We start from the raw sequence: 57671 nt of genomic DNA, 5'->3' as shown, positions 1-57671 counted from the left end.
TGCGCACCGCCACGCCGGGGTTGCCCTCCGAGTCGATGGAGACGATACGGGTTTTTTTGCCGAGGACTTCCGGTACATCCAGCGCCGCGGCTCGCGCACCGATGAGACTGTACTTGCCGATTTCTGCGAATACCCCCGACATGGGGGTGGCGCATCCCATTGGGAAAGTGCCGCTGTCAGCAGCGAGTACGCGTTGCAGTGGCAGTCCCGTCAGCGCCAAGCCACCGGAAATCTTGATGAAGTTGCGGCGATCCATGTTTATACCCCTTGTCTAATAATGCTTGCTTCATGAAAGAACAGCAGGAATGAGACCAGAATCAGGATGTATATCCGTACGCGGCGCGGGCAGTCTCTGGCGTCAGCAGGCCCGTGACCAGATCTTTATGTATCGCGTCGCGCGACCGTTGCGAGGGCTCGCCGTAGCCGGCGCCACCACCGCAGAACAGCTCGATGACGTCGCCTTTTTTCAGCCATGTCGACGATTTCGACGAGACCTCGAATTGCTCTGATCCTCGGTGTACTGTGCACCTGCCCAATTGCGCAGGCGTACCGCCAAAGAGGCCGGACGGCTGGATGCGGAAACGATCTGCGTACAGCTCCAGCTTCACATCGTCACGAAGCACCTTGTAGTGTCGAGAGAATCCCGAGCCGCCGCGTTGTGCCCCGTGGCCGAATGAGTCCGCTTCGAGTCTGTGTGCGATGACCCGGATGAAGTCGTGCTGCGCATCGAGCGCCTCGATGGGAGTGTTGCTGCAGTTCGACAGGGGCGAATCTACGGCGTCGCAGCCATCGGCTTGCGCGGATGCGCCGTATCCGCCACCGAAGATTTCCAGGCTGATGTGATAGCCCGCCGAGTCATGGCGAGAGAAGCAAATCACGGCCGTGGTGTCGAATCCGGACGCAATCACGCGTTCTGGCAAGGCCTTGGCCAGCGCTTTCATAATGGCGTTGAACGCACGATACGCGGCCTCCATACGCGCCCTGACGGGGGCTGGGTGAGTGGGATTCAGCAGCGTGCCGGGTGGGACATGGATGTGTATAGGACGCTTGATGCCCTCGTTGTAAGGGATCTCGCTCTCGGATGCCACGGATTTCACGACGTTCAGTGCAGCAGAATGCGTCGAGGACAGCGGGCAATTCACATTGCGCATCACCTGATCGCAGGTGCCAGTGAAATCGATGTAGATCTCATCCCCACGAACCTCGACCTTGACCTTGACAGTCAATGGGGCGTCGTTCGTACCGTCATCGTCGACGGCGTCTTCGCCGTAGTAGACGCCGTCAGGGATCTGAGAAATCGCGTGCCGCATGCGACGCTCGGAATAGGCCACGAACTCAGTCATCACCTCGCACACGGCATCTACGCCGTACTTTTGGCAGAGAGCCCGTACACGGTCCGCACCGATGGCATTGGCCGAGTGCTGCGCGTTGAAGTCGCCAATCGTCAAATCCGGTACGCGCACATTGGCTGCGACCAGCCGTTCGAATGCACCGCCATTCCAGTCACGATGCATATTGTATTTTGACGGTGGAATCCTCAGCCCTTCCTGAAACACGTCGGTAGCGCTGCTGTTTAACCCTGGGCTGCCGCCGCCTAGATCCAGGTGATGCGCCACGCTGGCGCCAAAGCCGATCACTTTCCCATCGACAAATATGGGCGTAAAAATAAAGACATCGGGTAGATGCTGACCGCCTTCGAACGGGTCGTTATTGATAAAGAAATCGCCTTCCTCCAGAGTGTCGATTGGATGGCGTTCCAGGCATGGTTTGATCGTCATGCTCATGGGGCCCAATTGCATGGGAATCAGATCTGCCTGAGCGACGACATTGCCCGCTGCATCCAGCAGCGCCGACGCACCGTCGCGCGCCTCGCGCAGTACCGTTGAATAGGCCGAACGGATCAGTTTGGCGCCCATCTCGTTGGCGGCGGCGTGAAGCGCCTGGCTGATCACCGCGTAGTCGATTGCTGAAACATTCATTACGCTTTCCTCGTCAGAATCAGGTTGTCACTGGTGTCCAGCGTGCTGGACCAGCCGGCAGGAATCAGGACCGTGGTGGTCACCCCTTCTATGACAGCGGGGCCGTTCAGCGGCTCGCCCACACGCAAGGCGCCCTCGGCGACCCGGCGGCAAACGTGCCATGCTCCATCGCCAAATAACTCGGTGTCGGGGATCGGATGGGATGCTTGCTGCTCCCGCACGAGGTGGGGGATCTTGGCCAATGGCTTTCTGGCCGATACGCGCAAACTGATGACTTCGATCGCCCGATTGGATTTCGCGCCATGGAAATAGATACGCTCATGCGCTTCCAGAAAACGTGCACGCAGCATGTCATCGGATAGCGCCTGCAGATCCTCGGGGCTCAGGTCTACGGCGACCTCAAAGGCCTGGCCGACGAAACGCATATCCACGCTCACTTTCCATTCATATGGCGCAGCGAGACCGATCTCGGCAAATTGCGCCGACAACGTATCGCTGAGCTGTTGAATGCTCGATGCCAGCGGCTCGATCGCCTCGGGCGTCAGTCTCACTTTGTGGGTGCGGCTTTCGAACTTCACGAAATCCGAAGCAAGCAGACCGTATGCGGAAATCACACCGGCATTGGGGGGAACGACGACCTTGTCCACGCCGAGGTCGTCCGCTACCCGGCAGGCATGCAGGGGGCCTGCGCCGCCGAACGGGACGATGGCATAGTCACGAGGATCGCGTCCACGTTCCGTCGATACGAGCTGAATGGCGCGTACGATATTGGCGTTGGCCAGTTGGATGGCTGCCTCGGCGGTGGCTTCGATGCTCAACGAGAGTTTGTCGGCCAAGGGTTTAAAGGCCTGTCGTGCCGCCTCGCGGTCGATTCTGATGTGGTTGCCGAGCTTGATGTCGGCTCGGATCGTGCCGCAGACCACGTGCGCATCCGTCACCGTCGGTTGGGTGCCTCCTTTCCCGTAGCAGACCGGACCAGGGTTGGCGCCAGCGCTGCGCGGCCCGACGCGCAACATGCCGCCATCATCCATCCAGACGATGCTGCCGCCGCCTGCACCGACGGTGGCGATATCCAGCACGGGAGTGCGCACGGGCAGACCGTCGATCACCGTCTCTGTGCTCATGCGAAACTCACCGTTCTCGATCAGCGACACATCGGTGCTGGTGCCGCCCATATCAAAGGTAATCAGGTTCGTGAAGCCTGAGCGGCCCGTCTGGCGCGTGGCGCCTACTACCCCGGCTGCAGGGCCCGAAAACAGCGCCGATACCGCATTGCGGCCCATCGCGTCCGCCGGCAGGCGGCCGCCGTTGGACTGCATGACAGAGAAATTCCCTTTGAATTGCTGCTCTGCGAGCCAGCTCGAAAATCGTTTCAGATAGCCGGCAATCACGGGTTGTACGTAGGCTGACAGTGCGGTCGTGCTAGATCGCTCATATTCGCGGAATTCATTGACGACATCGGTCGAGATCGTCACCGTGGCTTCAGGCAGATATTCGGTCAATATCGCCGCGACGCGTTTTTCGTGTGCAGGATTGGAGAAGGCGTTCAACAGGCAGACGGCAATGGCGCGGTACTCGCCCCGCTTTAGCTCGGGAATCAAGCGCTGGGTCAGATCGGTTTCATCCAGCTCGGTGTCGATAGACCCGTCGGCCAGCATGCGCTCGATGACCTCGAAGCACGACTCGCGACCCACCACACTGGCTGGGTTTGCATAACGCAGGTTGTAGATGTTGCGCCGATCCTGACGCTGCAGCAGCAACATATCGCGGAAACCCGCCGTCGTGACGAATGCAACACGTTCGCCCTTGCGCTCCAGGATTGCGTTGGTTGCCACGGTGGAGCCGTGCGCAAAATCCTCGGTCTGCGAAATGGGCAGTCCCGATTCGATGACCGCGTTGAAGGCACCTTGTTCTGGCGCGTGAGGGGTACTGGGGACTTTGGTGATCGTGACCGAGTCGCCATGAAAGGCAACCAGATCTGTGAACGTACCACCCACTTCTACACCGACTCTCATAACACTTTCCTCATGTATTCAACGGCAAGGATGCAAGGTGGGCGCCTAGGCGCCAGCTTTAGAACAAATCACGGATCTTGAAATACTGCACGGCAACCGCGATGTATAGGCGGTGCAGCTTGTGCAGCGGAATAGGGCGGATTGGCGTTACCGAAAATGGCAGCGCGGCACCGTTATCAAGGCGCAGATGATCGGCGATGGCCTGACCTATCGCGGTGGTCAAGCCCACACCACGACCGTTGCAGCCCAGTGCAATCGTGATGCCGGGGGCAGGCTGGTGCAGATGCGGCATGCTGTCGCGCGTCATGGCGAGTCTGCCTGACCATCGGTAGGGCAGGGAAACCCCTGTCAATTGAGGAAAGGTGGCTTCCAGCGCGCGGCGGATGTGCTGATAATCCTGCACCCCTTGCCGAGAGGGCTGGTTGCCGCGTCCTCCGATGATCAAGCGGCCCGCGGCATCCACGCGGTAATAATGCAGCAGCCGGCGAGCATCGGACACGACCTGTTGTTCGTGCAAAATGAGCGAGCGCAGTTGCGCGGGCAGCGGGTCCGTCGCAACCTGTGAGCTGACCGCGGGAACGATCGAGGTGCGCAGCCGTGGCCATAATTCGTCGGTATAGGCATTGGTGGCCAGGACGATCTGGGGCGCGCTCACCGATGCGCCTTGCTGGGTGATGACACGCCAGTCGCGGCCGTCGCGTTCGATGCGCGTTGCCGCGGATTGCTGGAATACGTGTGCACCCTGTTCAATCGCTGCACTGGCCAGGCCCAATGCATAATTTAACGGGTGCACTGAACCAGCCCGCCGGTCTATCCAGCCGCCGCGATAGAGACCCGGCGCGCAGCCGATCATCTGCGTAATGGCCGGGCCATCGAGCAATTGCGCGTTGGCGCCGCGCGCGATCCATTGTCTGGCCCGTTGCTCCGTTGTGCGCAACATCGAGTCGTTGTGTGCGCCTTGAATCCAGCCCTGACGTATGGCATCACATTGAATGTTGTACCGCGCTACGGTGTCGAATACCGCGTCTGCCGTTGTGGATGCGAATGCAATGATGTTTTCGGCCTGTGCCGGGCCGAATAGCGAGGTCAGCTCGGCGGGATCGTATTTGAGTCCGGGGATGACTTGGCCGCCGTTGCGGCCGGAGGCGCCGAAACCCGGCGTGGCGGCTTCGAGCACTGTGACATCGACGCCGTGACTGGCCAGTTGCAGTGCGCAGGCTAAACCTAAATAACCGCCGCCAACCACGATGACGTCAGCGCGACGGCTGGCATCTAACACCGGAAGAGCAGGTGTTGCATTTGCGGTGGCCAACCATAGTGAATGCCGGGTGTCATGCTCCACCAGCTGCGAAGTCGCGCTTGGTGTGACGGCGGGATGTAGCGTGAGGTTCTGCATACAACGAGTAGGTCCTGGTTGGCCCATGGGGCGGGGGACGACTGAAGCTGAACACTGCAATTGACGCTACTTTAAATTTCATTGCAATGGTATTGCAATACATATTTTTAATATCGCATATCGATATTGTTGTGGTGTTATTAGATTTATGTGGTACATGCGGTTAGCGGCCCTGTCCCGGGAGTTATCACCCGCTTGAGTCGGGCGGGGCTTCGCTTTAGCGCGCCGTCTGCATTTCTGCTAGAATCGCGGATTCGCGTTGTGGCCAGCTTCTTTGAGGCGACTCGGCTGCAAGCGTGTCCAGAATCAGGACAGGTGGCCGAGTGGTTGAAGGCGCACGCCTGGAAAGCGTGTATACGTGATAAGCGTATCGGGGGTTCGAATCCCCCTCTGTCCGCCAGAAATACAAAAGCCCTTGAGCATCTCAAGGGCTTTTTTCACATCACTCCAAACTCACAATAGCAGCAGGGCCGCCGCCGCTACCACTGTCGGTATCAGTGCTCCCAAGAGCAAACCGCCTGCACTGACGGTTTCGTCAGAAAAGCCGCGCTTGAGCAGTGCGACGCCGGCGGGGTTCGGTGCATTCGCAATAACGGTCAGCCCACCGCCGGCAACGGCCCCTGCCATGAGCATATATTTCGCGTCGTCGGACATTCCCTCGATCAATGATCCGAGGTAAGTCAGGGCGGCATTGTCCGTAATAGCCGTCAAGCCTAGAGAGCCGAAGAACAGGGCGATGGGTTCGAGACTCGATACGACGGGTTGCAGCCACCATTGCTGCATCCCCCCTAGCACCACAAGACCCGCGAGAAAGAAGCCGACCAATAAGGCTTCTTTGATAATGAGGGCACTCTGATGGCGCTCATAGGCGTGAGTAAACCCCAGGAAAAGGAGAAAAATTCCCAAGAAGGCCACCGGGTGATGGGCAAGCATGACAACGGCCGCCAACGTGGCAAGGTGTATTGCGACCACAGACACCGGTACGGGCTTGGTATTCGACGTGGTGCCGGAGCTCAAGGCCACGTTGTCGATGTGCGTGCGGACGGCGAGCGTCGCGATGGTCGCATTCACAATAACAGCCAATGCCGACTTCCATCCGAAGTTGGCGAGCATGAATGCAGAGTCCCATTGCCACGTGCTGGCCACCATGAGAACAGGCGGCGCGGCATATGACGTCAGTGTTCCACCGATCGACACGTTGACAAAGAGAACGCCTAGCGCGAGGTACTTGGCCCCATTTGGCATTGCAGGCCTGAAAATCTGCGGAGCGAGCATCAGTGCTGCAATCGTCATCGCCGCAGGTTCGGTGATGAGCGAACCCATTAGCGGTACGACGGCCAGTCCCAACCATGCTGTCGCCACAGAGGTACGGACAGGCACCATTCGCGCGATCGCATTGATCATGGCCATGACGGTTTGCAGTATGGGCCGCGAGGCCGCTACCACCATGACGACGAATACAAATAATGGTTCGGTGTAGTTGCGCGATTCAGCGTACGCTAATGCTTCGCTGCCGCCCATAGTCAACGCCATGAATGCGATGAGAATGGCAGCCCAGAATCCAAAGACGATTTCCACTTCGCCTAGCAGATGAAATAAGCCGGCGTGGCGCGGGAAACGATGAGAGAGCCGTTCAAATTGCTTGGCAGCGAACGTATGGAGCAGGGCCACTGCAAAAATAATAGCGGCTGCGACTTCAAAGAAAGAGGAAGTGGTGTCTTGCATGGTCGAAGTTACTCCGCGCGGCGGCCCGACCTGCGCGTTAACCTGCCCAGCAAGTGAAGTTTGCTTGACACCCAGCAAGCGAGTGTATCAAAGTGGCCGCGTTTTACCAAAGCCAGGGCACGCAAATACGCTCGGGGATGCCGTGAGCAAGTTCATGCCGAGGAACAAAGAATGCCTCTCAACGCCACAGCTCGCGCAGTAGGGTTTGTGGTGAAAATCTGTGTGCGACTTGTGCCTGCAACAGTTCCGCGCTGGCCAATGCGTCAGTCAACGCATGGTGGGCGCGGTATCGCGGCAGCCGGTAGCGTGCGCGGCTGGGCGCAAGCCGGATGGAAACTGCTTGCGTTCGCCTGCCTATCAACCTGGAAAACAGGGTGGGCGGTTTGCGGTGCAGCCGCGCTTCGAGTTCCATGGTGTCGATGACCGGAAATTCTATGCCTTCGCCGATACGTGTCATGAGTGCCGCATTCAGAAAACTGCGTTCGATGTCGCGGCAATGTACGACGATGATGCGGCCCGCCAGCATCTGCAGCAAATCATCGAGGATTGCCTCCAAATCTGGAGCCTCCTCGATCTGCGAGTGAGTGATGGCGTGGATCGTTATCGATTCCGATGTCAGTTCTGCCTTGGGGCGTACCACCCAGTAACGGGACGCACTTGCCTGAATGCGCGCCAATGTCATGGGGACGACGCCGATGCTGACGATTTCGTCATGCGAGGTATCGAGACCGGTAGTCTCCACGTCGAGAGCAACAAGGGGGACGCTATCCAAGGGGCTGTCGCCGGACGGCGTGCCCTGTGCGTAGAAGGCCTTGAGGCGAGCGTCGCGAGCCGTTTCGGTCAACTCCGAAAAGTGTCGCGGCCAGTCGTGCACAAACGTGGTGCGGCGGGCATCCTGCTCAGTTCGTAGGTTTCCCAGGTGCAGCATTTTTAATTGGACCGTCCCGGCTGATAACGGTACTTAAGGTATTTCTGCGCGTTGCTCAGTATCAGGAACGCGTCGCGTAGACTCTTGCGTTCGAAGTCCGAAAGTTTTTCGGGTTCTACGCTGTTATCGGGCTCATTGCCTGCAGTCAGTTCATCAGCCTGGACTCGCGCCCTCACCATGGTGATGAACTCCAGAGCATCGTACATATCTTGACCTCGCCCCAGCGGCAGGATCGCAGCATCGATGATCTCGCGCAGTCGATCAAATGAATTGAGTGCCGGCGAGCCGATTGCCAGGGCATGAACGCGGATCAGGTCAGTCAATGGGCCGGTACCGCGGCGCTTGATGTTGATGGCGTGCGTGTGGCGGCCATCGGATTCGACGACGAAGTCCTTGAAGAAACCCAATGGAGGTGTGCGCAGCAACGCATTGCGTGCCATACACGCGAGGAATCGAGAGTTCCCCTGGGCCTTGCGCGCAATCATCTTGCGCAGACGCACTGCCCATTCCGTGCGGCCCCATACGCCATCGAGGTCAAAAAATATGCCGGCGTGAAGCAGCGATTCGGGAGTTGGACGTTCGATCCAATCGGTGAAGAGGCGCTCCCATGTTTTCAACGGCTGACGCCATTTTTCATTGGTCGCCATGACGCCGCCTGTGCAGTACGAATAGCCGCAGCGTGCCAACCCATCGCTGACGAAGGTGGCGAGCGCCTTGAACCAGGCGTCATGCTGGACGGGATCAAAGCGGTCGTCCACGATGAGGGCGTTGTCCTGATCGGTGACGATGAGCTGTTCCTGGCGAGCCATTGACCCCAGCGCCAGAAAGCAATAGGGCACAGGGGGCGGGCCGAGCTCGGCCTCAGCGAGTTCCAGCAGACGTTGTTTCACGGCGCGCCCAATCGCAGTCATCGCGCTGCCTACCATGTGGGCGCTGGCTTCTTCAGCGACCATGCGGGTGAAACAGGCTCGCATGTCGGGCACTAGTGCCGCCAGTTCATCCGTATTTTGCGCGCGGAAGATGCTTCCAACTACGAAAAGACTGTTGCGTGACTCATAACGGATGATGTCCGACAGCGCGATGATACCGAGCGGACGCTGGTCCTTCATCACTGGCAGGTGATGCACGTTATGGCGCAGCATCGCCAGCATCGCTTCGAATATGACTTGATTGTGCGACACCGTTACTACATGGGGTGTCATGATGTCGGCCACTGGCGTGTCGTGAACCAAGCCCGGCGCAAGCAGCCGCGTACGCAGGTCGCGGTCGGTAAGTATCCCGGACAGCAACGGCAGACCAGGAATGTCGGGATTGTCATCGACGATCAATAGCGAGGACACGCCTTCTTGTGTCATGCGTTCGGCCGCTTCGCGCGCGCTGGCCTGGCGGCCCAGGGTCACAGCCTCGCGCGTGACCAGAGTGTCGACGGTCGCCGACAGCAGATCATTGGCATCCTCGCGGCGCGACATGACTTGCCGCAACCGGGTGCGGTCCTCGATCTCGACGTAATCCGCGAACGCCTCATTGTTATCGAATAAATCGAGAAATACTGACTGCGGAATCAGATAGATCAGCGAGTCTTCCAGTGCACGTGCCGGAAAACGAACCCGGCCGTGGCGCAACAAGCCGAACTCTCCGAAGTATCCGCCAGATGTCAGGCGGTTATACAAGGTTCCAGTGCGTCGAAAGACTTCCACTGCGCCGCTGCGTACGACATACCAGTACTCGGAGGGCTGTCCGAACTCCACGATCTGTTCAGCTGCCTTGTAGTAACGCACGTCGACGGCCGCGGTCACACGCTCCAGTGCTTCGTGCGGCAAGGCATCGAAAGGCGGGTGGGAGCGGAGAAAATCGAAGATTTCAAGCTGCTCGATCTGCATGATTTCGATACGAGGAGGGATGCGTGACTGTGTCGATAGCTTGAGGGCAAGGGCGTTGCGTGCTACCCCGCCCTCAGGCTTTTCTTAGCGCCGTGGTTCCGACATCAGCCCCTTGATGATCGCGAGCGTTGCTGCGAGCAACACGATGGCAAATGGCAGCCCGGTCGATACCGCCATGGCCTGCAAGGCCACCAGCCCGCCACTGAGAATCAGTGCGATGGCCACGAGCCCCTCAAACACGGCCCAAAACACGCGTTGCGGGACTGGGGCATCGACTTTGCCGCCAGCGGAGATGACGTCGATGACCAGGGATCCAGAGTCGGAAGAAGTGACGAAGAACACCACTACCAGTATGATCGCGATGAAGGAGGTGATCTCTTTCAACGGCAGCGCATCGAGCATCATGAACAGCTGCAGCGGCAATTCTGCATCGCGCGCAGCCTCGTAGCCGTTGCGCACGACTTGCGAGATCGCCGTTTCGCCGAATACTGTCATCCACAAGGTGCACGCCAGCGAAGGCACAATCAGCACCGAGATAATGAATTCGCGCACGGTGCGGCCGCGCGAGACTCGCGCGATGAACATGCCGACAAAGGGGGACCAAGAGATCCACCATGCCCAGTAAAAGGCGGTCCAGCCCTGGAGGAAATTAGTGTCTTCCCTCCCTACCGGGTTGGACAACGCCGGCAGATACTGCAGATAGGCGCCGAGGTTCGAGAAAAATCCACTGATGATTTCCAGCGTCGGTCCAACGGCGATGACAAACAGCAACAGCAGTAATGCCAGCGCCATATTGATCTCGGACAGGCGCTTGACCCCCGCATCCAACCCTGCGACAACCGAGAACAGCGCGATGCCTGTGATGACGACGACCAGTACGATCTGAACGGTGATGCCCTGAGGAGTGCCGAACAGGAAGTGCAGGCCTGAACTGGCCTGCGACGCGCCAAAGCCCAACGAGGTGGCCAAGCCAAATAGCGTGGCCAGTACGGCGAGGATGTCGATGACATGTCCTGGCCAGCCCCACACGCGCTCGCCCAGCAGTGGGTAGAACACGGAGCGGATCGTTAGTGGCAGTCCCTTGTTGAACGAAAACAGCGCTAGCCCGAGTGCCAGTACGGCGTAGATGGCCCACGGGTGCAGCGCCCAATGGTAGATCGTGGCCGCCATACCCAGGCGGGTGGCTGCTTGTGCATCGCCGGCTGCGGCACCAAGGGGAGCCCAGTCGGTCCGGATGCCGTCGGTCATCTCGATGCCGCCAAACGCGGTGCCGAAGTGTGTCAAGGGCTCGGAGACACCGAAGAACATCAGCCCGATACCCATGCCGGCGGCAAACAGCATCGAGAACCAGCCTAGATACGTATAGTCGGGTTTTGCTTCCGTTCCTCCCAATCGTACCCGGCCTAGCGGCGAGAAGGCGACGATCAGGCACACCAGCACAAAAATGTTGCCGGCTACAAGGAAGAATCCATCGAGGGTCGATGTCAGCCAGTCCTTCATCCCGCTGAATAGCGACTCGACTTGATCGTGAAAACCCAATGTCAATGCGACGAACAAAATCACCAGTCCGCCCGCAACGCCGAATACCGGGTTGTGGATATCGAGGCCGAACGGCCCGACGTTAACGATGATGTTGTCCTGACCGACCTGATAATCGGTATCGATGGGATTGACTTCTCCATCGGGAATCATGGGATCTTTCTTTTCTGGGCGTTCTTCCGTCATCCACATTTCCTTGAAGTTACCTGGAATAGGGCGGACTCATTCCGCGAGGCATGTAACGCGCACGATAAAGGACTTGCTGCTCGGCGGCAACCCGCTGGCCATGCTGGCTCAGGATAAGCTGCTACATTTATCGTCTTGCTGATCGAGCATTATGCGAATGCACTCCATGACACTGGCCCGCCACACGATAAGGGAAAAGGTTCTCGGTGGATTGCGATGACCCCACGCCAATTACGTTATTTCCTGGAAATCGCTCACAGCGGCAGCCTGTCGCTAGCCTCCACGGTGTTGCGTATTGCGCAGCCTGCCTTGAGTCAGCATGTGGCGGCGCTTGAGTCGGAATTGGGTGTCGTCTTATTCGAGCGTCATGCTAAAGGCGTTGCCTTGACGGCTGAGGGCAAGCGTCTGCAACTGCGCGCAACGTCGATTCTCGATCAATTGGAGTCGCTAAAGGAAGACGTGCTGGGGCTGTCCGGCACACCCCGAGGCCCTGTGCGCATATGTATGGCGAGATCGCTGGCGCAGATGCTTGCGGCACCGCTCGTGCGGCATGTGGAACAGACTTATCCCGAGATTCGCCTGGTGTTGTCTTCCGCGTTGTCCAGCGAGATGCGGTCTGCCGTGGAATCGCGTCAGTTGGATGTGGCGCTGATGCCCAATGCGTTCGAGTTGCCGGGCTTGTATTGCAAACCGGTGTATGAGGAGGGCTTTTCTCTATTCGGTGTCGAGGCGATGTTCGATCGCCTGGGTAAGACAATCGCGTTTTCTGCCATCGGGCAACGCCCCTTGGTGGCTCCTAATCGTGATCATGACTTGCGTAGATTGATCGAACGCACGGCATTGGATCTGGGTTGCACGCTGAATGTGAAATACGAGATCAATGATCCTGTATTGAACTTTGCGCTGGTGAGGGACGGCATGGCGTTCGCGATTTTGCCGGACAGTGCGGGATGGGAGTTGATGCGTGGCGATCCGGGTATGGGAGTACGGCGCATCGTGCGTCCGGTCTTGTCTCGTACGCAGTCCATCGTCCGTATAGCCCAGAGTGAGCCAGGCCGCGCGGTGCTGGCGGTTGAGCAGGGCATAGACATTGTGCTGCGCCGTCTGATCAAAGCGAAAATCCTGCGTGGCAGGCTGGCGCCGGTACTGAGCGCTGCTGTGTGAATCGCGCTGTGCTGTCGGTTCCTGCAATCGAAGCGCGCCTGTGATGATCTGCTGCGATAGCAGACGGACCTATATATAAAAAATCTTATATTCCCGGAAGATAAATAATATTTGTCTTTTATGTCTGCGTCGCCTTACGCTTGCCTACAGAAATAGACAATACGTGAGTCACGGAGACAAGTATGCAAGCACGACGCAGGCAGTTCCTGGGCGCGTTTGGCGCTGCCCTCGGCTGTAGCATGCTGCCGATACGGCAGCTTTACGCGAGTGCGCCGTTGCGTATGTTGGTGGGCTTTGCTCCTGGTGGGGCGGTGGATCTCGTCGCACGTGCACTGGCCGAAGGGATGCGCACGCAGGGTTTCACCACCATCGTCGAGAACAAGGCGGGAGCCGGTGGCCGTATCGCGGTGGACGCGTTGCTGGCGGCAGGCGGCGGTGCAAACACGGTGCTGTTGACGCCCTCGACGAATCTGACGTTGTATCCGCATCTTTATAAAAATCTCGGCTATACGCCTCATGATTTCACGCCGTTAGGCACTGCCAGCGAATTCGTTTTTGGTTTTGCGGTGGGCGCGGACAGCTCTGCCCAGACACTGCAGGATTTTCTGGCGTTGGCACAACGGGATGCTCGCGTGGCGGTGTATGGCACGCCAGGGGCGGGCACGGTCATGAGTTTCCTTGGGGCGATGCTGGCCAAGGCATCGCATGTGCCGCTGACGGCCGTTCCCTATAAAGGGGGATCGTTGGCGCTGAGTGACACCGTCGGGGGAACGTTGCCGTCTTTGATCACGACGCTGCCCAACCTGATTCCTATGCACAAGGCGGGCAAGATTCGCATTCTGGCCACGACCGGCACGGCCCCGTCTCCGAGCGTGCCGGATGTGCCGACATTTGCCGCTGCTGGATATCCGGATCTGACCATGACTGAGTACTTCACCTTGCTTGGGCATAAAGATATGTCCAGAGAAAGCGCTCAGGCCTTGAGCCAGGCGGTGATCGACGCGGTGGGTTCGATCGTTTTTGAGCAAGCGATGCAGCAACTGTATTTCCGGTGTAAGGCTACGGCATCCGAGGCCCTGAAACAGCAGCTCGACAAGGACTACGCGTTCTGGAACCAGATCGTTCAGGACAGCGGCTATACCCCCGAGATTTAAAGGGCCGATTGGCCCGAGACTTCAGGACGCACCATGAAAGGTAAGAACCTCATTGTCATCATGTCTGACGAGCATAACCCCGCATTCATGGGTTGCTCAGGGCATCCTTTTATCCTGACTCCTCATTTGGACGCGTTGGCGGCGCGAGGCGTGCGTTTTGCAAATGCCTATACGCCGAGTCCCATTTGTGTCCCGGCACGGGCGGCGTTCGCGACTGGACATCGAGTCCATCAAACCCGCCATTGGGATAACGCGATGCCCTACGTCGGTGACCCCAGCGGTTGGGGGCATGTCCTGCAACAGCAGGGCATTCGTGTCGAAAGCATAGGCAAGCTGCATTACCGCAATGAGGAGGACCCAGTCGGATTCGACGCCGAGCATATTCCGATGCATGTGGTGGGTGGACACGGCATGGTGTGGGCCTCTATCCGCGATCCTTATCTGCCGGTCGAGGGGCGCAAACGTATGCTGGGAGATCGCATCGGTAGTGGTGAGTCTACGTACACGTCTTACGATCGATCGGTGACCGGCCGCGCGTTGGATTGGTTGAGTGATGCCGCACGCCGCCGAGAGCCTTTTGTCTTGTACGTAGGCTTGGTCGCGCCGCATTTCCCGTTGATTGCGCCGCAAGCGTTTTTTGATTTATACGAGGCGCGTCAGATTCCCGAGGCGAAGCTGCATCCCAAAGGCGGCTATACGCGTCATCCTTGGGTGCAGGCCTATGCCGATTTCGAGCGTAGCGAAGAGACATTTCAGAACGAAGACGAGCGCGTGCGGGCGTTTCTGGCCTACTACGGTTTGTGCAGTTTTCTGGACAGCAATGTGGGGCAGATCGTGGACGGGCTGGATGCGTTGGGCCTGGCCGATTCTACGCATGTGGTTTACACCTCGGACCATGGTGATAACGTGGGCACCCGTGGTTTGTGGGGGAAATCCACGCTTTATCAAGAAAGCGTGGGGATCCCGATGATTCTGTCCGGGCCGGACGTGGAGGCCTCGGTGTGCAACACGCCGGTGGATCTGCTGGATTTATATCCGACGATATTGCAGGCGGTGGGCGTGGATCCTCGCCCTCAGATGGGTTCACGTCCAGGGCGCTCGCTATTTGAAGTCTCCAGAGCGCCCGACGACGCAATTCGCGCCGTGTTGAGTGAGTATCACGCCGCAGGCAGTAATACAGCGGGATTCATGCTGCGCAGAGGGCCATGGAAATATCATCATTATGTGCGTTTTGAACCTGAACTCTTTAATCTGGATGCAGACCCAGAGGAGCTGCACGATTTGTCTGCGGACCCCGAGTACGCGACGGTGTTGGCGGATATGAGGGCTGCGCTCTATGCGATATGTGATCCTGAGCACGTCGATCGGCTGGCCAAAGCCGACCAAGCAGCGATGATCGACCGATTGGGCGGACCAGACGTAGCGGGGGCAATGGGCCTGAGTGGAGCGACGCCCGCGCCCCAGGTCGAGCCGGCTGGGTGAGGCGGCATGTGCTGGCGCCAGTTGGGATAACTGCATGTGTTGCATGAGGCGTAAATGTGTCCTTTCACGCACAATACGGCTCTAATCAGCTCAGTTTCGGACTAAATCAGCCCAAAAATGGGCTGAAAATTGTTAAAATTGCCCGTATTGAGCTGATTTGGACTGATCATGGCTACCCGAGAGCAGATTTTGCAGGTGATGCACGCGCAGCCGCAGCCTGACGTGCGGGGACTCAGTTCGAATGAGATAGCCCATCGCATTGCGGTGAGCGTGTCCACCGTGAAGCGTTATCTGGATGCCCTCTTGCAGACCGGGGAGATTGTTCGCGAGGGCCAAGGGCGTGCCACACGCTATCGCGTCACTGCGTCGTCTGCAGTGAGTACGATTGCCGAGCCGATCCAATCCTATGTGCCAATGGACCCGATGGCGTGGTCCGGCGCCGGGCAGGCATTGTTGCTGGAATTGCGTCAGCCTCTTGGTGCACGTGACGTGGCGGGATATCAGCGCGCGTTCGTTGACAATTACGTGCCGAACCAGAGTTCCCTGCTGCCTCCCGTTTTAGCGCAATCGCTTTATGACGAAGGGCGCATGAAAGGGCAACAACCCGCGGGCACTTATGCGCGCAAGGTCCTGGGGGCATTGCTCATCGATTTGTCTTGGTCGTCGTCACGCCTGGAGGGCAATCGTTATTCACGACTGGACACCGAGGAACTGTTTAAAAACGGATCGGCCGGAAATGATCTGGATGCGGTGATGCTGCTCAATCACAAGATCGCTATCGAGTTTCTGGTCGATGCGGTGCCCGAATATGGCTTGACCCAGGCCTTGATTCGTAACCTGCACGCCATGTTGATGCAAGACCTATTGGTCGATGCCAGTCATCTGGGCAACGTACGCCAAAAGGTCGTCAATATCAGTGGGACCACTTACGTTCCATTGCAGGTTCCTTCTTTATTGCAAGAGATACTTGGGCTCGTCGTAGATAAGGCAAAGTTGATCAAAAACCCAATCGAGGCGGCATTTTTTCTCTGGGTGAATCTGGCTTATCTGCAACCCTTTGAGGACGGAAATAAGCGTACCAGCCGGTTGTCAGCCAACATACCGCTGATGCTCTATAACTGCGCTCCCTTATCGTTTTTGTCCGTGGAAACACCAGATTATGCCTATGCGATGATGGGGGTGTACGAGCGCTGCAATGTAGCGCTCGCCGTGGATTTGTTTGAATCCGCGTATCGACGGTCGGTCAAGAAGTATGCGATCTTACTCGATGCGATGGGCATTCCAGACCCCGTGAGGTTACGGTTCCGGGACGCCTTGACGGAGTCGGTCGGCGCAGTGGTGCGCGACAGGATGAACGTCGAGGCCGCGGTGGCTTTGCTTGGCTTGCCTGCGCCAGACATTCTGCAGTTTCAACCCATACTCTTGCGGGAGTTACAGGCATTGGACCTCTATAACTGCGCGCGCTATCGATTGACGATGACGCAGACGCGGCAATGGATCGAGGCTGGCCGTCCGCAATAATGGGCAATCTCCATCATTATTCCACTTTTGTCGGCTATCCTTGGCGGGTTCTTTACCTGCCTAAGATTGTTGATTAATGACCTCTATCCGTACCCTGACGGTGATCCTGGCCTGTCTGGCCATGCTGGGCCCGTTTGCGACTGACGCCTATCTGCCGTCGTTTTTAAGTATCGGCAATGAGTTCGGCGCGAGCCAATCCATGGTGCAGCAGACTTTGAGCCTGTATCTCGCCGGTTTTGCTGTCATGAGTCTGTTCTGGGGCACGTTGTCCGATAGCTTTGGGCGGCGTCCCATCATCATTGTCTCTCTGGTGATGTTTGGCATTGGGTCCGTGGGCTCCGCGCTGGCACCGTCGTTTGGCTGGCTATTGTTTTTTCGCATGGTGCAGGGCTGCTCCGCCGGGGCCGGCCGGGTGGTTGGGCAGGCGCTGGTGCGTGACCGCTTCCAAGGACCCGAGGCACAACGGCTATTTGCCAATATCACGATGGTCTTCAGCCTGGCGCCAGCGATTGCGCCTGTTATCGGGGGCTATTTGAATAGCCACGCGGGATGGCGATCAACCTTTGTGTTGCTGACGGTGTTCACGGTGGTGCTGATTGCCGTGTGCTGGCGCCAACTGCCCGAGAGCCTGACGCCAGAGGCACGTCAACCGCTGAAGCTGGGAACGATTCTGCGCAATTATGCGCTGGCATTGCGTAACCCCCAGTTCCTGTTCGCGATCCTCGCGGTGGGTTTTGCGTTCTCGGGGTTTGCGCTTTATATCTCGTCGGCAGCCAGCTTCATCATGGAAATTCTCCTGCTGCCGGAAACGGCGTTCGCCTGGCTGTTCATTCCGTTCATCTCCGGTATGGTGATCGGCTCGATGATCAATTCCAAGCTCGCTGGGCGAGTCGGTGCGTCGACGTTCATCCGCGTGGGCCTGATCATTATGGCATCGGGTACCGTGGTCAACGTCCTCTATAACCTGATCTGGCAAGCCACCGTGCCGTGGGCGGTGATCCCGATTTTTATCTATGCGTTGGGGATGTCGCTGGCGTTGCCGGGCATGACGGTCATGGTGCTGGGGATTTTTCCGCAGATGCGGGGGCTGGCCTCGTCATTGCAGAGCTCTGCGCAAATGACGATTTTTGCGACGGTGTCCGGGGTCGTGGCGCCGTTGCTGTTTCATAGTGCGTTGTTGCTGGCGCTGGGGATGGCCGCGAGTGCGGCGTTGTCGATAGGATGCTGGGTGGCTAGCCAGCAGATCGCCCGGCGCAAGAAATTGGCTCGGGCTTGATGCCGCGGCTGAAGGTTTTTGATTAATTTTTTAGTATCGATCATGAGTATTGCTTCGTTTGTGCGGTTATCGGGATGCCTGGCCGCGAGTGGTTTGATCATGTCTGCGTCGCTGGCCGCGACCTCTGCTGAGGACGCTGTGCGGCAGGATATCGCTGCGATGATGACGGGTCAGAAAAATCAGACTGACATCGACCGTACGGATAGGGGTGTGTTTCTGGAAACGCGTCACTGCCTCGATGGCAAACAGTCTCTGATGGAGACAATGCGCGGGCAACTGCGGGTGGACCAGGAGGATGCGTTGCTTGCGCTGTTTCAGCGCGTGCTCTGCGCGCGTTCTGATGATGGCATGGGCAAGTTGGCCGTAGCGCGGTTTGGCGACGACGTGGCCGATCCGTTCCAGACCGGGCTGGCGATGTACTCCGGGATGCTGGAGCTAGGTGAATGGCCTATCGACTGGTCGGATAGCGGCATCGGGAAAAGCCCGCGTAGCGAGGCCTTTGTTTCCATGCTGGGCTTGTCGGCAGATAGTCCGTTGTCTGCCGTATCTCGTTGGGAAGTGCTGTCGCCCAGCCATGTGCGGGTATGGTTCGGCCAGTTCAGACAAGCCCCCTCAGATACGATGACCTACGATTTCGAGTTGCGTGGCAAACGCTGGGTGTGGACGTCGGCAGTGGCGTCGACGCGGCTCTGACTCCGCACTATGCGTGATGCACGTGCTTTAGTGTCAATGCCGTAGCCGCTGCACGTGTTTCGACGCCGAGTTTTACGAAGATGTGCTCCAGGTGTTTGTTTACCGTGCGCGGCGCCATGCCGAGTATTTCTCCGATGTCTCGATTGGTCTTGCCCTTGGCCAGCCACAGCAAGACATCGGTTTCGCGAGCGGTCAGGCGATATTGTTCGGTGAGACGATGGCGTGGGTCGATGGGTAGCGGCTGTTCTTCGATCAGCAGGGTGAGCTCACCCGGCGTACTGTGCGGACGTCTGGCCAGATGCATGACCAACTGACGATCGACCCCCGGCTGGGTATAGGGGGCGATTCGATCGATCTCGGTGTGCCTCAAGGCTTCGCTAATCCAATGTTGCAGGGCGTGCGGCAGACCTGCTGCCTGGGTATCAAAGCCAAAATAAGTATGTAGCCATTGGCGTGCGCGCGCCGTTTTCCAGATCGCGTGGCCGGCCTCGTTCAATGCGATCACCGCGGTGTGGACGGCGTCGATGGCGTCGAGCGCGACGTTCATCAGCCGATGACTACGCAAGTGAGCATTCAGACGAGCCAACACCACATCGGTGTCCAGCGGCTTGGTGACATAGTCGATGCCGCCCGCTTGAAAGCCGCGCACCACATGCTGGGTTTCCGTCAGCCCTGTCATGAAGACAATGGGTATGTGTGCGGCGCGGTGATCGGCTTTCATTCGGCGGCAGGTTTCGAAGCCATCAATGCCAGGCATCATGGCATCGAGCAGCACAATGTCCGGCGTGACGTAATCGAGGCGCGCCAAGGCGGCATGGCCATCGGTGGCAACCAGTACATCATAGCCCGCATCGTCCAGTGCGTTGGACAGCATCTTCAGGTTGTCCGGCGTGTCATCCACCAGCAGCACCAGATGCTTGTCCTTGAGTTCGGTAGACATGATATTCAGCATGATTTCTGCGTGAGGGTGGCGTGATGCTGCACATGATGCTTGAGCGTGCTTTGGTATTCGCCGAGTTGGAAATTGTGCGCCAGGTCCATCAGGTGGTCGATGAGGATGGCGGCTTCAGGTTGGGTGCTGCGCACTGCCTCCAGCCGTGCGAGGATTCCTTTGACATAACCCATGGCACCGAGCTCGAGCAGGGCCTCGGTGTGATGACGCTCGAGTGCGATGCGGTGCAATTCATCTACATCCGGAGTCCGTGTGGGCGATCTGTCGAGCTCTCGCCAGCAGAGTCCCAGGTGCTGCCCGATTTTATCCAGCAGCTCGTCCATGATGACGGGTTTCGTCAGAAAGTCGTCGTGCGCGTTTTGCGTGTCGTTGGGGCCGGGGCGTGCATACGCCTTGGCCGAGAGGATGATGATCGGCACATGGATGCCGCGTGTGCGTAAAGCGCGGCAAACGTCCCAGCCTTGCATATCCGGCATCGAGATGTCCATCAAGATCAGGTCGGGCGACAGTGCCTCGACGAGCTCCAATGCGCTGACGCCGTTGGTGGCCTCATGCACGATAAATCCCAGCGGTTCCAACATCTCTCTGACGACGAGCCGCTGTGAGGCTTGGTCGTCGACGGTGAGTACCCGTTTGGGTGCGCCTTCATAGCCCACTATCTGACCCTGTGGCAGGATGCCGGTGCGCGGCGCCCGCACGGCAGGCAGGAATAGTTTCAGGGTAAAGACACTGCCTTGCCCGAGCGTACTCCTGACAGTCAGTTCGCCGCCCATGATGCCGGTCAGCATGCGGCAGATTGTCAGGCCCAGGCCGCTGCCTGTGTCGGCTTGCTCTTCACCCGCCCAACTGCGTTCGAACGGCAAAAAGATGCGTTCCAGGTCCGCAGTGGGAATACCCGCGCCGCTGTCTTCGATCTCGAACTGAGCGATATCAGAGACATGGCGTACCCGAAAACTGACATGCCCCTGTTGAGTGAACTTGACGGCATTGCTCAGCAGATTGATGAGGATCTGCCGTAGCCGCTTCTCGTCGACTTGGACGATGCGCGGCAGGTTGTCCGAGGGTTCATAGGTGAACTGCAGTCCTTTGAGTGTGACCTGTGGCCGGAACATCATGACGACTTGATCCAGGAACTCAGGTAATCGGAGTTCATGGTTTTCGAGCTTGAGTTTGCCGGCTTCAATTCGCGCCACATCCAGCAGGCCGTCGATCAGCCCGATCAGATGCTTGCCGCTGCGGTGAATCACGTCGATCGCTTCACGCCGCTGTTCCGGTAAAGCGGGATCTCGCGCCATGATTTGCGCGTAACCCAGAATACTGTTCAGCGGCGCACGCAACTCATGGCTCATGCCGCTCATAAAGCGGCTCTTGGCCAGATTGGCGCTTTCCGCCGCTTCTTTGGCGCGCTGCAGTTGTGCATCGGTTTGCTCATGAGCTGCGATCTCTCGCAGCAATAGATGCGTTTGCCGATCCGATTCCTCTTGGGCGACCTGGCGGCTTTCGTTGGTCAGTACCAGCCACCAGGCTGCGACTCCGCCGATCAGAATGAGGGCGGCAAAGAGCTTGATGAAAGCCGCCTTCAGCGTACTGATGTCAGCGCCATTGCGGGTGTAGGTCACGGCCTCTTGAAAATACAGCAGCGCCATGATTGAGGCCAGGAGCCCTGCCATGACGCCCAGGATGATCAAGTAGTGCGTCAGGCGCGAGTGAAAGAGTGGCGTCATGGGCCCGGGAAAAATGCGCCGTAGCGCAGCGCCCAATTGATCTTGAGCGCGCGATTCCGATTTACAGCGATCATGGCAGCGCGCGTCCAGCGTACAGCATAGCGAGCAGATGGCGCCGTTGTAGGCGGGACAATGCGCCATGTCGGGTGGTTCAAAGGTATTGGCGCAGATGACGCATTTCGACTCGAGCGAGGGCGTTGTGCCGGGCTGGCGAGCCAGGTTGTAGCGTCCGCGGGTTCTCCAGGCAATCAGCGGCGCCGCGACGAACGTGATCGCCAGTGCAATGAATGGCGATAGTGCCTGAGCCAGTGCGCCAAAGGCCCCGCCGAAGGCCAGCAGCGATATCGTGAGCGAGATCATCATGCTGCCCACGCCGACAGGGTTGATGTCATACAGGTACGCGCGCCGGAACTCGATGTTGGCCGGACTCAGGCCCAGGGGCTTGTTGATGACGAGATCGGCCACTAGCGATCCGATCCAGGCCAGCGCCACGTGGGCAAAGATCGCGAGCACATGTTCCAAGGCGTCAAAGACACCCAGCTCCATGAGGCCAATGGCAATCATGACGTTAAAAACCAGCCAGACGACGCGGCCGGGATGGCTGTGAGTGAGACGGGCAAAGAAGTTGGACCAGGCCAGCGAGCCCGCATAAGCGTTGGTCACGTTGATCTTTACCTGCGAGATGACGACAAAGACCGCCATGGCGATCAACGCCAGACCCGGCGTGGAAAACACATATTGATAGGCGACCCAGTACATGTGTGTGGGGTCGGCGGCTTTTTCCATGCTGACGCCGTGACCCAACGCCAGGTAGGCAAGAAAGGCGCCGCCCAGCATTTTGAGTGCGCCGGGGACGATCCAACCCGGGCCGGCACAGAGCAGGGCGCCCCACCAACGCCATCGGTTCGCGGGTGTCTGCTGTGGCAGAAAGCGTAGAAAATCGATTTGTTCGCCGATTTGCGTGACCAAGGATGCGGCAACGGCAGAGCCTGCGCCAAACAGCAGAATATCGAAATGGCCGTTGTCGCGGTGGTGGCCCGCGAAGCTCAGCAGCCCGTCCAAGGCCTGCGGTTCTTTGAACAGGATAAAGGCGTAGGGCACGATCAACAGGATCAGCCAGATTGGTTGCGTCCAGTTTTGCAGGCGGTTGATCAGGGTTATCCCATAGGTGACCATGGGAATGATGGCCAGGGCGCACAGCAGATAGCCCAGCGTCAGCGGCAGGCCCGTTGCCAGCTCGATGGCCAGCGCCATGATGGCCGCCTCCAACGCAAAGAAGATGAACGTAAAAGACGCATAGACCAGCGAGGTCAGGGTAGACCCCAGGTAACCGAAGCCCGCGCCTCGTGTCAGCAGATCCATGTCCAGACCATGGCGCGCCGCGTAGTACGAGATCGGCAACCCTGTCAGAAATACGATGAGCGAGACAGCAACGATCGCCCAGAAGGCATTGATAAAGCCGTAGTTCAAGGCCAGGGCGCCGCCAATGGCCTCCAGCGCCAGGAACGAGGCTGCGCCACCAGCGGTATTTGCTACGCGGAACAAGGACCACTTGCGAAACGAATGCGGGGTGAACCGCAGGGCGTAATCCTCCAGCGTTTCGTTGGCGACCCAGGTGTTGTAGTCGCGTCGAACCTTGACGATGCGTTGAGAGGCGCTGGGATCCACGGCAATTTGTTCCAGATTGGACGACCGATGTAGTGGGCGACGCAGGGATCCCGGGCGCGTGAGACACGTGATATGCGTCGAATGACGTAGATACGGTTTTACCTGCAGGCGGTCGCATCGCCACTACGTCAATCAACGTATATTGCGCCGCAGCATTGGTGCCTAGTATTGCACCGTATCCCGGTTAAACGCCAGCATTTGCTGGGGCGCAGCCGGTCAATGGTGGCATTCATCCGCTAGGAGCAATTGATGGCTCGCAAACCTGAGTTAAACGATGATTTGATCTCCCCGGCTCGCCGACGCATGGCGTTGGCGATGGCAGCCCTGCCGTTGATGGGCGTGCCGGTGCTGTCCAGGGCCGCCGGACCGGCGACGGCGGCGGTCAACACGACGGGCCTGGCTGTGACCGACACAGAGGTCATCGTCGGGCAACTGCACTCTGCCACAGGGACGATGGCTATCAGCGAGACGGGGTCGATCCAGGCCGAGCGTCTGGCCATCGAGCAGATCAATGCCATGGGCGGCGTGCTCGGACGCACGATCAAGGTCATCCAGGAAGACGGCGCCTCCGATTGGCCGACGTTTGCCGAAAAGGCGCGCAAGCTGCTGGTCAGCGACAAGGTCGCCACGGTGTTCGGCTGCTGGACTTCGGCCTCGCGCAAAGCGGTGCTGCCGGTGTTTGAGAAAGAAAACGGCCTGCTCTATTACCCCACGTTTTACGAAGGGTTGGAGCAATCCAAAAACGTCTTCTATACCGGGCAAGAGGCAACGCAGCAGATTCTGTCGGGGCTGGATTGGATCAATCGCGAAACCAAGGCCAAGACGTTCTACCTGATCGGCTCAGACTACATCTGGCCGAGGACGTCCAACAAAATCGCGCGCAAGCACATCGAGAACGTGCTCAAGGGTCAGGTAGTCGGCGAAGACTACTATCCGCTGGGCCATACGCAGTTTGGCTCGCTGATCAACAAGATCAAGCTCAAGAAGCCGGATGTGATCTATGCCATTGTGGTCGGCGGCAGCAACGTGTCGTTCTATAAGCAACTCAAGGCGGCAGGGGTGACGGCGGCCAAGCAGACCCTGTTGACCATCTCAGTGACCGAGGACGAATTGCTGGGTATCGGTGGCGAGAACGCCGAGGGCTTTTACTCGTGCATGAAGTATTTCCAAAGCCTGGACAACCCGAACAACAAGAAATTCGTCGAGGCCTTCAAGGCCAAATACGGCGCGAATGCCGTGATCGGGGATGTGACGCAGGCGGCGTATCTCGGACCCTGGCTATGGAAAATGGCGGTCGAGAAAGCAGGCAGTTTCGATGTGGACAAGGTCGTGGCTGCCTCGCCTGACCTGGAATACAAAGAGGCGCCGGAAGGCTACGTCAAGATCGATCCCAACCACCACCTGTGGAGCAAGACCCGTGTGGGCAAGATCCGGCGCGATGGGCAGTTTGACGTGGTCTATGAAACGCCCGAGTTGATCAAGCCCGATCCCTTTCCCAAGGGCTATCAATAAGCTGTTGACTGACGCGTTGTCACGCCGAGTGCCCCGAGCCTGCCTCCGGGGTTTGCCCCAAATCGCTTTGAAGGTTGCGGTATGGAATCCTTATCCGAGTTTGGCGCCATCCTGTTGATGCAGGGATTCAATGGCCTGTCTGTATTCAGCGTGTTGTTGCTGATGGCATTGGGACTGGCCCTGATTTTCGGGCAAATGGGCGTGATCAATATGGCCCACGGCGAATTCCTCGCCGTGGGGGCGTACACCACCTATTTGTTGGCTACGCTGGTGCAGACCTACGCGCCGGCGTTTGCGCCCTATTATTTTCTGTTCGCGGTGGTGGCGGCTTTCGTGGTGGCGTTTGCGTTGGGGTGGCTGGTCGAATGGGCCATGATTCGCCATTTGTATCGACGTCCATTGGATACGCTGCTGGCGACCTGGGGGCTGTCCTTGGTCATGCAGCAGTCGCTGCGCTCGATTTTCGGGCCGCGCGAGGTCAGCCCGGAGATGCCGGAATGGCTGATGGGCTCGTGGCAGCCCACGGAGGGAGTGGATATCCCCATCAACGGGCTGTTTGTCATGGCGCTGACGTTCCTGATGACGGCTGGTCTGATTTTGGCCTTGTTTCGTTCGACGTGGGGGCTGCACGTGCGCGCTACCGTGCAGAATCGAGCGATGAGCGGGGCGGTGGGTATAGACACTCGTCGTGTCGATCGCGTGACTTTTGCATTGGGATGCGGGATTGCCGGCATCGCGGGTGCGGCGTTTACCACCATAGGTGCGACGGGCCCTACGAGCGGATCGTTGTACATCGTCGAGACGTTCTTGACCGTGGTCTTTGGTGGCGCAGCCAGTTTGTTGGGGACGGTCGCTTCAGCGTTCCTGATTGCTCAAACGCAGTCGGTGTCAGAGTTCTTTATGACGGGCTCCATGGCCAAGGTGCTGACCCTCACCGGCATTGTCATCATCCTGATGCTGCGTCCACAAGGGTTGTTCTCCATCAAAACGCGTAAATAAGGAGCCTGGCGATGTCGAGTTTCTACAAGAATGTGCTGGGCGCGCGCGAAGGCCTGATCGGCCTGGGGATATTGGCCGCGCTTGTCTTTGTCGTGTTTCCGTTGGCGCTGGATGTCTTTCGCTTGAATCTGGTGGGCAAGTATCTGTCTTATGCCTTTGTGGCCATCGGTCTGGTCATGTGCTGGGGATATGGCGGCATCCTCAGCCTGGGCCAGGGCGTGTTCTTTGGGCTGGGGGGCTATTGCATGGCCATGTTCCTGAAGCTGGAGGCGTCCACGCCACAGGCCACGGCGATCCAGTCTACGCCTGGGATTCCGGATTTCATGGATTGGAACCAGTTGACGGCCTTGCCGCTGTTCTGGGAGCCATTCAAAAGCTTTGCCTTTACGTTGATTGCAATCCCGTTGATTCCGGCTTTGCTGGCCCTGGTTCTGGGGGCGGCGATGTTCAAGCGCCGTGTGGGAGAGGTGTACTTTGCCATCGTGACGCAAGCGGTAGCGTTGATCCTGTCAGTGCTGATCATCGGGCAACAGGGGTATACCGGCGGAGTCAATGGCATTACCGATCTCAAGACCTTGTTAGGTTGGGATATCCGTAGCGACAGTGCGCGTGTGTTGCTGTATTTCGTCAATGGTGTGCTGTTGTTCGGCTGCATCCTGTTTGGAAAATTCCTGCTGTCTTCCAAGCTCGGGAAACTGTTGATGGCCATGCGCGACAAGGAAGAGCGCGTACGGTTTTCAGGTTACGACGTGGCGAATTTCAAGGTGTTCATTTTTGTCGTGGCAGCGATTTTCTCGTCGATTGGTGGGGCTATGTTCACGTTGCAGGTGGGGTTCATGTCGCCGTCTTTTGTGGGTATCGTGCCTTCGATCGAGATGGTGATCTTTGCCGCGGTAGGAGGACGCTTGTCGTTGCTGGGCGCGGTGTATGGCACCTTGATCGTGAACTTTGGCAAGAGCTACTTTTCGGAAACCTTTCCCGAGGTCTGGTTGTTCTTGATGGGCGGATTGTTCATCGCGGTGGTGATGGCATTTCCGAACGGCCTCGCCGGCATTTACAAGGACTATGTGCGACCCAGGCTGGTACTGCGTCGCCGCAGCGTGGTGCGGGAGGCGCTATGAATATGCCGATGATAGGCGCGCTGCCCGAAGGCAATAACGAGTTCGCTCTATATGTAGAGGGGTTGACCGTGGCCTTCAATGGTTTCGTCGCGGTCAATGATCTGAATCTATACGTAGAAAAGGGCGAGACGCGCGTGGTGATCGGGCCTAACGGTGCTGGCAAGACGACCGTGCTGGATCTGATCTGCGGGCGCACGAAAGCCAATTCGGGATCGATTCGATTCAAGGATATTGAGCTGACCGCGATGAGCGAACACCAGATCGTGCGAGCAGGCGTAGGCCGAAAATTTCAAACGCCGTCGATCTACGAGACGTTGACGGTGCGCGAGAATCTGGAAGTTTCCTTTCCTCGCGGCCGTACGGTGTTGGGCGCTCTGGCGTTCAGGTTGACGGCCGACGTGGTAGCGCGCGTAGAAGAAGTCGCCGAACAGATATTCCTCTCGACGCATCTGCATCGACCCGCGGAATTGCTGTCGCATGGGCAAAAGCAGTGGTTGGAGATCGGCATGCTGCTGATGCAGGCTCCCGAACTCATGATGCTGGATGAACCTGTTGCCGGGATGAGCGTGTCGGAACGGGAAAAAACAGCAGAACTATTGAATCGCATCGGAAAGGACCGTTCGATGATTGTCATTGAGCACGATATGGAGTTTGCACGGCATATCGCCGACAAGGTCACGGTGCTGCATCAGGGACAGGTATTGGCAGAAGGATCGATGGACCATGTGCAAAACGATCCCCGTGTCATCGAAGTCTATCTTGGGCACTGAGTGCGGCGCGACGAGAGAGGTTCGCAATGTTTGAAGTGAAAGGACTGCAAGCAGGTTACGGTCAGAGCCGTGTCGTGCATGGCGTGGATCTGAATGTGGCTCAAGGAGAAATCCTGGCCATCATGGGGCGCAACGGCATGGGCAAGACGACTCTGTTCAAAACGTTGGTAGGCATGTTGCCTGCCATGGGCGGGGATATTTCCATTGATGGTCAGAGCGTCTCGGGTATGGAGAGCTTCAGGCGCGTGCGCCGTGGCATTGCCTATGTGCCCCAGGGACGCATGATTTTCCCGACCTTGACCGTGGAAGAGAATATTCGTACAGGGTTGCGCGGGCGTGCATTGGCCGATCCTATCCCCGACGAGATCTATGCCCTGTTTCCGGTACTGCACGAGATGCGCCGGCGCCGGGGCGGTGATCTGTCAGGCGGACAGCAACAACAGTTGGCGATTGCGCGTGCCCTGGTGACGCAGCCGAAGGTCCTGATGCTGGACGAGCCTACCGAAGGCATCCAGCCGTCGATCATCAAGGATATCGCCCGCAGTTTGCTGGAAATTCGATCGATGAAAAATCTGGCGATCATCGTTTCCGAGCAAGTCCTCAGTTTCACGCTGCAGATCGCCGATCGTTTGATCGTGATCGATCGAGGCCGCTTTGTGTTGGAAAACACGCGTGCCGAGGTCGATGAGAAAAGCATCAGCAGATATTTGTCCATCTGATTTTTTCCCTGATATCGATCGCTGCCGCGTCAGCGCCTGTTCCGTCTTTCTAAGGAGACCTCCATGGCAGAAACTTTGATCAAAGTCGATTTGGCTCAATCGCCCTACGAGAACGAGCAAGTTCACAATCGCTGGCATCCGGATATTCCCATCGCAGTGTGGGTCAAGCCGGGGGACGATTTTGTGCTGGAAACCTATGATTGGACGGGCGGCGCCATCAAGAACGATGACAGCGCCGACGATGTGCGCGACGTGGATTTGAGCACCGTGCATTTTCTGTCTGGGCCAGTCGGTGTCGAGGGGGCGGAGCCTGGTGATCTGCTGGTGGTTGATCTGCTCGATATCGGCGCCAAACAGGAAAGCTTGTGGGGCTTTAACGGGTTCTTCAGCAAGCAGAATGGCGGCGGATTTTTGACGGATCATTTTCCCCATGCGCAGAAATCGATCTGGGATTTCGAGGGGATGTTCACGAAGTCACGCCACATTCCTGGCGTGCGCTACGCCGGGCTGATTCACCCCGGCTTGATCGGTTGCCTGCCTGATCAAGCGATGTTGGACGAATGGAATCGACGAGAGCAAAGCTTGATTGATACTGAGCCGGCGCGTGTCCCGCCGTTGGCCAATCCCCCGTTTTCCCAGACGGCCCATATGGGCACGTTGTCGGGCGTGGCGCGCGATAAAGCGGCTGCCGAGGGTGCGCGCACAGTGCCACCGCGCGAGCACGGCGGCAATTGCGATATCAAGGATCTGTCGCGAGGTTCGCGGGTCTTTTTTCCTGTGTATGTGAAGGGCGGCGGCCTGTCGGTCGGCGATCTGCATTTTTCGCAGGGTGATGGCGAGATCACGTTCTGCGGTGCCATTGAAATGGCCGGCTGGGTGCACATGCGGGTATCGGTGATCAAACAGGGAATGGCCAAGTACGGTATCAAGAATCCGATCTTCAAGCCCAGCCCGATCGTGCCCAACTATAAGGACTATCTGATTTTTGAGGGCATTTCGGTCGACGAGCAAGGCAAGCAGCATTATCTGGATGTGCATATCGCTTATCGGCAGGCATGCCTGAACGCAATCGAATATCTGAAGAAATTCGGTTATTCCGGGGCGCAAGCGTACTCCATTTTGGGAACGGCGCCGGTGCAGGGCCATATCAGTGGGGTGGTCGATATTCCTAATGCCTGCGCTACCTTGTGGCTACCCACGGAGATTTTCGATTTTGATATCCAGCCTGGCGCCGATGGGCCGATCAAGCATATCAAGGGAGATGTCGATATGCCTGTGTCTTACGATCTTTGAGTCGAGGCCGTCATGCCACTCTATGAGTATTGTTGCGAGGCTTGCGGACCGTTTGATGCGTTTAAGCCGCTGTCCGAATTCCGGGCGCCCGCCGCATGCCCGGAATGCGGGCAGTCCGCTGCACGGATGATAGGCAGCGCGCCAGCGCTGTCGACTCTGTCTCAGGCGGTACGCCGCGCGCATGCCATGAACGAGAAGAGTGCGGATTCGCCGCGCAGCACCCGATCTGGGCACGGGATGAACTGCGGATGTTGCGCAGCGCGGTCTCGTCCCGGCAAGACGCGGCATACGGCCGATGGCGGCAAGACATTCCAGGGAGCGAGGCCCTGGATGATCAGTCACTGATCAATCATTGTCGTATAGCTCGCGGGAGGTTTACACCGCGGCCGATGCGAGCCATGTGCAGAGAGGTGGTTACGAGAGTGGGCAAGGGCGCGGTACACTGACCGCGCCTTTTTTTGCCTGAGCATCGCCGCGGATGTCTGCGGTTTGTATTTCCCATGACAGATTCTTCTGACCGGCTTTCTTCGAATCCTGATGACCTGGATCTTTCCACGTCCCGGCGAACACCTGGCGTGCGCGAAGACGGCGTCGATGAACGCCTGTTCGTCGCGTCGGTAGAAAAAGCCATGCGCGTGTTGCAGGCGTTCGACAAGGAATCCAACGGCCTGTCGTTGCAGGATCTGACGGAACGTACGGGCATGGGGCGCAGCGCCACGCAGCGTTTTGTGTATACCCTGCATCAACTGGGCTACCTGAAGCGCAATGCGGCGGCCAAGACCTATACCCTGTCGACCAAGCTGGTTGGTCTGGTTGGGGGGATGCTGAGCGCGAATGCACGGTTGCAGAATGCCTATCCCGTGATGCTGCAGTTGGCCGAAGAGACACATGAAACGGTGTCCTGGCTGGAGCTGGACGGCGACGAGATTATCGTGTTGGGCCATATTCCCAGTGTGCATCTCACCTCGGTAAATATGCCGGTGGGCAGCCGTTTCGATGCGCTGCCCGCCTCGTCGGGGCAGGTATTGCTGGCTCACGCACCTAGAGCGCAGTTGCTGGACATGATTGCGCGCATGTCTGCACAGGTACGCGCCCGCTTTGGCGACCGGGACGATGAGGAGATTCTGGCTATCTTCGACAAGGCACGCCGTAATGGCTATTCCATGACAGAAAAAAATCTGGGGCAGGGCAGTGTCTCGATTTCAGTGCCGGTTTACGGGATGACCGGACAAGTCGTGGCAGCGCTGAATCTGTCCACGCTCGCGGCGCGCTTTGATATGGAAGCCGCACGCTCGCAATTGCTGCCTCTGGTGCAGCACGCTGCCAAGCAGCTCTCTACTTTCTGATCCGCTCAATACGTGATTGATCGCAGCGTCGATTGCCTGTGACAGGCAGTCGACGCTGTCGCGCGTGGCCTACCGAGCTTGGCTTCAGACCGCTTGTTGAAAAGCAGAAAATCAGCCCGGCAAAATAATTGGAATTCAATTATTTTGCCGGGCTGATTTTCTTTATACGCGTTATCCCTAGTTATTTCGGGTTTCGAAATTCATTTAAGCTGCCTAAAAATTGAATATCAAACATATTAATTGATATGTAATTATTTAGATGGCTGGTCGAAATCGAGCAAACGAGCGAGATCGACCGGAAACCCGGAGCCGTTTCATGTCCCTGAAGCACATCAAATTCGAACAACGCGATTCCATTGCGATTCTGACTCTGAATCGTCCCGAGGTCCTGAATGCCTGGCATGTCGAGATGCGCGACGAGATCGTCCAGACTCTGCGTGACTGCGCCGCCGATGAGGGCGTGCGTGCATTGATCATGACGGGAGCGGGCGACCGTGCGTTCTGCGCTGGACAGGATCTCAACGAAGCGCAGACATTCGACGGCGCCCGCGCCGAAAGCTGGATTGGCGAGTGGGAGATCTTCTACGACGCCATGCGCAGTTTTCCGAAGCCTCTCATCATCGCGCTCAACGGTACGGCCGCGGGCTCGGCGTTTCAGGTCGCATTGCTTGGCGATATCCGTGTGGCGCATCCCGAGGTCAAGATGGGACAACCCGAAATCAATTCGGGCATTGCCAGTGTCACAGGTCCCTGGATCATGCGTGAAATGTTGGGCATGTCGCGCACGATCGAGCTGACATTGACCGGACGCATGATGGAGGCGGCCGAATGCCATCACATCGGCCTGATTCATTACATCGTGCCGCGCGAGCAGGTCATGGCGCGTGCGATCCAGATCGCGAACGAGCTGGCTGCAAAGCCGCCGATTGCATTGCGACTGGATAAAAAGCGTTTTCAAGAAGTCACCGAAGCGGCATTCCGTGAGGCGATCCAGGCTGCAGCGCGTATTCATCATGAATCGTACGAGTCGGGCGAGCCGGCTCGCATGATGGAGGCGTTCTTGGCCGAACGGGCCCGCCGCCGTGGCGCATTTGCGTGATTGGCGGGATTCGACCCGTTTTATTTCCTCTGATCGATTCATTGATTTCATGACTATTTCGACTCACGTTGACATCGCGCCGGTGTCGGACGAAACCATTGCCGAACTCATTGCCCGCCGTGCCGGCGAGGATCCGGACGGGGTTTACTGCTATTTCAAAGACGAGGTAATGACGCTGGGCATGCTGTATGAGCGCGTGCTGAAGCTGTCCAAGCTGCTGTGGGATCGCGGATTGCGGCCGGGCGACCGCGTAGGCCTGATGCTGCCCAGTCATCCGGATCATATCGTCGCGATATTTGCATTAGCTGCGTTGGGGCTCGTGCGCGTGCCGATCAATGTGCATTTGAAAGGCGCTTCGCTGACACATTTGTTCGAGCATCTGGAGCCGCGTGGATTGATCGCGGATGCGGACTATGCCGATGCGCTTGTGCCCGAGTTGAATCGTGTCGAGCATGTGCTCTGGCGGGGCGGCGGCGATTCTGCGCACGCCTTTGAGCAATACCTGGCCTTGCCTGCCGATCCGTTGCCGGTGCAGATACGAGCCGATGACATCTTGGCGCTCACGCCCAGCTCCGGCACGACGGGGGCGCCCAAAGGCGTCTTGAAATCCGACCGCACGTTGCGTGCGGGGCCGATGGCGATTCTGCGTTTAACCGGGGCGCAGCCGGGTAATACCTTTCTGTTGTGGGAGTCCCTGCATCATGGTGCAGGTGTCGCCGTCATCATCTCGGCATTGCTGGGTGGAACACGACTGGCGATGGTGGAGCGATTCAGCGCGTCACGGTTCTGGGATGACGCGCGCCGCTATAACGTCACGCATATCCATTACCTGGGCACAGTGATTCCCATGTTGCTCAAGCAGCCGCCCAAGCCTTCTGATAGCGATCATGGCGTCAAGATTGCCTGGGGCGGCGGCTGCCCGGCAGAGCTATGGGACGCTTTTGCCACTCGGTTCAACGTCGAGATGCGCGAGGGGTATGGCCTGTCCGAGTTGATCACCTTTGTCACCGTCAATCCGCAAGGGCCGGCGGGCGCGATCGGTAAACCTCTGGATTACTACGACATCGTGTTGGCAGATGATGAGGGCAAGCCGGTCGCTGTCGGTGAGTCCGGCGAAATCACGGTGCGTGCCAAGGCCCAGGGGCTGGAGTTTCTGGGGTATTTCCGCAACCCCGAAGCCGAGGCATCCTCGCGCCGCGGGGATTGGTTCTGCACGGGGGATTTGGCACGCCAGGATGAGCAAGGATTCTTGTATTACGCGGGCCGCAAGAAAGACATGCTGCGCCGGCGCGGGATCAATATCTCGGCTTGGGAAGTCGAGCGCGTGATTGCCGAGCACCCCGACATCGAAGAAACCGCATTGATCGGTGTGCCGAGTGATCTGGGCGAAGACGAACTCAAACTGTTCGTGCGGGTAAAGGATCAAAAGACGCTTGATCCTCTGGCGCTGATTCAATGGAGCGAGACGCGGCTGCCGTACTACCAAATCCCGCGCTATATCGCTTTTATCGACGAGTTTCCCAAAACACCCACGCAGCGTATTCAGAAGAAAGAGTTGCCGCGTGATGTGCAAGGGATATGGGATCTGGAACGCTCGGGTTATCGCGTCCCGAAATGAGCCGCGTTGCAGAACCGTGATGAGCCGGCGAAGTGCATCGAGACAGGTGCCCTCATCGGCGATATGAATGCTGACAAGGGGAAATTTCATGAAAAGCACCAAGTGGAACAAGTGCCTCACTGCGCTGACTGCAACATGCGCGCTGATGATCGTGGCGAGCCCGGCTCGAGCGGAGTATCCGCAGCAACCTATCAGTTTGATCGTGCCTTATGCGACGGGCGGTGCGGTGGATGTGGTGGGACGTATCGTGGGAGCGGCATTGGCCGAGCAGCTAGGCCAGTCCGTGGTCGTGGAAAACAAGGCAGGGGCTGCCGGCAACATCGGCGCGCAGTTCGTCAAACGTGCCAAGCCCGACGGCTATACCTTGTTGATGGCGGCCACGACCTCGTATGCCTTGAATGGCAAGTTGATGGACAAGTCGGTGGTCGGATTCGATTTGCTGAAAGACTTCACGCCGGTGTCGATGGTGGGCGAGTTACCCATTCTGCTGGTCGTGAATCAAGGCATGGGGGTAAAGACAGTCCCCGAATTGGTGGCAAAGCTCAAAGCAGAGCCGGGTCGGCATGCGTATGCCTCGGCTGGCCCAGGCACGGTGGAACAGGCCGTCGCCGAGATGTTCCGTATGCGTGAAGGCTTGCAACTGCTGCATGTCCCGTATCGCGGTGCAGCGCCTGCGATGGTGGATTTGTTGTCCGGGCAGACGCAAATCATGTTTGCGACGGCACCGACTGCCTTGGCCAATCTGGGTTCGGGGCGCATTACCGCATTGGGCGTCGCCAGCGCGAAGCGCATTCCCGTATTGCCCGATCTCCCGACGATGATCGAGCAAGGGTTGCCAGGTTTTACGGCGCAATCGGTGTACGGCATTCTGGTGGCCAAGGGCACACCTGACGCGATCGTGCAGAAACTGAACGCCGCGATGAAGACGATGAGCGACTCGCCGCAGTTCCGGGAGAAACTGCAGCAGCAAGGCATCGTGCCGCTGTACACCACGGTGCCGCAGTCTCGCGAGCGGCTCGACGGTGAGGTCGCGAAATGGAGCAAGGTCATCGACGACGCCAAGATCACGCTTCAGTGATGCCTTTATTTAATTCACAGCTGATTCAACCACAGCACAAACGCAGGAAACGTCATGCCCTCTGAAATCCAAGTCGAGCGCCGCGACGGCGGCCGCATCGCCATTGTGACCATCAACCGTCCGCATCGTCGCAATGCCTGCGACCTGCAGGCATGGACTGATTTGCGCGACACCTTTCTGGGATTTGCGCAAGATACTTCCGTGCGATTGGCCGTGTTGACCGGCGCGGCGGGCCATTTTTGCGCGGGCGACGACATCTTGGCGTTTCGCGAGGCACTGAGCGATCCCGTGCGCGCTGACGCGTATCGCGCAGTGATTCAGGCATGTTTTGCCGCTGTGCAAGACGCGCCGACGCCAGTGGTCGCCGCCATCAGCGGCGTATGCGTGGGTGGTGGAGCCAGCTTGGCTTTGTGTTGCGATTTCCGAGTGGGGGACGGCAGTGCACGCGTGAGTGTGCCTGTCGCCAAACTGGGATTGGTCTATCCCACCATACAGTTGATTCGTCTATCGCATTTGATCGGCGTCAGCGCGGCGCGGCAATGGCTGTATACGGGAAAGTCCGTGGATGGCGCGCAAGCGCATCAGGCTGGTTTTATTGATTCGGTCGCGGCTGACGATCCGGTTACCGCTGCCATTCAATTTGGTGCAGACATGATGGACAACGCGCCGTTATCCATCGCGGGCAGCAAGCTGCAACTGAATGCCATCTCCGCCGGTACCGTGGCAGAGCAGGACGCCCGCATCAACGAAATATTCGATCGGGCAAATAACAGCGAGGACTATCGCAACGCGGCCACGGCCTTTGCGCAAAAACGCAAGCCCGTATTCGTCGGCCGCTAGGTACGATCCTAGGCCTATGGCCCTCGCCATGTAAACGATGCCGCCGTCGCGAAGTTATGACGACGAGCTCTCGGATGTGTGGTCAGTCCTGATAACCTGGATTGCGCCTGTCCAGATAGCGCAGCATGGCCGGCCATTCCATCAAACCGAATGGCCGGCGGACAGTCGGCTGATAGAGATGATGGGTTTTGTTGACAACGCTCTCTGGTGGCATTGTCAGGGCTGCGCCAGAGCACATGGCGTCGACCTGAGCACGACACGCCATTTCGAGCCAGTACATGGCATTGAACGCCTCGGCGATGCTGGGGGAAGCGACCAAGAGCCCGTGATTGCGCAGAATCATGGCGTCCTGTTTTCCCAGATCGGCGACCAATCGGGCGCGTTCGTCCAGATCGATGGCGACGCTTTCGTAGTCGTGATAGGGGATGTCCTTGAATCGCATGGCCGTTTGCGTCAACGGCAGTAATCCATCTTTCATGCATGAGACGGCCATGCCGGCACGCGAATGCGTATGGATCACGCAGCCGACATCATGGCGTGCGCCATGGACGGCGCTGTGGATGACGTAGCCCGCTTGATTCAGACCGAGGTCTGTGTGCGGATTGTCGAGGATCTCGCCTTGGACATTGATTTTGATCAGGCTCGACGCGGTGATCTCCTCGTACATGTAGCCATAGGGGTTGATCAGGATTTCGTCGTCCTTCCCCGGGATGCGCGCGGTGATGTGGTTGTAGATGAGGTCGCTCATACCGAACAGCGGCATCAATCGATAACAGGCGGCGAGATCGATACGAGTCTGGCGTTCTGCGTCGCTATAGGTTTGCGTCATGTCTGTGTGACTCCATGCTAAATGGACCGGCGTTTTTCAAGACAGGTGCGAATACGCATTTTGCTGCACGTACTCCGCTAGGGTAAGCCCGGATCTCGTCCATGTGGGGAAGCTGCCTATAATCTGTCCATAAAATAAACATTATGACCATAATGTGGTCAGTTTTGTGTGGAGAGAGATAGATGAAGCGTCGTGCATTCAATCGCTGTATGGTTTCTGCGCTGTTTGGCGGTATGGCGGCATTTGCCACCATACCCGCAGCACAGGCACAGAGTTTCCCGAGCCGGCCGGTGGAGCTGGTGGTGCCGTTTGCCGCCGGCGGCGGCACGGACGCGCTGGCGCGCGCCATGAGCGATGCGTCGCGCAAGCATTTTCCGCAGCCTATCGTGATACTGAACAAGCCAGGCGCAGCGGGCGGAATCGGCCTGACCGAAGTCGCCAGGAGTGCTCCGGATGGCTACAAGTTGGCCTTGGTGACGGCGGATATGGTGATCATTCCGCATTTGGGATTGACCAAGACCACGTACGAAAGCTTTACGCCGATTATCCAGCTCAATGCGGATCCATCGGCGATCACGGTATCGGCCGATTCACCGTACAACACGATCGAAGCGTTCCTGGAGGCGGCCCGCGCCAAGCCCGAGACGATGCAAGTAGGCAATGCGGGAGTAGGTTCCATCTGGCATTTGGCTGCGGCGGCGCTGGAGGACAAGACCGGCGTGAAATTCAACCACATCCCGTTCACGGGCGGGAATCCCGCTGTGTTGGCACTGCTGGGTGGCCACATAGATGCCGTGGCAGTCAGCCCTGCAGAAGTCATTCAGTACGTGAAAGCCGGAAAATTAAAGACGCTGGCTGTGATGGCGGATCAGCGAGTCAAAGGCTTTGAGAATGTGCCGACGCTGAAAGAGCGCAAGATCGATCTGTCTATTGGAACGTGGCGAGGCATCGCCGCACCGAAGGGCACGCCTCAGCCTGTACTGGATACGCTGGGCGAAGCTTTTCGCAAAGCTGCAGCGGAAGACAGCCTGAAGAAATTCATGGACGAACAGAATCTGGGCTATGTCGTCGAGGACCAGAAAGTGTTTACCGCACAGATCGAGCGCGACAATGCTACCTTTAAGGCTCTGATCGAAAAATTCAACATGAAGCCGTAAGCGTTGTGCGCGGCGCGGTTTTTTTAGACGAGGAATCAAGGATGGATTTAGGAATCGCGGGCAGGACTGCCCTGGTGGGTGGGGCAAGCAAGGGCCTGGGCTACGGCTGCGCCTTGGCGCTGGTGCGCGAGGGCGTGAATGTGGTGATCGTCGCGCGCGGCGCAGAGGCGTTGAACGCGGCACAGCAGCAGTTGCTGCAAGCCCGTCCGAATGCTGACACCTTTGTCAAAGCCGTGGCCGTCGATATCACGACGCCGCAGGGCCGCGACGCCGTGTTTGCCGAGCACCGCGATTACGATATCGTCGTGACGAATGCGGGCGGTCCGCCTCCCGGTGATTTTCGCGAATGGGACCGAGAGCAGTGGCTCAAGGCCGTCGAGGCCAATATGCTGACGCCGATCGAGTTGATCAAGGCCACGGTGGATGGCATGGCCGAACGTGGCTTTGGGCGCATCGTCAACATTACGTCCAGTGCAGTAAAGGCACCGATCGATGTGCTGGGCTTGTCCAATGGCGCACGCAGCGGGCTGACCGGTTTCGTGGCGGGCGTGGCGCGCAGTGGCATCGCGGCACGCGGCGTGACGATCAATAATTTGTTGCCCGGCGCGTTCGAGACGGATCGCCTGAAGGCCACGATGGCGGCGGCTGCTTCCAAGACTGGCAAAGAAGTCGATGCGCTGCGCGCCGCACGTTTGGCAGGAATCCCCGCCAAACGTTTCGGCAACGCCGAGGAGTTCGGCTCGATCTGCGCATTTTTGTGCAGCGTGCAGGCGGGCTACATGACGGGACAAAACGTGCTGGCCGACGGCGGTACGTATCCCGGGACTTTCTGAGCGTCCAGCATGTTGGGCTTTGTCTGACGGGCTCCGTAAAATACGCAGATAGTGCGGGCGTCTCGTTGTGCGGCCGCCCGCGCTTCGCCATGTTTTGATTAGCCTCTTCATTGATTGCCATGCCAGCCTCTACGCCCGTTGCGTCTCCTCCCACAGCTCAGGTCGCAGGGACTGCTGCGTTCTCAAAGTTCATGCACATACTGCAGTTGGTGGCGGATACCTCGGATCCGATGACGATTGCCGAGCTCAGCAAGCTGAGCGGTTATCCGCGTCCTACGGTCTACCGCACGGTGGCCGCTTTGCTGGCCGAGCGCCTATTGGCTGAGCATCCCCATACGGGAAGGTTGACACTGGGGCCGCGTCTGATTCAGTTGGCCAGCCGCAGTTGGGGGCGTTCCGAGTTGCGATTGGCGGCTGTCGAGGCACTCAAGCAGCTGCGCGATGTGACGGGCGAGACCGTGCATCTGGCGGTGCCCAATGGCCAGCACATGGTCTACATTGAAAAGCTCGAAAGCCCGAGCGCCGTGCAGATGAACTCGCGCATCGGGACCAACGTTTCCCTGCATTCGACGGCCGTGGGCAAGGCTTATCTGGCGATGCTGGACAGAGCGTCGCAGCAAGCGGTGCTGGAAACATTGCCGCAGCCGTTGCCGCACTATATGCCGAATACGGTGAAAGACCTCAAGGGCTTGCGTGTGTTGCTTGAGCAAGCCCGCCAGCGTGGCTGGGCGGTGGACGATGAGGAAAACGAGGCAGGTATTTATTGTTTTGGCGCGCCGATTGTTGGCCGTGATGGTATGCCGGTGGCGGCCATCAGCGTCAGTACGCTGCGCTTTCGCCAAAAACCCGATCCAGAGACGGCTTATGTCGCGCCCTTGCTGCAGGCTTGCCGGGTGATCAGCCAGCGTCTGGCCGAGACGCCGGCGTTGTCCTCTGCGGATATGCTGTAGAGCCCGTCTGGCAGGCCCAGCAATTACGCCGGTGTTTTCACTTGGCTTTCCAGGTGCGCCTTCAAATCAGGCGCCAGCTTGAGTTGGCGTGCCAGTTCGTCCAGATAGGCGCGTTCCATGTAGCTTTCCTCGTCGACCATGATGAGGCTGGCCAGGTACATTTCCGCGCCCATTTCGGGACTTTGCGCTGCAGCGGCGATGGCGCTGGGGTCGAGCGGGCGGGCCAGTTCGGCCTCTAGCCAGCGGCGATCGGCTGCGTCTGTGGACAGTTTGCCGAGCTCCGTCTCCAGTAGTTGGCGTTCTTCGGGGCCGATGTGGCCGTCGGCCTTGGCTGCGCCGATCATGGCGGTCAGCACGGCTGAACTGTGCTGCTCGAGCTGGCTCGCGGGCAGGCTCTGGAAGGCCTCTGCCGTCAGCGCGGGCGTCGGTGCCGCAGCCGGCGCGGACGCGGGTTGCTGGGTCTGTTTTTTCTGCCAGTCGCCGTATGCGCGATAAGCCAGCGCGCCCAGAGCAGCCATGCCGCCGTACATGGCGACTTTGCCGCCTACCTTGCGGGCCTTTTTGCTGCCCAGCAGCAGGCCCAACGCGCCAGCGCCCAAGGCGCCGCCGCCCAGGCCGGTCAAAAAGGACGACGTGTTGCCGCCAGCGGTGGCGGATTGCACACGCGTACTGGCGTCACGGGCCAGGCCTTGGCCGGATTGCAGAAGTTGTTCTAGTAGCTGGCGGGCGCTCATGAAAGAGGGGCTCCTGTCGAGAATGCGGAACGATATCTGACTGCCTGGGGGACAGGAAGTTCAGTTTTCTGTCAGGAAGCAAGGTTACGCGGTATCGCTGGGGGAACGCCGTCGGAAAATGCTACAAATAGCAAGAAGGCCCGTCGCGTGACGTCCGTCAGTGCACGAATTCAACGCAACCTATCCGCGCAGCGTGCAGCTGCATCCCTTTTCTGCCCGGTATGAATACCGAGGCTTTTCGGAGCAAACAATGACTATCCGCGTCCGCCAGAATGCCCCTCGTACGATGGAATTTACCGCGACGGCCGAAGGCCACTCACTGCCCTTGGCGATGCCTCAGCCGCAAGGCGACGGGCCTGATCCGCATGATTATTTCGATACGGCTCTGGGGGGATGCAAGGCGCTGACGGTGCTGTGGTATGCCCAGCGCAAGGAAATGCCGCTGGAGTCTATCGATGTCGACGTCGTGCGCGATGCGTCGGAGGAGCGCAAAGGGGTGTATCGCCTGACAGCCAAGCTCACGCTGCACGGCGAACTCAGCGACGCCCAGATCGACGAGCTGCATTCCGTGGCGGAGAAATGTCCGGTGCACAAGTTGATGACGGCGGTGGATGTACAGGTGTCTACGTTGGTGGTGCGGCCGCAATAACAGGCGTAGCAGGCCGCAGCGGTTCTGTCCGGCCGGCAGCACGGGTGCGCAGTATTTCCAGCAAACGTGCTGTCGCGGGTGATAGCAGGCGGTCGTTACGGGTGATGAGACCGTAGTCGTCCATCTGGCAGGGCATCGGCAGCGGCAAGGTTGCGACCAGGCCGCATGCCGAGTAGTACCTGGCCACGTCGATAGGCAGGACAGCCAGCATGTCGCTGCGTTCAAGCAGGCTGGTGATGAACAGCAGCGCAGGGCTCTCCACGACGCTCGTAGGAGGCCTCAGGCTGGCGTGCTGGAACATCAATTCAAAACGGTGGCGCAGCACCGAGCCCATGGGCGGCACGATCCAGCTGGCGTCAGCGACCTGTTCCAGAGAGAGCTCAGGTTGTTGCAACAGGGGATGACCGGGGCGCGCGACCGCATTGACGGGCTCGAAATCCAAGGGTTCGAAATTCAGGGCCAGCTTGTCGTGTTCGGGCGATAGGCGGCCGATAACCAGATCCAGCCGTTCCTGGGCCAGGCGCTCCAGCAGCAGATTGCTGCTTTCGACTTCGACAGTGATGGTCAGCCGTGGCCATTGTTGTTTGATCTCGGCAACCGCCGCGGGCAGCAGACTCACCGCGGGTGAGGTGATGGCCCCGATGCGTACGTGGCCCGCTTGTCCGTCCTTGAGATTGGAGATTTCGTCGCGGGCCTGATCGAGGCTTTCAACCAATAGCCGCGCATGGCGGATCAGGGCCTGGCCATATTCTGTGGGCCGCACGCCGCGTGGCAGACGCTCGAACAAGGGGACATCCAGCATGTGTTCCATCTCGCGCAGCATCTTGGAGGCGGCGGGCTGGGTCATGGACAGTACCGCGGCCGCGCGATGAACGTTGCCTGTTTCCGCCAGTGCGACGAGCAGCAGCAGATGGCGCGTCTTCAGGCGCGAACGGATATACCACGGCCGGGTGTTGAGCATAGGGTTTTCGAGAATATGTAAATTGATATCGAAAGCGGCTGGATTTTCATTAGAACGATAACAAAAAAGTATCTACATTAGCGCTTTCTGCCGCAACGACGGCATCGCAATTCCCGGAAGAGACACAATATGACCGACAAATCCAAGCCCAAGCTGCGTTCTGCTGAATGGTTCGGAACCAACGATAAAAACGGCTTTATGTACCGAAGCTGGATGAAGAACCAAGGGCTGCCGGATCATGCGTTTGACGGACGTCCGGTCATCGGCATCTGTAATACCTGGTCCGAGCTGACTCCCTGTAATGCGCATTTCCGCAAGATCGCCGAGCACGTCAAGCGTGGCGTGTACGAGGCCGGTGGGTTCCCGGTCGAGTTTCCGGTGTTCTCTAACGGGGAATCCAATTTGCGCCCCACTGCGATGCTGACGCGCAATCTGGCGGCGATGGATGTGGAGGAAGCGATACGCGGCAACCCTATCGATGCGGTGGTGCTGCTGTGCGGCTGTGACAAGACGACGCCCGCGCTGCTGATGGGCGCAGCGAGCTGCGACGTGCCGGCCATGGTGGTGACGGGCGGTCCGATGCTCAACGGTAAGCTGGATGGCAAGAATATCGGCTCGGGCACGGCGGTGTGGCAACTGCACGAGTCGCTCAAGGCCGGCGAGATTGATCTGCATAAATTCCTGTCGGCCGAGGCAGGGATGTCGCGTTCCGCGGGCACCTGCAACACCATGGGCACGGCATCGACGATGGCGTGTATGGCGGAATCGCTGGGTGTGAGTTTGCCGCACAATGCAGCGATTCCTGCGGTGGATTCGCGTCGCTATGTGCTGGCGCATATGTCGGGCCGGCGCATTGTCGAGATGGCACTGGAAGGCCTGACGCTGTCGAAAATCCTCACGCGCGAAGCGTTTGAAAACGCGATTCGCACGAACGCGGCAATCGGCGGTTCGACCAATGCGGTCATCCATCTGAAGGCCATCGCGGGCCGTATGGGCGTGCCGTTGGAGCTGGAAGACTGGACGCACGTCGGGCAGGGCATGCCGACGATTGTCGACCTGATGCCCTCGGGACGTTTCCTGATGGAAGAGTTCTACTATGCCGGGGGCCTGCCTGCTGTGCTGCGCCGCATGGGTGAGGCCGGACTGTTGCCGCATCCGCAGGCGCTCACTGTCAATGGCCATACGATCTGGGACAACGTCAAAGAGGCGCCTATCTATGATGACGAGGTGATTCGTCCGCTGGATAACCCGCTGATCGGCGATGGCAGCATTCGTATTCTGCGCGGCAATCTATCGCCTCGTGGCGCGGTGCTCAAGCCCTCGGCGGCGACGCCCGAGTTGCTCAAGCATCGCGGCCGCGCCGTGGTGTTCGAAAATCTGGAGCACTACAAAGAGCGCATCGTCGACGAGGATCTGGACGTCGATGCCGACTCGGTGCTGGTCATGAAAAACTGCGGCCCGCGCGGTTATCCGGGCATGGCCGAGGTGGGCAATATGGGGCTGCCACCCAAGCTGCTGCGCCAGGGCATCAAGGACATGGTGCGTATTTCCGATGCACGTATGAGCGGCACGGCATATGGCACGGTCGTGCTGCACGTGGCACCCGAGGCAGCCGCGGGCGGGCCGCTCGCCATCGTGCAAGACGGCGACTGGATCGAGCTCGATAGCGACGCTGGCCGCTTGCATCTCGATATTCCCGAAGACGAGTACCAGCGCCGCATGGCGGCAGTGCAGAAGAATGCTGCACCCGCCGACGGTGGCTATCGACGCCTCTACGTCGATCACGTGCTGCAGGCCGACGAAGGTTGCGATCTGGACTTTCTCGTCGGTTGCCGAGGATCGGCGGTGCCACGCCATTCGCATTGATCACAAGACCAGGATGACGATGCGTGCCGAGCCCTTTGTTGCAGGGCTCGCGCAGCGCTGAGTCGTCATGCTGCACAGAAATTAAAACGGAGACTATTAATGACGACTGTCGCATCCAGCGGCCAGGTGGCCGCGCCCGCAACCGCCGAGCAAGGAGAAGAGTCACGCATCGTCGGCATGCTCGTGCGCAAACTGCTGCCTTTTTTGGCGTTGATCTATATCGTGGCGTATATCGATCGCGCTGTGGTGGGTTTTGCCAAGCTGCATATGAATGCCGACATCGGCATTAGCGAAACCGCCTATGGCATTGGCGCGGGATTGTTTTTCATCGGTTATTTCTTGTTTGAAGTGCCCAGCAATCTGGCGCTGGAGCGTTTTGGCGCGCGCCGGTGGTTTGCCCGCATTTTGTTTACGTGGGGCGTGATTACGATGGCCATGGCGTTGATCCACAACGCCACGACGTTTTATATCGCGCGATTTTTATTGGGTGCGGCTGAAGCGGGGTTGTACCCCGGCATTCTGTATTTCCTGACCAAATGGTTTCCGCTGCGCCATCGGGCGCGCATCATTGGACTGCTGGTGCTGGCTCAGCCGATTGCCTTGATCGTGACCGGGCCGATGGCGGGCTTGTTGTTGGACGGCAGTGGGTGGTTTGGGCTTTCGCCTTGGCAGACGCTGTTTGTGGTGAGCGGCCTGCCGGCAGTATTGCTGTGTTTGCCGACCTTGCGCATTTTGCCGGAGTCGCCTGCGACGGCGAAGTGGTTGAACGCGGATGACCGCGCATGGATCGAACGCGAGCTGGCAGCCGATGCCTCTACGCATGCGTTGAAATCGCATGGCAATCCGCTCAAGGCGTTGGCTGACAGACGCGTGCTGATGCTGGCATTGTTGTTCCTGCCGTTTCCGCTGGCGATTTACGGTCTGTCGATGTGGTTGCCGACCATCATTAAACAGTTCGGTGTGACCGACTCGATGACGGGGTTCCTGTCGGCGGTGCCTTATTTGTTCGCTGTGGTGGGCCTGCTCATTGTGCCTCGGCATTCGGACAAGCACGGCGAGCGCTATTGGCATATCGCTATCGTGTCGGGGGCTGCGGCGATTACCCTGGCCGCCAGCGCCTGGTTTACGTCGCCGGCGCTGCAATTTTTCTTTATTTGCCTGACCGCATTTTCCATTTACTCTATCCAGGCCGTGGTCTGGGCGCTGCCGGGGCAGTTTCTCACCGGAGGCAGTGCCGCGGTGGGTATTGCAATGATCAATTCGCTGGCGAACCTGGGCGGATATATTGGGCCGTTCGGTGTCGGCTACATCAAGGACGCCACCGGCAGTACCTCGGGCGGTCTGTATTTTCTGGCCATCATGCTGGTGTTTGCAGTGGTGATGACCTTTGTCGTGCGTGCTGCGCTGGACGGCAAGCGCTGATTTGATTGATTTGATACGGAACACATAACATGCCTCATCCCTCGACGCCTTATCGTGGCATTTTCCCGGTCGTGCCGACCACGTTTCATGAGGACGGTACACTGGATCTGGCCAGCCAGAAGCGCGCCATCGACTTTATGATCGATGCCGGCGTGGACGGCCTGGCGATTCTGGCCAATTTTTCCGAACAGTTTTCGCTGGCAGATGATGAGCGCGAGCTACTGACGCGTACAGCGTTGGAGCACGTGGCGGGGCGTGTCCCCGTGATCGTGACGACCTCGCACTATGCCAGCCAAGTCTGCGCCGAACGCAGCCGCCGTGCGCAGGATATGGGGGCGGCGATGGTCATGGTAATGCCGCCGTACCACGGTGCAACCTTTCGGGTGCCCGAGGCCGGGATAGCGGAGTTTTATGCCCGGGTGTCAGATGCCATCGACATTCCCATCATGGTGCAGGACGCGCCTGCCAGCGGTACGGTGCTGTCCGCCGCGTTCTTGGCGAAATTGGCGCGTGAAGTCGAACACGTTTCGTATTTCAAGATCGAAACCGCGGGTGCGGCTGCCAAGCTGCGCGAGTTGATCCGCTTGGGCGGCGATGCGATCGAAGGTCCCTGGGATGGCGAAGAGGCCATTACGTTGCTGGCCGACTTGCACGCTGGCGCGACCGGCTCGATGACGGGTGGCGGCTTTCCCGATGGAATTCGTCCCATTATCGAGGCGTTTCGCACTGGGGACGCCGATGCGGCCTTTACGCTGTATCAGCGTTGGCTGCCGCTGATCAATCACGAAAACCGGCAGGCCGGCATGCTGGCAGCCAAGGCATTGATGAAGGAGGGCGGTGTGATCGCCTGCGACGCACCCCGTCATCCCCTGCCGCCGATGCACCCGGAAACACGCCGCGAACTGCTCGATATCGCACGCCGGCTTGACCCGCTGGTTTTGCGTTGGGGGCATTGAGGCTTACTGTTGCCGACTGCTCGCAAAAATGCCCCGCAAAACCGGGGCATTTTTTAGGCCATTGTTGCAGAGAGCGGCAGTGGATCCTGGTGGGTGTTAATCCGCCGGCTTATTCCATGCCCGGTGTGACCGTCGAGAAACCGGCATCGACATGGGTGATTTCGCCCGTCACGCCTGCGGCCAGGTCCGACAGCAGGAAGGCGGCGACGTTGCCGACCTCTTCGATGGTGACGTTGCGGCGCAGGGGAGCATGCGCCTCGACGAATTTCAGGATCGAGGAGAAGTCCTTGATCCCGCTGGCGGCGAGGGTCTTGATGGGGCCGGCCGAGATGCCGTTGGAACGGATGCCGCGCGGGCCGAGCGCCGTCGCCAGGTAGCGGACGCTGGCTTCGAGCGAGGCCTTGGCCAGGCCCATCGTGTTGTAGTTGGGAACAACACGTTCGGCGCCGAGATAGGTCAAGGTCAATACAGATGCCTTGCGGCCCTCCATGAGGGGCAGGGCGGCCTTGGCCAGGGCGGGGAAACTGTAGGCCGAGATATCGTGGGCGATGCGAAAGCCCTCACGTGAGAGGCCATCCAGAAAATCGCCTGCGATGGCTTCGCGCGGCGCAAAGCCGATCGAATGCACCAGGCCGTCCAGGCCATCCCAGCGTTTGCCTAATTCAGTGAACGTCTCCTCGATCTGGCTGTCTTCGGCCACATCGCAGGGCAGCACGATATCGCTGCCGAATTGGGCGGCGAATTCGCTGACGCGGTCTTTGAAACGGTCGCCCACATAGGTGAAAGCCAGTTCAGCGCCTTGTTGGTGGCAGGCTTGTGCAATGCCGTAGGCGATGGAACGGTTGGAAAGCACCCCGGTGACCAGAATGCGTTTGCCGGCGAGAAAGCCCATGTGTCGTGTCCTATGAATTCCGTGCGGAAAGGCAGCTATTTTAAAGCGTAACGATCAGCCTCGCGTGCCGGTGCCCGGTACGCGCAGTTGTGCGCCGACTTTCAGGTTGCTGCCCTTCATGTTGTTGAGCGCGCGCAGGGCGTCGACCGAGGTGCCATAGCGCCGGGCGACGCTGCTCAGGGTGTCGCCCGAGCGTACCTTGTGCGTGCGGACATTGGGGCGAATTGCCGTAGTGCGCCGTGCCGAACGTGAGGCCGGCGGGACAGCTACGCCGGCCGGGGTTTCGAGAGAGGCCAGTTGGACGCCGCCGGGCTCGCTGGCTGGGATCAACAGGCTGGCGCCGCTGGCAGATTTGGTGCGGCGGGATACGCCGTTGGCGCTGCGCAGCGCCACTTCGGTGACGCCAAAACGCTTGGCGATCGAGGCATAGGATTCGCCGCGGCGGGGTTGGTAGACCTTCCAGGAGGTCAGGTCGCCCTTATAAGCCTGTAAATTGGCATTGAACGTTTCCACTCGATCTGTCGGCAACAGCAGCGTGGGCTGGTGTTCGCCGCGGATAACCGGACGGTTGAACGAGGGATTCAGGGCTTTGAATTCCTCGAGTGGCATTTCTGCGAGCCGGGCCGCGACTTCGAGGTCGATGTCGCGGTTTTTGCGCACCATGGCGAAATAGGGCGTATTGTCGACGGGCGGCAGAACGACGGCGTATTTACGCGGGTTGGCGATAATGTTCTTGATGGCCTGCAGCTTGGGCACGTAGTTGCGCGTTTCCTCGGGCATGTTCAGCGACAAATAGTCCGAGGGCTGGTTGGCGGCTTCGTTTCTGGCCATTGCGCGCTGTACCGAGCCTTCGCCCCAGTTGTATGACGCCAGGGCCAGATACCAGTCACCCTGCATTTCGAACAGCTTTTCCAGATAGTCCAGTGCGGCGTAGGTCGAGGCGATGGGGTCACGCCGTTCGTCGCGCCACCAGTCTTGCTTCAGATTGAAATACTGGCCCGTCGCCGGAACAAATTGCCAGAGGCCGGAAGCCTGCGAGCGCGATAGCGCAGTCGGGTTGTAGGCGCTTTCGACAAAAGGCAGCAAGGCAAGCTCGGTGGGCAAGCCGCGGCGGTTGACTTCTTCAACGATGAAGTACAGATATTTGCCGGCCCGCTCGGCCATGCGCTGAACCGATTCGGGGTGGGCCGCATAGTAGTCGGTCCATTCCTGCGCCAGCTCGGTGTTCAGATTGGGGATGGCGAAACCGCGGCGGATGCGGTCCCAGGCATCAACGGGGGGATTGGTCAGATCGACAGTACGCGAAGTGTCTGCTGCGACATACTGCTGCTTGTTGTTGTTGGTGGTGGGTGCCGCAGTGGCCGAATGGCGCGGCGTTCCGGCACAACCGGCAAGGATGGCGAGAACAACAGGTAGCAGAAGTCTAAACAGGGTCATCGGGTCATTGTCACTTGAAATCGTTTTTCCATTCACGCAAAGCCGCAAACGTGGCCACAGGTGTGTCCAGCGCTTGTCCGGATTGCTGGCGGGCAGCCTGAATGATAGCGGCTTGGCTGGTGCGCAAGAACGGATTTGTGTCCAATTCTAGTGCCATGGTGGTCGGCACGGTGGGACAGTCGTGTTCGCGTAATTGCTGGGCCCGCTGATACCACTGTTGCAGGGTATGGTTGGCAGGTTCAACTGCCATGGCCCAGCGCAAGTTGGATAGAGTGTACTCGTGCGCACAGCAAACCTGTGTATCGGCGGGTAAGGATATGAATTTTGCCAGAGAGGCGTGCATTTGTGCGGGCGAACCCTCAAATAACCGGCCACAGCCACCCGCAAACAGGGTATCGCCGCAAAATAATACGGGTTTTTCCTGGTCTTGTACCCTGCCAAAGTAAGCAATGTGTCCAGCTGTATGCCCGGGAACGTCCAGGACCGATAGCGTCAGGCCCACCTCGGGCAGGGTGACTTGGTCGCCTTCAACGAGCCGGACATCGCAGTGCGGCAGGCGCTCGTTTGCGGGGCCGTAGACGGTGGCCGGGGCATGGCGTAGCAATTCCAGCACTCCCCCCACATGGTCGCCGTGGTGATGGGTGAGTAGAATGGCGCGCAGTTGCAGCCCGCGCTGCGCGATCAGGTCCAGCACCGGTCCGGCCTCGCCTGGGTCCACCACGACGGCATTGTTGCCGCGCACGATGGCCCAGATATAGTTGTCGGAAAAGGCGGGCAGCGGCAGGATAGTGCCGTCGCCATTCGTGACAGGCAGGGTTTGCATCATTTTTCAGGGACGTCGACGTGACCGAGGAAACTCCGCCGATTGTAGAACTAGCTGAGTGGTTTCAGACACCGCCAGGACAGTATGTCCTGGCCTGGGAGCGCTCGCAGTTCGACGCCATCGTGGCGGATGTGTTCGGATATTACGCTTGGCAAGTCGGTTTTGCAGAGTTTAATTTGCTGCAGGCCAATCGGATGCCCTTCAAGGGCTGGGTCGGGGCGCAGATGCCCAGTCCCGAGCAGGCGGCCCTGTGGCAGGGATGTGTGGTGGCGCGGCCAGACGCGTTGCCGTTCGAATCGCAAAGCGTGGACTTGCTGGTATTGCCGCATGCATTCGAGTGCACAGACTCACCCCACGACGTGCTGCGCGAGGCCGAGCGTGTACTGGTGCCGGAAGGGCGCCTGGTCATCTCGGGTTTCAATCCCTGGAGCCTCTGGGGCGCACGCAATTGGACGCCTGGGATGGAGCCATGGCTGCCGCTGCCGCCTTCGGCTCAGGTATCCTTGCCGCGCTTGAAGGATTGGCTGAAGCTCTTGTCGTTCGATGTCGGGCCCGGCCGTTTCGGCTGCTATGCCCCGGCGTGCCGGACTGAAAAATGGCTGCAGCGATGGCAATTCATGGAAACCTATGGGCAGCGCTGGTGGGCGTTGGGCGGTGCAGTCTATGTTGTCTCCGCCGTCAAGCGGGTGGCAGGTATGCGATTGGTCGGTCCTGCCTGGAAATCCGCCAAGCGCCGCCGGCGCACCCGCGCCGCGCCGGTCGTCGTCAATCGCGAGGCGGGGCCGGGCAAAACGTGATGAGGCGTCAAGGGCGTCTCATCTGATTTAACAGTAGGAACAATGCAAACAAACAACGATAGTGGTCCGCAGGTTGAAATGTGGACGGATGGGGCATGCAAAGGCAATCCCGGGCCCGGCGGCTGGGGAGTGTTGATGCGTGCCGGCGACCACGAGAAAACGCTGTATGGTGGTCAGGCCGGCACGACCAACAACCGCATGGAGTTGCTGGCCGTGATCGAGGGTCTGCGAACGCTCAAGCGGCCGTGCAAGGTACGGATTCACACCGACTCGCAATATGTCATGAAGGGCATGACCGAGTGGCTGGTCAACTGGAAACGCCGCGGGTGGATGACTGCGGATAAAAAGCCCGTGAAAAACGTAGAACTCTGGCAGGCGCTGGATGAACAGGTCTCGCGCCATCAGGTGGACTGGCGCTGGGTGCGTGGTCATGCCGGGGATCCGGGCAATGAGCGTGCCGATGCCCTGGCAAACCAGGGCGTGGAGAGCGTGCGGAAGGGGTGACTTTTACGGCGGCTTTCATGCGGGAATACCCTGGAAATGGTCTGCAGATCGCTCTCGCCGGCCAACTTTGTGCCAGTATGTAAACCGCTGGTGCTACAGTGCCAGGTCCATAGCTTGTTTCCACCCCGTCGGGCCAGCAACGCGCGCGGCCCGGCATGTTTACGCACCGCGATCATTGCGCATGAAAAAAGCTGTACTGCTGACCGCCATCGCGGTCGGGCTCGCCGCGGGCGCGGCCTTGGGGTTTTGGGTCCCGCGCTGGTTGGCGACCCCTACGGGGCCTGTGGCAGACGCCTCTCCAACGGCGGCATCTGCCACACCGAAAACCAAGCCCATGGATACGGTGCGTATCGAGGTGGCTCACGTCCAGCAGCTGAAATTCACGCGCGGTATTTCCGCAGTCGGCAGTCTGCGCTCCGATGAGTCGGTCGTGTTGCGTCCCGAGGTTGCGGGCCGTATTAAGACTATCGATTTCAAAGAAGGCCAGCCGGTAGAGCGTGGACAGGTACTGATCCGGCTGGACGATTCGGTGTCCCGGGCCGAATTCGATCAGGCTCGCGCTAATTTGGCGTTGGCGCAAACGCATTATCGCCGTGCCGTCGAGTTGCAGGGGCGGGGCTTTGTCAGCCAGCAGGCACGGGACGAGGCCGGCAGCAACCTGAAAGTGCAACAGGCGGCCACGGCATTGGCACAGGCGCGGCTCGACAAGATGACCATACGAGCGCCTTTTGCCGGCATGGTGGGCTTGCGCAGTGTGTCGGTTGGGGATTATGTCGATCAGGGGCAGGATCTCGCTCCGTTGGAGGCGATTGATCCTCTGAAGGTCGATTTCCGTGTGCCCGAGATGTATTTCAACAAAATCCAGGTGGGTCAGTCGCTGACCATCCGCCTCGATGCGCTGCCTGGCTCAGAGCGCCAGGGGCAGGTATATGCGGTGAGTCCGCTGGTGGATGCGGGCGGCCGTTCTATCCTGTTACGTGCCACGATCCCCAACCCGGATTCGCGGTTGCGGCCGGGTATGTTTGCCCGCGTGCAACTGCTGTTTGGGGCCGACGATGTGCTGGCGGTGCCGGAAGCGGCGCTCGCGCCCTCGGGCCAGGCACAGTATGTTTTCACGGTGCGAGAGGGGCACGCCCGCCGCACCGAGGTCACTCTGGGCGAGCGCCGGGATGGTCAGGTCGAGATCCTGACGGGCGTTGCGGCGGGGGATCAGGTCGTGGTCGCCGGCTTTCAGCGGCTGACTGATGGGGCGCCGGTCGAGGTGGCCCCGGTGGCCGCCACGAGGCCGGCGCAGAGCAAGGCGCAGGGACAACAGGCGAGTCGATCATGATTCTGTCCGAGGTCTGCATCAAGCGGCCGGTATTTGCATCGGTCTTGTCGTTGATCATTGTCTTGATCGGACTGATCTCGTATTCGCGCTTGACGGTCCGCGAATATCCCAACATCGACGAGCCCATTGTCTCGGTCAGCACGACCTACAAAGGCGCCTCGCCTGAGGTGATTGAATCGCAGGTCACCAAACCCCTCGAAGACCAGTTGGCCGGTATCGAAGGGGTGAACGTGATGACCTCACGCAGCCGGTCCGAACGCAGCTATATCAACATCAAATTCAATCTGTCACGGGATCCCGATGCCGCCGCCGCCGAGGTGCGCGACAAAGTATCCCGCGCGCGCCGTTACCTGCCGGACGAGATCGACGAGCCCATCATCGGCAAGGTCGAGGCCGATGCCACACCGGTCATCTATATCGCGGTGGAGTCCGGCTCGCTATCCGTGATCCAGACATCGGACTACATCAACCGCTATATCAAGACACGCCTGTCCGTGCTGCCCGGGGCTGCGGAAGTGCGCGTGTACGGCGAACGCCTGCCGTCGATGCGGATATACGTCGATCGGGCGAAGCTGGCGGCCTATCAATTAACGGTTCAGGATGTCGAGAACGCACTGTCCAGCCAGAATGTGGAGATTCCCGCCGGCCGCATCGAGTCGCGTGATCGCGAGTTCACGGTCGTGTCGTCAACGGATCTGCAGACGCCTGCACAGTTCGCGGATATTGTGGTCGCCAACGTCAAAGGCTATCCCGTACGGATGCGCGATGTGGCCAGGGTCGAGGTCGGCGCCGCAGATGATCGCGTGTTGTCACGCTTTAACGGCAAGAACGCAATCAACATCGGCCTGACCAAGCAGTCCACGGCGAATCCCCTGGATCTGTCCAAGGCGGTGCGTGATGAGGTGGCGCTATTGAATGAGACCTTGCCCGATGGGATGAGGTTGAATATCGCCTACGATACGTCCACGTTCATCGAGCGTTCCATCGGCTCGGTGTACCACACCATCCTCGAAGCCATTGTGCTGGTGGTGCTGGTCATTTTCTTTTTCCTGCGGAATTTGCGGGCCAGCATCATCCCGATCGTGACGATTCCGGTGTCGTTGATTGGTGCTTGCGGCCTGATGTACATGTTTGGCTTTTCGATCAACACCCTGACGTTGTTGGCCATGGTGCTGGCAATCGGTCTGGTGGTCGATGACGCCATCGTGGTGCTCGAAAATATTTTCCGCCATATCGAAAACGGCATGCCACGCCGCGAGGCGGCATTGCAGGGATCGAAAGAAATCGGTTTTGCCGTGGTGGCGATGACGCTGACCTTGGTCACGGTGTACGCACCGCTGGCATTCGCAACAGGGCGTACCGGCAAACTGTTCATCGAGTTCGCGTTGACGTTGGCCGGCGCGGTACTGGTGTCGGGTTTTGTCGCGCTGACGCTGACACCCATGATGTGCTCAGTCTTGTTGCGCCATCAATCCAGCCATAGCCGCTGGTACAACCTGATCGAGGGTTGGCTCAATGGTTTGGCGAACGGCTATCGCCGGGCTTTGCTGTGGGCCTTGCATCAACGGGCGCTCATTGTGATCATCGGCCTGCTCGTGGCGGCAGGCAGCGGCGTCTTGTTCTCAGTGGTTAAAAGCGAGTTGGCGCCCGTGGAAGACCGCGGCGCGATTTACGGCAGAGTGACCTCCCCCGAGGGCGCTACGCTGGGCTACATGCTCGAGAGCGTGCAGCAGATCGAACAGTTCTACGCCCAGATTCCGGAAACCGAGGCCTATCAGTCGTCGATCGGTTTCCCTACCGTCACTGACGGTACGGCGATTTTGCGCTTGGCGCCCTGGGAGCAGCGCGATCGCAAACAACAGGAGATCGCGCGCGAGTTGCAGTCCAAGTTCGCCTCGCTGCCCGGGGTCAAGGCCTTTCCGACGAATCCGCCCTCATTAGGGCAATCCTCGCGCTCCAAGCCGGTCGAGTTCATCATCATGAGCCAGTCCTCGTATGCCGAGCTGGACAAGCTGGTGGACGTGTATATGAACGCGCTGCGTGAGTATCCGGGCTTGATCAACCTGGATACGGATCTGCGTTTGAATACCCCCGAACTGCGTGTACAGGTGGATCGCGACAAAATGGCCGATGTGGGCGCGGGGGTTGACGTCGTGGGCCGTACGCTGGAGTCGATGCTGGGCGGGCGGCAAGTGACACGCTACAAAGACGACGGCGAACAGTACGATGTGATCGTGCAAGTCTTGCCGCAAGATCGCAGCAACACGACGGATATCTCGGGTATTTATGTCCGTACGCGCGACGGCAGCATGGTGCAACTGGACAATCTGCTGTCGGTGCATGAGAGCGTCTCGCCTCAATCGCTCAACCACTTCAATCGCCTGCGTGCAGTGAAGATCGAGGCCGAGGTGGCGCCTGGCTATGCGCTGGGCGAAGTCCTCTCCCACATGCAGGAGGTGGCGCGCCAAGTGCTGCCCCATACCTTGCAGACCGATCTGGACGGCCAGTCACGCGAGTTCCGCGATTCGTCGGGCAGTATCTATCTGGTGTTCGCCATGGCGCTGGCGTTCATCTATCTGGTGATGGCTGCGCAATTTGAGAGCTGGCGCAATCCGTTCATCATCATGTTGTCGGTGCCCTTGTCCATGACGGGGGCGTTGCTGGCGCTCTGGCTGAGCGGCGGCACCTTGTCCATCTATAGCCAGATTGGTTTGATCACACTGGTCGGTTTGATTACCAAACACGGCATCCTGATCGTCGAGTTCGCCAATCAATTGCGTGACGAGGGGCATGAGCTGTTCGAGGCTGTCATCGAGGCCAGTGTGCTGCGACTGCGTCCGATTTTGATGACCACGGGGGCGATGGTGTTGGGCACGTTGCCGCTGGCGGTGTCGACCGGGGCAGGCGCGGAGTCCCGGCAGCAGATTGGATGGGTGCTCGTCGGCGGACTGATGCTCGGGACATTTCTGACCTTGTTCGTGGTGCCTGTGGCGTATACCTTGATCGCAAAGGCCCGGCTGCGTCGCGACGCCGGCGGCGACGACAAGGCGCACGCCGCCGCCAGCACCAAGGCTGCGGCTTCGGGCGAGCATTAACGCTTCAGCGGTCCTGCCTATCCGATTGCGATGTATCCAGCACGTCGTCTTCGGGGGTGATCACGCCGGGTTCGCCGGGAGGCGTAATGACGCGTCCCTGGCGGGGGCGTCCCGCGACCTCGGGTGCATCGTCCGGCATAGGCATGATGCCGGTGCCATGGACGGGATCGGTGGGCGTTTTCGGTGACCGAACATCGGTATCACTGTGTTCTGAGGGAACATTCTCTCGGGCAGTTTTTTCCATGATGAGCTCCTGATGAGCAAGGAGTGCGGTGCAGGCCGCGACTCATTACCAGCTTAGGTGGGCGCCAGCTCGAAGGCCGTGACGACATGTGTCCCTCGCAAGTAGCATGCCGACGCGAGCATGGTCGACGGATTGAAATCTCCATCTGGCCTGCCGGGTGCCTGGATGCTAGGTACACTAATGGCTTCGTTTAGGGTGCCGTATCCGGCCGCTGAGGGCGGCTGCCATGCCGCAAATCCAGTGTGCTGGCCCGGATACCAGCCGTGCCGCGCCTCGCGGCATACCTCTTGTTACCAAATAGCCTGACATGCGCCAAATCATTTTCGATACTGAAACCACCGGCCTGGACCCTAATCAGGGGCACCGGATTGTTGAAATCGGCTGCGTCGAGATCGTCAACCGGACTGTCACCGGGAATAACCTGCACATTTATTTGAATCCGGACCGCGACAGCGACCCCGAGGCGTTGGCGGTACACGGTCTGACGACGGACTTTCTGTCGGACAAGCCGCGCTTTAGCGAAGTGGCCGATCAGTTTCTCGAATTCATCGCGGGTGCGGAACTCATCGCCCATAATGCCGCGTTTGACGTGAAGTTCTTCAATGCCGAGCTCAAACGCATCGGCCGCGGAGAACTAGCCGGGTTGTGCGACAAGATCACGGATTCGCTGTTGTTTGCGCGGACGTTGTATCCGGGTAAACGGAACTCGCTGGACGCCCTGTGTGATCGTCTAGGGGTGTCCAATGCGCACCGGACGCTGCACGGCGCTTTGCTTGACTCGCAACTGCTGGGCGAAGTCTGGCTGGCCATGACCCGTGGGCAGGATGCGCTGTTGATCGACATCGACGACAGCGGGCCGTCCAACGGCGCGGGCGTGACGCTGAAGGCGTTTGATGGCACTGGGCTGCCCGTGTTGGTGGCGTCTGCAGAGGAACTGGCTGAGCATGAGGAATATTTGGCCAGTCTGGATAAATCGGTAGGAGGGGACTGCGTGTGGCGTAGTCTGGACGTGTCGAAAGAGGTGGTCGCCGACGCGTGATATGGGGGGCTCCTCTTGGTGGCGTCGTTTTTACCGAGAGAAAACCGAGGGAGTCGTCGCGTTCAGTCGCATTTGCCGTGCGGGATTTTTCTATGCTAGAATTCCGCTTCTTTGGGTGGTTAGCTCAGTGGTAGAGCACTGCCTTCACACGGCAGGGGTCACAAGTTCGAACCTTGTACCACCCACCAGGATATCCAAAGAAAAATGCCGGCACATAGTCGGCATTTTTTGTTTTCGCGGTGCTCACACTAGCTCACAAAGCGCGGCAGGTACAGCGATATCGCCGGAAACAGGATCAGGATCGTCAGGCGCCCGATGTCGCTGATCACAAACGGCATCACTCCCCGGAAAATCGTCTGCGTGCTCACGCCTGGCAGCAGGCCACGCAGTACGAAGACGTTCATCCCGAACGGTGGGGTGATGAAGCTGAGCTCGGTGACGACCACCACGATGATGCCGAACCAGATCAGATCGAAGCCCAGACTCTGCACCAGCGGATAGAACACCGGTACGGTCAGCAGGATCATCGACATGCTCTCCAGTACGCAGCCCAGCACGATGTAGATGGCGCAGATCGCGAATATCACGGCCAGGGGGCTGAGCTGATAGTGTTCGACCAGCTCGAGCAGGTCGCCGGGCAGCGACGTGAAATTGATGAAGTTGGCCAGCATCAGCGCGCCAATCATGACCACGAAAATCATGCCTGTGGTCTTGGCCGACTCCACCACCACATTCACAAAGGTGCGCCAGCTCAATGTACGGCGGCAGCACGCGAACAGGAACCCCAGGAACGCGCCGATGCCGGCCGCTTCGGCCGGTGTGAACATGCCGATATAGATCCCGCCCATCAGCAACGCAATCAGGGTGAGCACCGCCCAGACTTGGCTCAACGCGTGGCGGATCTGCGGCCAAGTGTGGCGCTCGCCCTTGGGGCCCGCGGCGGGGTCGCGCCGTACCACCCATACGACCGCCAGCATGTAGCAGCCTATGGCCAGCAGGCCAGGCAGCACGCCAGCGGCGAACATCTTGCCGATGCTCTGTTCGGTCAGCAGGCAGTACACCACCATGATGATGGACGGGGGGATCAGGATGCCGAGCGTGCCGCCTGCCGCGATCGAGCCGGCGGCCAGCTTCTCGCTGTAGCCGATGCGGCGCATCTCGGGGTAGGCTACCTTCGCCATGGTGGCCGCCGTGGCCAGGCTGGACCCGCAGATTGCGCCGAAGCCGCCGCAGGCAGCGATGGTGGACATGGCCAGACCGCCACGTCGATGTCCCAGCACGGCATGGGCAGCCGCGTACAGCTCGCGCGACATGCGCGATTCGGTCACGAAATTGCCCATCAGAATGAACAGCGGCAGCACCGATAGCAGGTACTGAAAGCCGCTTTCGTAGATAACGGATCCGACCATGGCGTAGGCCGAGTTCCAATTGCGGACCAGCCCCAGGCCGATAAAGCCGACCAGCGCCATGGCAAAG

48 protein-coding genes and 2 tRNA genes (2 of these 50 running past the window's edge) are annotated in these 57671 nt (G+C 59.0%); 32 read left to right on the top strand and 18 right to left on the bottom strand.

Features of this window, described 5'->3' with window-relative positions:
* The 4 genes from ACYVI2_RS28255 to ACYVI2_RS28240 form a co-directional block, all read right to left on the bottom strand.
* Positions 1-256, bottom strand: partial view of an ABC transporter substrate-binding protein gene (locus tag ACYVI2_RS28255; protein ID WP_415819190.1) — the beginning only. The gene continues 950 nt to the left of window position 1, outside the view; only the first 256 of its 1206 coding nucleotides appear in the window; its start codon is at positions 254-256; its stop codon lies off the left edge, out of view.
* A gap of 61 nt (positions 257-317) precedes the next feature.
* Positions 318-1979, bottom strand: a complete 1662-nt coding sequence (locus tag ACYVI2_RS28250) for a hydantoinase B/oxoprolinase family protein (protein ID WP_415819191.1) — start codon at positions 1977-1979, stop codon at positions 318-320.
* Entirely contained in the window at positions 1979-3994 is a 2016-nt protein-coding gene (locus ACYVI2_RS28245; protein ID WP_415819192.1) for a hydantoinase/oxoprolinase family protein, read from the bottom strand. The genes ACYVI2_RS28250 and ACYVI2_RS28245 overlap by 1 nt, the downstream gene beginning before the upstream one ends.
* 58 nt (positions 3995-4052) lie before the next feature.
* Positions 4053-5390 carry an NAD(P)/FAD-dependent oxidoreductase gene (locus ACYVI2_RS28240; RefSeq protein ID WP_415819193.1) on the bottom strand — a complete coding sequence of 446 codons (1338 nt, stop codon included), beginning with the start codon at positions 5388-5390 and terminating at the stop codon, positions 4053-4055.
* Positions 5391-5699: 309 nt separating this feature from the next.
* Here ACYVI2_RS28240 and ACYVI2_RS28235 point away from each other — a divergent pair.
* Positions 5700-5790 (top strand) — tRNA-Ser (locus ACYVI2_RS28235).
* Positions 5791-5843: 53 nt separating this feature from the next.
* On the opposite strand, the gene ACYVI2_RS28230 is transcribed toward ACYVI2_RS28235, so the two are convergent.
* From ACYVI2_RS28230 to ACYVI2_RS28215, 4 genes are all read right to left on the bottom strand, one after another.
* The gene (locus ACYVI2_RS28230) at positions 5844-7115 is read right to left on the bottom strand and encodes a putative Na+/H+ antiporter (protein WP_415819194.1); all 1272 of its coding nucleotides are present in this window, start codon (positions 7113-7115) and stop codon (positions 5844-5846) included.
* Between the two features lie 178 nt (positions 7116-7293).
* Positions 7294-8043, bottom strand: a complete 750-nt coding sequence (locus tag ACYVI2_RS28225) for a 3'-5' exonuclease (RefSeq protein WP_415819195.1) — start codon at positions 8041-8043, stop codon at positions 7294-7296.
* Positions 8044-8045: 2 nt separating this feature from the next.
* Complete coding sequence (locus tag ACYVI2_RS28220; protein WP_415819196.1) at positions 8046-9923, bottom strand: DUF294 nucleotidyltransferase-like domain-containing protein; 1878 nt, start codon at positions 9921-9923, stop codon at positions 8046-8048.
* A gap of 84 nt (positions 9924-10007) precedes the next feature.
* Positions 10008-11648: a BCCT family transporter gene (locus tag ACYVI2_RS28215; protein WP_415819197.1), complete on the bottom strand. Its 1641-nt coding sequence runs from the start codon at positions 11646-11648 to the stop codon at positions 10008-10010.
* A 216-nt stretch (positions 11649-11864) separates the two neighbouring features.
* On the opposite strand from ACYVI2_RS28215, the gene ACYVI2_RS28210 reads away from it, so the two are divergent.
* The 6 genes from ACYVI2_RS28210 (at position 11865) to ACYVI2_RS28185 (ending at position 18938) form a co-directional block, all read left to right on the top strand.
* Positions 11865-12812 carry a LysR family transcriptional regulator gene (locus tag ACYVI2_RS28210; protein ID WP_415819198.1) on the top strand — a complete coding sequence of 316 codons (948 nt, stop codon included), beginning with the start codon at positions 11865-11867 and terminating at the stop codon, positions 12810-12812.
* 182 nt (positions 12813-12994) lie between these two features.
* A complete protein-coding gene (locus tag ACYVI2_RS28205; protein ID WP_415819199.1) occupies positions 12995-13966 on the top strand; it encodes a tripartite tricarboxylate transporter substrate-binding protein in 972 nt (323 codons plus the stop codon).
* A 33-nt stretch (positions 13967-13999) separates the two neighbouring features.
* A complete protein-coding gene (locus ACYVI2_RS28200; RefSeq protein ID WP_415819200.1) occupies positions 14000-15448 on the top strand; it encodes a sulfatase-like hydrolase/transferase in 1449 nt (482 codons plus the stop codon).
* 168 nt (positions 15449-15616) lie between these two features.
* Positions 15617-16969, top strand: coding sequence for a Fic family protein (locus tag ACYVI2_RS28195; protein ID WP_415819201.1), 1353 nt, complete (start codon positions 15617-15619; stop codon positions 16967-16969).
* Between the two features lie 76 nt (positions 16970-17045).
* Positions 17046-18245, top strand: a complete 1200-nt coding sequence (locus ACYVI2_RS28190) for a multidrug effflux MFS transporter (RefSeq protein ID WP_415819202.1) — start codon at positions 17046-17048, stop codon at positions 18243-18245.
* Between the two features lie 42 nt (positions 18246-18287).
* Positions 18288-18938 (top strand): hypothetical protein, encoded by a 651-nt coding sequence (locus tag ACYVI2_RS28185; protein WP_415819203.1) that lies wholly within the window; start codon positions 18288-18290, stop codon positions 18936-18938.
* Positions 18939-18945: 7 nt separating this feature from the next.
* Here the strand turns inward: ACYVI2_RS28185 and ACYVI2_RS28180 are convergent, their stop codons facing one another.
* The gene (locus tag ACYVI2_RS28180; RefSeq protein WP_415819204.1) at positions 18946-19890 is read right to left on the bottom strand and encodes a response regulator; all 945 of its coding nucleotides are present in this window, start codon (positions 19888-19890) and stop codon (positions 18946-18948) included.
* Positions 19884-23282, bottom strand: a complete 3399-nt coding sequence (locus ACYVI2_RS28175; protein ID WP_415819205.1) for a hybrid sensor histidine kinase/response regulator — start codon at positions 23280-23282, stop codon at positions 19884-19886. The genes ACYVI2_RS28180 and ACYVI2_RS28175 overlap by 7 nt, the downstream gene beginning before the upstream one ends.
* Before the next feature lie 315 nt (positions 23283-23597).
* Here ACYVI2_RS28175 and urtA point away from each other — a divergent pair, with 315 nt between their 5' ends.
* The 12 genes from urtA (at position 23598) to ACYVI2_RS28115 (ending at position 35677) form a co-directional block, all read left to right on the top strand.
* On the top strand, positions 23598-24794 hold the full coding sequence (urtA, locus tag ACYVI2_RS28170; protein ID WP_415819288.1) for an urea ABC transporter substrate-binding protein: 1197 nt from the start codon (positions 23598-23600) through the stop codon (positions 24792-24794).
* 81 nt (positions 24795-24875) lie between these two features.
* The gene (gene urtB / locus ACYVI2_RS28165) at positions 24876-25793 is read left to right on the top strand and encodes an urea ABC transporter permease subunit UrtB (RefSeq protein WP_415819206.1); all 918 of its coding nucleotides are present in this window, start codon (positions 24876-24878) and stop codon (positions 25791-25793) included.
* An 11-nt stretch (positions 25794-25804) separates the two neighbouring features.
* Positions 25805-26914, top strand: a complete 1110-nt coding sequence (gene urtC, locus ACYVI2_RS28160) for an urea ABC transporter permease subunit UrtC (protein ID WP_415819207.1) — start codon at positions 25805-25807, stop codon at positions 26912-26914.
* Positions 26915-26916: 2 nt separating this feature from the next.
* A complete protein-coding gene (urtD, locus tag ACYVI2_RS28155; protein ID WP_415819289.1) occupies positions 26917-27684 on the top strand; it encodes an urea ABC transporter ATP-binding protein UrtD in 768 nt (255 codons plus the stop codon).
* Between the two features lie 26 nt (positions 27685-27710).
* Positions 27711-28403 carry an urea ABC transporter ATP-binding subunit UrtE gene (urtE, locus tag ACYVI2_RS28150; protein WP_415819208.1) on the top strand — a complete coding sequence of 231 codons (693 nt, stop codon included), beginning with the start codon at positions 27711-27713 and terminating at the stop codon, positions 28401-28403.
* Between the two features lie 63 nt (positions 28404-28466).
* Positions 28467-29696: a formamidase gene (gene fmdA / locus ACYVI2_RS28145; protein WP_415819209.1), complete on the top strand. Its 1230-nt coding sequence runs from the start codon at positions 28467-28469 to the stop codon at positions 29694-29696.
* Between the two features lie 12 nt (positions 29697-29708).
* Entirely contained in the window at positions 29709-30041 is a 333-nt protein-coding gene (locus ACYVI2_RS28140) for an FmdB family zinc ribbon protein (protein ID WP_415819210.1), read from the top strand.
* 155 nt (positions 30042-30196) lie between these two features.
* Positions 30197-31042, top strand: a complete 846-nt coding sequence (locus ACYVI2_RS28135; protein WP_415819211.1) for an IclR family transcriptional regulator — start codon at positions 30197-30199, stop codon at positions 31040-31042.
* A 316-nt stretch (positions 31043-31358) separates the two neighbouring features.
* Positions 31359-32141 carry an enoyl-CoA hydratase/isomerase family protein gene (locus tag ACYVI2_RS28130; protein WP_415819212.1) on the top strand — a complete coding sequence of 261 codons (783 nt, stop codon included), beginning with the start codon at positions 31359-31361 and terminating at the stop codon, positions 32139-32141.
* Between the two features lie 49 nt (positions 32142-32190).
* Positions 32191-33759 carry an AMP-binding protein gene (locus ACYVI2_RS28125; RefSeq protein WP_415819213.1) on the top strand — a complete coding sequence of 523 codons (1569 nt, stop codon included), beginning with the start codon at positions 32191-32193 and terminating at the stop codon, positions 33757-33759.
* Between the two features lie 88 nt (positions 33760-33847).
* Positions 33848-34837: a Bug family tripartite tricarboxylate transporter substrate binding protein gene (locus ACYVI2_RS28120; protein WP_415819214.1), complete on the top strand. Its 990-nt coding sequence runs from the start codon at positions 33848-33850 to the stop codon at positions 34835-34837.
* A 54-nt stretch (positions 34838-34891) separates the two neighbouring features.
* Positions 34892-35677: an enoyl-CoA hydratase/isomerase family protein gene (locus ACYVI2_RS28115; RefSeq protein WP_415819215.1), complete on the top strand. Its 786-nt coding sequence runs from the start codon at positions 34892-34894 to the stop codon at positions 35675-35677.
* Positions 35678-35759: 82 nt separating this feature from the next.
* Here ACYVI2_RS28115 and ACYVI2_RS28110 read toward each other — a convergent pair whose 3' ends face one another.
* Positions 35760-36506: a class II aldolase/adducin family protein gene (locus ACYVI2_RS28110; protein ID WP_415819216.1), complete on the bottom strand. Its 747-nt coding sequence runs from the start codon at positions 36504-36506 to the stop codon at positions 35760-35762.
* A gap of 182 nt (positions 36507-36688) precedes the next feature.
* Here ACYVI2_RS28110 and ACYVI2_RS28105 point away from each other — a divergent pair, with 182 nt between their 5' ends.
* The 3 genes from ACYVI2_RS28105 (at position 36689) to ACYVI2_RS28095 (ending at position 39446) form a co-directional block, all read left to right on the top strand.
* Positions 36689-37663, top strand: a complete 975-nt coding sequence (locus ACYVI2_RS28105; protein ID WP_460490385.1) for a Bug family tripartite tricarboxylate transporter substrate binding protein — start codon at positions 36689-36691, stop codon at positions 37661-37663.
* A gap of 41 nt (positions 37664-37704) precedes the next feature.
* Positions 37705-38496, top strand: coding sequence for an SDR family oxidoreductase (locus tag ACYVI2_RS28100; protein WP_415819217.1), 792 nt, complete (start codon positions 37705-37707; stop codon positions 38494-38496).
* A gap of 119 nt (positions 38497-38615) precedes the next feature.
* Positions 38616-39446: an IclR family transcriptional regulator gene (locus ACYVI2_RS28095; protein ID WP_415819218.1), complete on the top strand. Its 831-nt coding sequence runs from the start codon at positions 38616-38618 to the stop codon at positions 39444-39446.
* A 23-nt stretch (positions 39447-39469) separates the two neighbouring features.
* Here ACYVI2_RS28095 and ACYVI2_RS28090 read toward each other — a convergent pair whose 3' ends face one another.
* Positions 39470-40180, bottom strand: coding sequence for a tellurite resistance TerB family protein (locus ACYVI2_RS28090; RefSeq protein ID WP_415819219.1), 711 nt, complete (start codon positions 40178-40180; stop codon positions 39470-39472).
* 250 nt (positions 40181-40430) lie between these two features.
* On the opposite strand from ACYVI2_RS28090, the gene ACYVI2_RS28085 reads away from it, so the two are divergent.
* Positions 40431-40829, top strand: a complete 399-nt coding sequence (locus ACYVI2_RS28085; protein WP_415819220.1) for an OsmC family protein — start codon at positions 40431-40433, stop codon at positions 40827-40829.
* Here ACYVI2_RS28085 and ACYVI2_RS28080 read toward each other — a convergent pair.
* Positions 40804-41790, bottom strand: coding sequence for a LysR substrate-binding domain-containing protein (locus tag ACYVI2_RS28080; protein WP_415819221.1), 987 nt, complete (start codon positions 41788-41790; stop codon positions 40804-40806). The genes ACYVI2_RS28085 and ACYVI2_RS28080 overlap by 26 nt on opposite strands.
* 129 nt (positions 41791-41919) lie before the next feature.
* On the opposite strand from ACYVI2_RS28080, the gene ACYVI2_RS28075 reads away from it, so the two are divergent.
* From ACYVI2_RS28075 to ACYVI2_RS28065, 3 genes are all read left to right on the top strand, one after another.
* Positions 41920-43656 carry an IlvD/Edd family dehydratase gene (locus ACYVI2_RS28075; protein ID WP_415819222.1) on the top strand — a complete coding sequence of 579 codons (1737 nt, stop codon included), beginning with the start codon at positions 41920-41922 and terminating at the stop codon, positions 43654-43656.
* Positions 43657-43755: 99 nt separating this feature from the next.
* Positions 43756-45078 carry an MFS transporter gene (locus ACYVI2_RS28070; protein ID WP_415819223.1) on the top strand — a complete coding sequence of 441 codons (1323 nt, stop codon included), beginning with the start codon at positions 43756-43758 and terminating at the stop codon, positions 45076-45078.
* 29 nt (positions 45079-45107) lie between these two features.
* Positions 45108-46034, top strand: coding sequence for a dihydrodipicolinate synthase family protein (locus tag ACYVI2_RS28065; protein ID WP_415819224.1), 927 nt, complete (start codon positions 45108-45110; stop codon positions 46032-46034).
* Between the two features lie 109 nt (positions 46035-46143).
* Here ACYVI2_RS28065 and fabI read toward each other — a convergent pair whose 3' ends face one another.
* Genes fabI through gloB form a run of 3 tightly spaced genes read right to left on the bottom strand, consistent with a single transcriptional unit; the run spans position 46144 to position 49186 of the window.
* Positions 46144-46926, bottom strand: coding sequence for an enoyl-ACP reductase FabI (gene fabI / locus ACYVI2_RS28060; protein WP_415819225.1), 783 nt, complete (start codon positions 46924-46926; stop codon positions 46144-46146).
* A 54-nt stretch (positions 46927-46980) separates the two neighbouring features.
* Positions 46981-48363: a lytic transglycosylase domain-containing protein gene (locus tag ACYVI2_RS28055; RefSeq protein WP_460490384.1), complete on the bottom strand. Its 1383-nt coding sequence runs from the start codon at positions 48361-48363 to the stop codon at positions 46981-46983.
* A gap of 10 nt (positions 48364-48373) precedes the next feature.
* Positions 48374-49186, bottom strand: a complete 813-nt coding sequence (gloB, locus tag ACYVI2_RS28050; protein WP_415819290.1) for a hydroxyacylglutathione hydrolase — start codon at positions 49184-49186, stop codon at positions 48374-48376.
* A 20-nt stretch (positions 49187-49206) separates the two neighbouring features.
* On the opposite strand from gloB, the gene ACYVI2_RS28045 reads away from it, so the two are divergent.
* The 4 genes from ACYVI2_RS28045 (at position 49207) to ACYVI2_RS28030 (ending at position 54912) form a co-directional block, all read left to right on the top strand.
* A complete protein-coding gene (locus tag ACYVI2_RS28045; protein WP_415819228.1) occupies positions 49207-49983 on the top strand; it encodes a class I SAM-dependent methyltransferase in 777 nt (258 codons plus the stop codon).
* 42 nt (positions 49984-50025) lie between these two features.
* On the top strand, positions 50026-50487 hold the full coding sequence (rnhA, locus tag ACYVI2_RS28040; protein WP_415819229.1) for a ribonuclease HI: 462 nt from the start codon (positions 50026-50028) through the stop codon (positions 50485-50487).
* A 181-nt stretch (positions 50488-50668) separates the two neighbouring features.
* Positions 50669-51817, top strand: a complete 1149-nt coding sequence (locus tag ACYVI2_RS28035; protein WP_415819230.1) for an efflux RND transporter periplasmic adaptor subunit — start codon at positions 50669-50671, stop codon at positions 51815-51817.
* A complete protein-coding gene (locus ACYVI2_RS28030; RefSeq protein ID WP_415819231.1) occupies positions 51814-54912 on the top strand; it encodes an efflux RND transporter permease subunit in 3099 nt (1032 codons plus the stop codon). Before ACYVI2_RS28035 ends, ACYVI2_RS28030 begins: the two co-directional genes overlap by 4 nt.
* Positions 54913-54916: 4 nt before the next feature.
* Here the strand turns inward: ACYVI2_RS28030 and ACYVI2_RS28025 are convergent, their stop codons facing one another.
* Positions 54917-55156: a hypothetical protein gene (locus tag ACYVI2_RS28025; RefSeq protein ID WP_415819232.1), complete on the bottom strand. Its 240-nt coding sequence runs from the start codon at positions 55154-55156 to the stop codon at positions 54917-54919.
* 307 nt (positions 55157-55463) lie between these two features.
* Here ACYVI2_RS28025 and dnaQ point away from each other — a divergent pair, with 307 nt between their 5' ends.
* A complete protein-coding gene (gene dnaQ, locus ACYVI2_RS28020; RefSeq protein ID WP_415819233.1) occupies positions 55464-56195 on the top strand; it encodes a DNA polymerase III subunit epsilon in 732 nt (243 codons plus the stop codon).
* A 113-nt stretch (positions 56196-56308) separates the two neighbouring features.
* Positions 56309-56383 (top strand) — tRNA-Val (locus ACYVI2_RS28015).
* Positions 56384-56443: 60 nt separating this feature from the next.
* On the opposite strand, the gene ACYVI2_RS28010 is transcribed toward ACYVI2_RS28015, so the two are convergent.
* Positions 56444-57671, bottom strand: the 3' portion of a protein-coding gene (locus ACYVI2_RS28010; protein ID WP_415819234.1) for a TRAP transporter large permease. The gene runs 65 nt beyond the window's last position; the window shows 1228 of its 1293 coding nt (coding positions 66-1293); the start codon falls outside the window, past its right edge; its stop codon occupies positions 56444-56446.

Source organism: Bordetella tumbae (assembly GCF_054780995.1).
This window is presented reverse-complemented; position numbering and strand designations above follow the sequence as displayed.

What these genes read in the sequence shown, in the direction of transcription:
- ACYVI2_RS28250 (WP_415819191.1), bottom strand. Translation starts at nt 1,979, where the DNA reads ATGAATGTTTCAGCAATCGACTACGCGGTGATCAGCCAGGCGCTTCAC.
- ACYVI2_RS28245 (WP_415819192.1), bottom strand. Translation starts at nt 3,994, where the DNA reads ATGAGAGTCGGTGTAGAAGTGGGTGGTACGTTCACAGATCTGGTTGCC.
- ACYVI2_RS28240 (WP_415819193.1), bottom strand. Translation starts at nt 5,390, where the DNA reads ATGCAGAACCTCACGCTACATCCCGCCGTCACACCAAGCGCGACTTCG.
- ACYVI2_RS28230 (WP_415819194.1), bottom strand. Translation starts at nt 7,115, where the DNA reads ATGCAAGACACCACTTCCTCTTTCTTTGAAGTCGCAGCCGCTATTATT.
- ACYVI2_RS28225 (WP_415819195.1), bottom strand. Translation starts at nt 8,043, where the DNA reads ATGCTGCACCTGGGAAACCTACGAACTGAGCAGGATGCCCGCCGCACC.
- ACYVI2_RS28220 (WP_415819196.1), bottom strand. Translation starts at nt 9,923, where the DNA reads ATGCAGATCGAGCAGCTTGAAATCTTCGATTTTCTCCGCTCCCACCCG.
- ACYVI2_RS28215 (WP_415819197.1), bottom strand. Translation starts at nt 11,648, where the DNA reads ATGACGGAAGAACGCCCAGAAAAGAAAGATCCCATGATTCCCGATGGA.
- ACYVI2_RS28210 (WP_415819198.1), top strand. Translation starts at nt 11,865, where the DNA reads ATGACCCCACGCCAATTACGTTATTTCCTGGAAATCGCTCACAGCGGC.
- ACYVI2_RS28205 (WP_415819199.1), top strand. Translation starts at nt 12,995, where the DNA reads ATGCAAGCACGACGCAGGCAGTTCCTGGGCGCGTTTGGCGCTGCCCTC.
- ACYVI2_RS28200 (WP_415819200.1), top strand. Translation starts at nt 14,000, where the DNA reads ATGAAAGGTAAGAACCTCATTGTCATCATGTCTGACGAGCATAACCCC.
- ACYVI2_RS28195 (WP_415819201.1), top strand. Translation starts at nt 15,617, where the DNA reads ATGGCTACCCGAGAGCAGATTTTGCAGGTGATGCACGCGCAGCCGCAG.
- ACYVI2_RS28190 (WP_415819202.1), top strand. Translation starts at nt 17,046, where the DNA reads ATGACCTCTATCCGTACCCTGACGGTGATCCTGGCCTGTCTGGCCATG.
- ACYVI2_RS28185 (WP_415819203.1), top strand. Translation starts at nt 18,288, where the DNA reads ATGAGTATTGCTTCGTTTGTGCGGTTATCGGGATGCCTGGCCGCGAGT.
- ACYVI2_RS28180 (WP_415819204.1), bottom strand. Translation starts at nt 19,890, where the DNA reads ATGCTGAATATCATGTCTACCGAACTCAAGGACAAGCATCTGGTGCTG.
- urtA (WP_415819288.1), top strand. Translation starts at nt 23,598, where the DNA reads ATGGCAGCCCTGCCGTTGATGGGCGTGCCGGTGCTGTCCAGGGCCGCC.
- urtB (WP_415819206.1), top strand. Translation starts at nt 24,876, where the DNA reads ATGGAATCCTTATCCGAGTTTGGCGCCATCCTGTTGATGCAGGGATTC.
- urtC (WP_415819207.1), top strand. Translation starts at nt 25,805, where the DNA reads ATGTCGAGTTTCTACAAGAATGTGCTGGGCGCGCGCGAAGGCCTGATC.
- urtD (WP_415819289.1), top strand. Translation starts at nt 26,917, where the DNA reads ATGCCGATGATAGGCGCGCTGCCCGAAGGCAATAACGAGTTCGCTCTA.
- urtE (WP_415819208.1), top strand. Translation starts at nt 27,711, where the DNA reads ATGTTTGAAGTGAAAGGACTGCAAGCAGGTTACGGTCAGAGCCGTGTC.
- fmdA (WP_415819209.1), top strand. Translation starts at nt 28,467, where the DNA reads ATGGCAGAAACTTTGATCAAAGTCGATTTGGCTCAATCGCCCTACGAG.
- ACYVI2_RS28140 (WP_415819210.1), top strand. Translation starts at nt 29,709, where the DNA reads ATGCCACTCTATGAGTATTGTTGCGAGGCTTGCGGACCGTTTGATGCG.
- ACYVI2_RS28135 (WP_415819211.1), top strand. Translation starts at nt 30,197, where the DNA reads ATGACAGATTCTTCTGACCGGCTTTCTTCGAATCCTGATGACCTGGAT.
- ACYVI2_RS28130 (WP_415819212.1), top strand. Translation starts at nt 31,359, where the DNA reads ATGTCCCTGAAGCACATCAAATTCGAACAACGCGATTCCATTGCGATT.
- ACYVI2_RS28125 (WP_415819213.1), top strand. Translation starts at nt 32,191, where the DNA reads ATGACTATTTCGACTCACGTTGACATCGCGCCGGTGTCGGACGAAACC.
- ACYVI2_RS28120 (WP_415819214.1), top strand. Translation starts at nt 33,848, where the DNA reads ATGAAAAGCACCAAGTGGAACAAGTGCCTCACTGCGCTGACTGCAACA.
- ACYVI2_RS28115 (WP_415819215.1), top strand. Translation starts at nt 34,892, where the DNA reads ATGCCCTCTGAAATCCAAGTCGAGCGCCGCGACGGCGGCCGCATCGCC.
- ACYVI2_RS28110 (WP_415819216.1), bottom strand. Translation starts at nt 36,506, where the DNA reads ATGACGCAAACCTATAGCGACGCAGAACGCCAGACTCGTATCGATCTC.
- ACYVI2_RS28105 (WP_460490385.1), top strand. Translation starts at nt 36,689, where the DNA reads ATGAAGCGTCGTGCATTCAATCGCTGTATGGTTTCTGCGCTGTTTGGC.
- ACYVI2_RS28100 (WP_415819217.1), top strand. Translation starts at nt 37,705, where the DNA reads ATGGATTTAGGAATCGCGGGCAGGACTGCCCTGGTGGGTGGGGCAAGC.
- ACYVI2_RS28095 (WP_415819218.1), top strand. Translation starts at nt 38,616, where the DNA reads ATGCCAGCCTCTACGCCCGTTGCGTCTCCTCCCACAGCTCAGGTCGCA.
- ACYVI2_RS28090 (WP_415819219.1), bottom strand. Translation starts at nt 40,180, where the DNA reads ATGAGCGCCCGCCAGCTACTAGAACAACTTCTGCAATCCGGCCAAGGC.
- ACYVI2_RS28085 (WP_415819220.1), top strand. Translation starts at nt 40,431, where the DNA reads ATGACTATCCGCGTCCGCCAGAATGCCCCTCGTACGATGGAATTTACC.
- ACYVI2_RS28080 (WP_415819221.1), bottom strand. Translation starts at nt 41,790, where the DNA reads ATGCTCAACACCCGGCCGTGGTATATCCGTTCGCGCCTGAAGACGCGC.
- ACYVI2_RS28075 (WP_415819222.1), top strand. Translation starts at nt 41,920, where the DNA reads ATGACCGACAAATCCAAGCCCAAGCTGCGTTCTGCTGAATGGTTCGGA.
- ACYVI2_RS28070 (WP_415819223.1), top strand. Translation starts at nt 43,756, where the DNA reads ATGACGACTGTCGCATCCAGCGGCCAGGTGGCCGCGCCCGCAACCGCC.
- ACYVI2_RS28065 (WP_415819224.1), top strand. Translation starts at nt 45,108, where the DNA reads ATGCCTCATCCCTCGACGCCTTATCGTGGCATTTTCCCGGTCGTGCCG.
- fabI (WP_415819225.1), bottom strand. Translation starts at nt 46,926, where the DNA reads ATGGGCTTTCTCGCCGGCAAACGCATTCTGGTCACCGGGGTGCTTTCC.
- ACYVI2_RS28055 (WP_460490384.1), bottom strand. Translation starts at nt 48,363, where the DNA reads ATGACCCTGTTTAGACTTCTGCTACCTGTTGTTCTCGCCATCCTTGCC.
- gloB (WP_415819290.1), bottom strand. Translation starts at nt 49,186, where the DNA reads ATGCAAACCCTGCCTGTCACGAATGGCGACGGCACTATCCTGCCGCTG.
- rnhA (WP_415819229.1), top strand. Translation starts at nt 50,026, where the DNA reads ATGCAAACAAACAACGATAGTGGTCCGCAGGTTGAAATGTGGACGGAT.
- ACYVI2_RS28035 (WP_415819230.1), top strand. Translation starts at nt 50,669, where the DNA reads ATGAAAAAAGCTGTACTGCTGACCGCCATCGCGGTCGGGCTCGCCGCG.
- ACYVI2_RS28030 (WP_415819231.1), top strand. Translation starts at nt 51,814, where the DNA reads ATGATTCTGTCCGAGGTCTGCATCAAGCGGCCGGTATTTGCATCGGTC.
- ACYVI2_RS28025 (WP_415819232.1), bottom strand. Translation starts at nt 55,156, where the DNA reads ATGGAAAAAACTGCCCGAGAGAATGTTCCCTCAGAACACAGTGATACC.
- dnaQ (WP_415819233.1), top strand. Translation starts at nt 55,464, where the DNA reads ATGCGCCAAATCATTTTCGATACTGAAACCACCGGCCTGGACCCTAAT.